54 protein-coding genes and 2 pseudogenes are annotated in these 49,654 nt (G+C 60.7%); 18 read left to right on the top strand and 38 right to left on the bottom strand.

From position 1 onward, the window contains the following. Positions 1-67: 67 nt before the first annotated feature. Both IEX64_RS20030 and IEX64_RS20025 read left to right on the top strand, forming a co-directional pair. Entirely contained in the window at positions 68-628 is a 561-nt protein-coding gene (locus IEX64_RS20030) for a transposase (protein ID WP_444544068.1), read from the top strand. Positions 629-644: 16 nt separating this feature from the next. After that, positions 645-860: pseudogene (locus IEX64_RS20025) on the top strand (integrase core domain-containing protein); the annotation flags it as partial. 36 nt (positions 861-896) lie between these two features. Here the strand turns inward: IEX64_RS20025 and IEX64_RS24485 are convergent. The 4 genes from IEX64_RS24485 to IEX64_RS20005 form a co-directional block, all read right to left on the bottom strand. Continuing rightward, positions 897-1,091 (bottom strand): hypothetical protein, encoded by a 195-nt coding sequence (locus IEX64_RS24485; RefSeq protein ID WP_229710597.1) that lies wholly within the window; start codon positions 1,089-1,091, stop codon positions 897-899. 31 nt (positions 1,092-1,122) lie between these two features. After that, positions 1,123-4,086, bottom strand: coding sequence for a MobF family relaxase (gene mobF, locus IEX64_RS20015; RefSeq protein ID WP_188822595.1), 2,964 nt, complete (start codon positions 4,084-4,086; stop codon positions 1,123-1,125). Then, a complete protein-coding gene (locus IEX64_RS20010; protein ID WP_188822593.1) occupies positions 4,083-6,185 on the bottom strand; it encodes a type IV secretion system DNA-binding domain-containing protein in 2,103 nt (700 codons plus the stop codon). Before IEX64_RS20010 ends, mobF begins: the two co-directional genes overlap by 4 nt. Before the next feature lie 157 nt (positions 6,186-6,342). Then, entirely contained in the window at positions 6,343-6,642 is a 300-nt protein-coding gene (locus IEX64_RS20005; protein ID WP_188822590.1) for a ribbon-helix-helix protein, CopG family, read from the bottom strand. Between the two features lie 476 nt (positions 6,643-7,118). Between IEX64_RS20005 and IEX64_RS20000 the strand changes: the two genes are divergently transcribed. From IEX64_RS20000 to IEX64_RS19985, 4 genes are all read left to right on the top strand, one after another. Next, positions 7,119-8,414 (top strand): tyrosine-type recombinase/integrase, encoded by a 1,296-nt coding sequence (locus tag IEX64_RS20000; protein WP_188822588.1) that lies wholly within the window; start codon positions 7,119-7,121, stop codon positions 8,412-8,414. Beyond that, positions 8,407-9,606 carry a site-specific integrase gene (locus IEX64_RS19995; RefSeq protein ID WP_188822586.1) on the top strand — a complete coding sequence of 400 codons (1,200 nt, stop codon included), beginning with the start codon at positions 8,407-8,409 and terminating at the stop codon, positions 9,604-9,606. The genes IEX64_RS20000 and IEX64_RS19995 overlap by 8 nt, the downstream gene beginning before the upstream one ends. Continuing rightward, a complete protein-coding gene (locus IEX64_RS19990; protein WP_188822584.1) occupies positions 9,603-9,851 on the top strand; it encodes a hypothetical protein in 249 nt (82 codons plus the stop codon). The genes IEX64_RS19995 and IEX64_RS19990 overlap by 4 nt, the downstream gene beginning before the upstream one ends. 78 nt (positions 9,852-9,929) lie before the next feature. Beyond that, positions 9,930-10,865 (top strand): nucleotidyltransferase and HEPN domain-containing protein, encoded by a 936-nt coding sequence (locus tag IEX64_RS19985; RefSeq protein WP_188822581.1) that lies wholly within the window; start codon positions 9,930-9,932, stop codon positions 10,863-10,865. 74 nt (positions 10,866-10,939) lie between these two features. Here IEX64_RS19985 and IEX64_RS19980 read toward each other — a convergent pair whose 3' ends face one another. The 5 genes from IEX64_RS19980 to IEX64_RS19960 form a co-directional block, all read right to left on the bottom strand. Continuing rightward, the gene (locus IEX64_RS19980; RefSeq protein ID WP_188822579.1) at positions 10,940-11,164 is read right to left on the bottom strand and encodes a hypothetical protein; all 225 of its coding nucleotides are present in this window, start codon (positions 11,162-11,164) and stop codon (positions 10,940-10,942) included. Positions 11,165-11,511: 347 nt separating this feature from the next. Then, a complete protein-coding gene (locus IEX64_RS19975) occupies positions 11,512-11,832 on the bottom strand; it encodes a DUF736 domain-containing protein (protein ID WP_067734781.1) in 321 nt (106 codons plus the stop codon). A 356-nt stretch (positions 11,833-12,188) separates the two neighbouring features. Continuing rightward, entirely contained in the window at positions 12,189-12,611 is a 423-nt protein-coding gene (locus IEX64_RS19970; protein WP_084384943.1) for a putative toxin-antitoxin system toxin component, PIN family, read from the bottom strand. 18 nt (positions 12,612-12,629) lie between these two features. Continuing rightward, positions 12,630-12,872: a ribbon-helix-helix domain-containing protein gene (locus tag IEX64_RS19965; protein ID WP_188822577.1), complete on the bottom strand. Its 243-nt coding sequence runs from the start codon at positions 12,870-12,872 to the stop codon at positions 12,630-12,632. A 124-nt stretch (positions 12,873-12,996) separates the two neighbouring features. After that, on the bottom strand, positions 12,997-13,974 hold the full coding sequence (locus IEX64_RS19960; RefSeq protein ID WP_188822576.1) for a LysR family transcriptional regulator: 978 nt from the start codon (positions 13,972-13,974) through the stop codon (positions 12,997-12,999). A gap of 76 nt (positions 13,975-14,050) precedes the next feature. Here IEX64_RS19960 and IEX64_RS19955 point away from each other — a divergent pair, with 76 nt between their 5' ends. The 5 genes from IEX64_RS19955 (at position 14,051) to IEX64_RS19935 (ending at position 20,198) form a co-directional block, all read left to right on the top strand. After that, positions 14,051-16,420 carry a TonB-dependent receptor gene (locus tag IEX64_RS19955; RefSeq protein WP_188822573.1) on the top strand — a complete coding sequence of 790 codons (2,370 nt, stop codon included), beginning with the start codon at positions 14,051-14,053 and terminating at the stop codon, positions 16,418-16,420. A gap of 87 nt (positions 16,421-16,507) precedes the next feature. After that, positions 16,508-17,536, top strand: a complete 1,029-nt coding sequence (locus IEX64_RS19950) for an isopenicillin N synthase family dioxygenase (RefSeq protein WP_188822571.1) — start codon at positions 16,508-16,510, stop codon at positions 17,534-17,536. 27 nt (positions 17,537-17,563) lie between these two features. Further along, positions 17,564-18,547 carry an isopenicillin N synthase family dioxygenase gene (locus tag IEX64_RS19945; RefSeq protein WP_188822569.1) on the top strand — a complete coding sequence of 328 codons (984 nt, stop codon included), beginning with the start codon at positions 17,564-17,566 and terminating at the stop codon, positions 18,545-18,547. A gap of 11 nt (positions 18,548-18,558) precedes the next feature. Then, on the top strand, positions 18,559-18,942 hold the full coding sequence (locus tag IEX64_RS19940; RefSeq protein ID WP_188822567.1) for a VOC family protein: 384 nt from the start codon (positions 18,559-18,561) through the stop codon (positions 18,940-18,942). 203 nt (positions 18,943-19,145) lie between these two features. Then, positions 19,146-20,198, top strand: coding sequence for a Rieske 2Fe-2S domain-containing protein (locus IEX64_RS19935; RefSeq protein ID WP_188822565.1), 1,053 nt, complete (start codon positions 19,146-19,148; stop codon positions 20,196-20,198). A gap of 147 nt (positions 20,199-20,345) precedes the next feature. Here IEX64_RS19935 and IEX64_RS19930 read toward each other — a convergent pair whose 3' ends face one another. From IEX64_RS19930 to IEX64_RS19905, 6 genes are all read right to left on the bottom strand, one after another. Next, on the bottom strand, positions 20,346-21,575 hold the full coding sequence (locus IEX64_RS19930; RefSeq protein WP_229710596.1) for a His-Xaa-Ser system-associated MauG-like protein: 1,230 nt from the start codon (positions 21,573-21,575) through the stop codon (positions 20,346-20,348). A 40-nt stretch (positions 21,576-21,615) separates the two neighbouring features. Beyond that, complete coding sequence (locus IEX64_RS19925; RefSeq protein ID WP_188822563.1) at positions 21,616-21,948, bottom strand: TIGR03982 family His-Xaa-Ser system protein; 333 nt, start codon at positions 21,946-21,948, stop codon at positions 21,616-21,618. 40 nt (positions 21,949-21,988) lie between these two features. Beyond that, complete coding sequence (gene hxsA, locus IEX64_RS19920) at positions 21,989-22,570, bottom strand: His-Xaa-Ser repeat protein HxsA (RefSeq protein WP_188822560.1); 582 nt, start codon at positions 22,568-22,570, stop codon at positions 21,989-21,991. Further along, positions 22,567-23,640 carry a His-Xaa-Ser system radical SAM maturase HxsC gene (gene hxsC / locus IEX64_RS19915; RefSeq protein ID WP_188822558.1) on the bottom strand — a complete coding sequence of 358 codons (1,074 nt, stop codon included), beginning with the start codon at positions 23,638-23,640 and terminating at the stop codon, positions 22,567-22,569. Before hxsC ends, hxsA begins: the two co-directional genes overlap by 4 nt. Next, the gene (locus IEX64_RS19910) at positions 23,637-25,082 is read right to left on the bottom strand and encodes a radical SAM protein (protein ID WP_229710595.1); all 1,446 of its coding nucleotides are present in this window, start codon (positions 25,080-25,082) and stop codon (positions 23,637-23,639) included. Before IEX64_RS19910 ends, hxsC begins: the two co-directional genes overlap by 4 nt. Before the next feature lie 422 nt (positions 25,083-25,504). Then, complete coding sequence (locus tag IEX64_RS19905) at positions 25,505-26,113, bottom strand: hypothetical protein (RefSeq protein ID WP_188822556.1); 609 nt, start codon at positions 26,111-26,113, stop codon at positions 25,505-25,507. 574 nt (positions 26,114-26,687) lie between these two features. On the opposite strand from IEX64_RS19905, the gene IEX64_RS19900 reads away from it, so the two are divergent. From IEX64_RS19900 to IEX64_RS19890, 3 genes are all read left to right on the top strand, one after another. Further along, on the top strand, positions 26,688-27,728 hold the full coding sequence (locus tag IEX64_RS19900) for a nucleoid-associated protein (RefSeq protein ID WP_188822553.1): 1,041 nt from the start codon (positions 26,688-26,690) through the stop codon (positions 27,726-27,728). Then, the gene (locus IEX64_RS19895) at positions 27,688-29,136 is read left to right on the top strand and encodes a hypothetical protein (protein ID WP_188822551.1); all 1,449 of its coding nucleotides are present in this window, start codon (positions 27,688-27,690) and stop codon (positions 29,134-29,136) included. Before IEX64_RS19900 ends, IEX64_RS19895 begins: the two co-directional genes overlap by 41 nt. Positions 29,137-29,358: 222 nt before the next feature. Continuing rightward, positions 29,359-30,312: a hypothetical protein gene (locus IEX64_RS19890; RefSeq protein ID WP_188822549.1), complete on the top strand. Its 954-nt coding sequence runs from the start codon at positions 29,359-29,361 to the stop codon at positions 30,310-30,312. 300 nt (positions 30,313-30,612) lie between these two features. On the opposite strand, the gene IEX64_RS19885 is transcribed toward IEX64_RS19890, so the two are convergent. The 4 genes from IEX64_RS19885 to groES form a co-directional block, all read right to left on the bottom strand. Beyond that, positions 30,613-31,089, bottom strand: a complete 477-nt coding sequence (locus tag IEX64_RS19885; RefSeq protein ID WP_174523909.1) for an Hsp20 family protein — start codon at positions 31,087-31,089, stop codon at positions 30,613-30,615. Positions 31,090-31,337: 248 nt separating this feature from the next. Further along, positions 31,338-31,547, bottom strand: coding sequence for a YdcH family protein (locus tag IEX64_RS19880; protein WP_229710594.1), 210 nt, complete (start codon positions 31,545-31,547; stop codon positions 31,338-31,340). Positions 31,548-31,686: 139 nt separating this feature from the next. Continuing rightward, positions 31,687-33,306: a chaperonin GroEL gene (gene groL / locus IEX64_RS19875; RefSeq protein WP_188822547.1), complete on the bottom strand. Its 1,620-nt coding sequence runs from the start codon at positions 33,304-33,306 to the stop codon at positions 31,687-31,689. Positions 33,307-33,359: 53 nt separating this feature from the next. Further along, a complete protein-coding gene (gene groES, locus IEX64_RS19870) occupies positions 33,360-33,674 on the bottom strand; it encodes a co-chaperone GroES (RefSeq protein ID WP_188822545.1) in 315 nt (104 codons plus the stop codon). A gap of 263 nt (positions 33,675-33,937) precedes the next feature. Here groES and IEX64_RS19865 point away from each other — a divergent pair, with 263 nt between their 5' ends. The 3 genes from IEX64_RS19865 (at position 33,938) to IEX64_RS19855 (ending at position 35,799) form a co-directional block, all read left to right on the top strand. Further along, complete coding sequence (locus IEX64_RS19865) at positions 33,938-34,171, top strand: hypothetical protein (RefSeq protein WP_188822542.1); 234 nt, start codon at positions 33,938-33,940, stop codon at positions 34,169-34,171. Continuing rightward, complete coding sequence (locus IEX64_RS19860; protein ID WP_188822540.1) at positions 34,168-34,437, top strand: usg protein; 270 nt, start codon at positions 34,168-34,170, stop codon at positions 34,435-34,437. The genes IEX64_RS19865 and IEX64_RS19860 overlap by 4 nt, the downstream gene beginning before the upstream one ends. Before the next feature lie 258 nt (positions 34,438-34,695). Next, positions 34,696-35,799 carry a Fic family protein gene (locus IEX64_RS19855; protein WP_188822538.1) on the top strand — a complete coding sequence of 368 codons (1,104 nt, stop codon included), beginning with the start codon at positions 34,696-34,698 and terminating at the stop codon, positions 35,797-35,799. Between the two features lie 358 nt (positions 35,800-36,157). Here the strand turns inward: IEX64_RS19855 and IEX64_RS19850 are convergent, their stop codons facing one another. The 5 genes from IEX64_RS19850 to IEX64_RS19830 form a co-directional block, all read right to left on the bottom strand. After that, positions 36,158-36,493, bottom strand: a complete 336-nt coding sequence (locus tag IEX64_RS19850) for a hypothetical protein (RefSeq protein WP_188822536.1) — start codon at positions 36,491-36,493, stop codon at positions 36,158-36,160. 224 nt (positions 36,494-36,717) lie between these two features. Further along, positions 36,718-37,698 (bottom strand): DUF2493 domain-containing protein, encoded by a 981-nt coding sequence (locus IEX64_RS19845; protein WP_188822534.1) that lies wholly within the window; start codon positions 37,696-37,698, stop codon positions 36,718-36,720. 431 nt (positions 37,699-38,129) lie between these two features. Then, a complete protein-coding gene (locus IEX64_RS19840) occupies positions 38,130-38,351 on the bottom strand; it encodes a DUF6117 family protein (RefSeq protein ID WP_188822532.1) in 222 nt (73 codons plus the stop codon). Between the two features lie 68 nt (positions 38,352-38,419). Further along, the gene (locus tag IEX64_RS19835) at positions 38,420-39,418 is read right to left on the bottom strand and encodes a DUF2493 domain-containing protein (protein WP_188822530.1); all 999 of its coding nucleotides are present in this window, start codon (positions 39,416-39,418) and stop codon (positions 38,420-38,422) included. A gap of 94 nt (positions 39,419-39,512) precedes the next feature. Beyond that, positions 39,513-39,974, bottom strand: a complete 462-nt coding sequence (locus tag IEX64_RS19830) for a DUF736 domain-containing protein (protein WP_188822528.1) — start codon at positions 39,972-39,974, stop codon at positions 39,513-39,515. Between the two features lie 194 nt (positions 39,975-40,168). Here IEX64_RS19830 and IEX64_RS19825 point away from each other — a divergent pair, with 194 nt between their 5' ends. Further along, positions 40,169-40,360 (top strand): hypothetical protein, encoded by a 192-nt coding sequence (locus IEX64_RS19825; RefSeq protein ID WP_188822526.1) that lies wholly within the window; start codon positions 40,169-40,171, stop codon positions 40,358-40,360. A gap of 81 nt (positions 40,361-40,441) precedes the next feature. Here IEX64_RS19825 and IEX64_RS19820 read toward each other — a convergent pair whose 3' ends face one another. From IEX64_RS19820 to IEX64_RS19755, 14 genes and pseudogenes are all read right to left on the bottom strand, one after another. Beyond that, positions 40,442-40,654, bottom strand: coding sequence for a DUF5818 domain-containing protein (locus IEX64_RS19820; RefSeq protein ID WP_188822524.1), 213 nt, complete (start codon positions 40,652-40,654; stop codon positions 40,442-40,444). 273 nt (positions 40,655-40,927) lie between these two features. After that, positions 40,928-41,089, bottom strand: a complete 162-nt coding sequence (locus tag IEX64_RS19815; RefSeq protein WP_188822522.1) for a hypothetical protein — start codon at positions 41,087-41,089, stop codon at positions 40,928-40,930. A 56-nt stretch (positions 41,090-41,145) separates the two neighbouring features. After that, positions 41,146-41,535 (bottom strand): type II toxin-antitoxin system VapC family toxin, encoded by a 390-nt coding sequence (locus tag IEX64_RS19810; protein ID WP_188822520.1) that lies wholly within the window; start codon positions 41,533-41,535, stop codon positions 41,146-41,148. Then, a complete protein-coding gene (locus tag IEX64_RS19805; protein WP_039286629.1) occupies positions 41,532-41,777 on the bottom strand; it encodes an AbrB/MazE/SpoVT family DNA-binding domain-containing protein in 246 nt (81 codons plus the stop codon). The genes IEX64_RS19810 and IEX64_RS19805 overlap by 4 nt, the downstream gene beginning before the upstream one ends. 144 nt (positions 41,778-41,921) lie before the next feature. Then, the gene (locus IEX64_RS19800; protein ID WP_188822518.1) at positions 41,922-42,128 is read right to left on the bottom strand and encodes a hypothetical protein; all 207 of its coding nucleotides are present in this window, start codon (positions 42,126-42,128) and stop codon (positions 41,922-41,924) included. A 58-nt stretch (positions 42,129-42,186) separates the two neighbouring features. After that, positions 42,187-42,576, bottom strand: coding sequence for a hypothetical protein (locus IEX64_RS19795; protein WP_188822516.1), 390 nt, complete (start codon positions 42,574-42,576; stop codon positions 42,187-42,189). Positions 42,577-42,688: 112 nt separating this feature from the next. Continuing rightward, entirely contained in the window at positions 42,689-44,368 is a 1,680-nt protein-coding gene (locus IEX64_RS19790) for an ATP-binding protein (RefSeq protein WP_188822515.1), read from the bottom strand. Between the two features lie 99 nt (positions 44,369-44,467). Beyond that, the gene (locus tag IEX64_RS19785) at positions 44,468-45,394 is read right to left on the bottom strand and encodes a hypothetical protein (RefSeq protein ID WP_188822513.1); all 927 of its coding nucleotides are present in this window, start codon (positions 45,392-45,394) and stop codon (positions 44,468-44,470) included. Positions 45,395-45,399: 5 nt separating this feature from the next. After that, a complete protein-coding gene (locus IEX64_RS19780) occupies positions 45,400-45,687 on the bottom strand; it encodes a DUF5983 family protein (protein WP_188822512.1) in 288 nt (95 codons plus the stop codon). Between the two features lie 72 nt (positions 45,688-45,759). Beyond that, entirely contained in the window at positions 45,760-46,965 is a 1,206-nt protein-coding gene (locus IEX64_RS19775) for a DUF932 domain-containing protein (RefSeq protein WP_188822510.1), read from the bottom strand. Positions 46,966-47,051: 86 nt separating this feature from the next. Then, positions 47,052-47,783 (bottom strand): hotdog family protein, encoded by a 732-nt coding sequence (locus tag IEX64_RS19770; protein ID WP_188822508.1) that lies wholly within the window; start codon positions 47,781-47,783, stop codon positions 47,052-47,054. A 91-nt stretch (positions 47,784-47,874) separates the two neighbouring features. Then, a complete protein-coding gene (locus IEX64_RS19765; RefSeq protein WP_229710593.1) occupies positions 47,875-48,447 on the bottom strand; it encodes a hypothetical protein in 573 nt (190 codons plus the stop codon). Then, a complete protein-coding gene (locus tag IEX64_RS19760; RefSeq protein ID WP_188822506.1) occupies positions 48,440-48,925 on the bottom strand; it encodes a hypothetical protein in 486 nt (161 codons plus the stop codon). The genes IEX64_RS19765 and IEX64_RS19760 overlap by 8 nt, the downstream gene beginning before the upstream one ends. A gap of 131 nt (positions 48,926-49,056) precedes the next feature. Continuing rightward, a pseudogene (locus IEX64_RS19755) lies at positions 49,057-49,654 on the bottom strand (methylase); the annotation flags it as partial.

Genomic DNA, 49,654 nt, shown 5'->3' with positions numbered 1-49,654 from the left:
GCAATGCTGCCAAGGGGTCCCTTTTGCGCGCCGATAGGGGGTCCCGATTGGACGCCGATTGACAGGCATGACCGGCAAGATGACGCTGATCCGCGCGATCGCAGCGCTGCGCCCAAGGACACCGGTCTCCACCACTGCATCGGCCAAGATGGCGCTACGCGCATTGGCGCACCGATGGCTGATGCTGGATGCCGAAATCAAGGAGCACGAAGCCGTCCTCGAGCGGTTGGTGCGTGCCCACGCACCGGCCCTGATGGACGCGCCTGGCGTGTCGACCGGTACCATCGCCGACATGCTTGTCGTCCTGGGCGACAATCCCCAGCGGATCCGATCGGAGGCGGCGTTCGCCAAACTATGCGGTGTGTGCCCGGTGCCGGCATCGAGTGGCAAGACCAACCGTCACCGGCTCAACCGCGGCGGAAACCGACGGGCGAATGCGGCTTTGTACCGCGTCGCCCTGGTTCGCATGCGCCACCATCCGCCGACCCGCGAGTACGTCCAGCGCCGAAGCGCCGAAGGCAAGTCGCCTCGCGAAATCCGGCGGTGCCTCAAGCGGTATATCGCCCGCGAAATCTACCAGCAACTCTGCACCGAAAAGCCGGCGTCAGCATTCGTGAAAAGCACTTGACCGACATAGGAGCATCAACGCCTTGGCCGAGACGATCAACGGTCTCTACAAGGCCGAGGTCATCTGGCGGCAGCGGTCATGGCCGAGCGCATCGGCAGTGGAAATGGCCACCCTGCGCTGGGTCGACTGGTTCAATCACCATCGCCTGTTCGGCCCCATCGGGCACATCCCGCCGGCCGAAGCCGAGGCCAACTACTATGCAGCCAACGAGACCCTCGATATGGTCGCATGACCCAATTGAAACTGCCTCCGGAAAACCCGGGACGCTTCACAGGCCCCAGAGGGTCTTTTCAAGCCAGGGACGGCCCGCAGCAGCGTCGTGGATGCAACCGGCAATACGGGCTTCATCGGCCTTACGCACCGCGGCATGCACCGGCGTGGCAATAAGCATGAACGCCGACGCGGGCAGCCAAAGCCGAGGCGCCTGCCCGAATAGCGTGGACCCAAGGAAATTGGTGGTCATGTGCGAACTCCCTCACGGTTGAGCAATGGTATCAGCGGTCAAAACCGGATCGATCGTTGAATTTCTGGTGATCTTGATCGGCGGGCGGTGAAGCTTGGCTCCTGCCCGAATCAACATGACGGCGCCCGGAGCTGGCACGGCGATCAAGTGCCGCTTTCAGGATACGGTCCATGATTTCCGCAATGCCGCGCGCACCTTCTGCGAGATGCTCACTCAATCCCTCCGAGGAGCGGCGCTGATCAAGCTGGCGTTCCAGCAGCTGGTCGCGCCGGTCCTGTCGCAAGCGCTGCTGATCGTCACGCGCCTGCGCTAGGCGTCCCGCATGACGATCGCCAAGAGCGCGCGCGGCATCTCGATCGAGCCGGCCGAGCCCTTCCAGCGCCGAAGTCTTCTCCCCGGATCGCGCTTCCAACTTCTCGACCAGCTTCTTCTCGTTTTCGGTCCAGAGCTTCACGCCAAGACGCGCGCGGGTGATCGCCGTGTAGTAGTTCTGGCCGTTGACCAGTGCGGAATTGACCGGCGCCAGGACATAGACCCGCGCATAGGTCTTCGACTGCGCGGAATAGACGGTTTCGGCATAACCGTGGTCCCAGGTCTTGTGCAGGGATAGGTCGATGGTCTGGACGCGCTCCCCGCGGTCCCAGCGGATGGTGGCCAGGCTCCCTTCCAGCTTCTCGACCGAACCGCGCTCGGCATTCTTCAGGTCCAGTTCGCGGTTGACGAGCCTCCACTGGATGCGGTCGCCTTGCGCAAGATCACGCTCTTGGCGGTGGAACACATTGACGTGACGCGCTTGCCCCAGGCGCGGATCCCACCGGATCATCCGGCCATTCTCATCGCCAAGGCGAACGACCTGTCTGCCATTGGCATCCTGGCTGAGACCGGCCACCCGGTACTCGGTATCGCGGGCGATGCCCGGACCGGCCAAATCGCGAGCAAAAGTGACAACCTGCCCACCAGAATAGAAGCGCGCGAAGTGCTTTTCCTGGGCGGTCATGCCTGCGGGGGTGAGCACCGAGAGGCGGGTATCCTCGGCCGCAATCGCACTCTCAGACTTGAGGGTTTCGCGGATCTTTGCATTGACCAGGAGCCGCGTTTCGTTCTCGAGCACGAGGATATTGGTCGTCGCGCGCGTCTCCGGCCCCAGCCGGGTCCATTCCTCGACGAGTCCCCTCGCCAGGCGCTCAGCGCTTGCCCCGCTCACCACCTTGTCGAGCCTTTCGAGTGAGGCGGCGTAGTTTCCTGCCCGGGCTTCGGTCACCGCGGCCTTCATCATCCGCGTTTCCTGCCGCATCGATTCCGTCAGCTCCGCAGTCGGAAGTCCCAGGCGCTGAAGGAGCCAGAACGGCTTGCCCTGCTCGATCGCGCCAGTCTGCCGGTTGTCCCCCAGCAGGATGAGCCTCGCGCCTGTCTCCCGGCTTATCTGGAGCAGGCGTTGAGCCTGCCGGTTCCCCAGTTGCCCCGCCTCATCGACCAGCAGGACGTGGGTATGAGTGATCCCGTGCCCGCCGCCTGCCAACAGGCTGGCCACGGTTCTGGCATCAACGCGTGCCCCGTCGCCTAGATTGGCGGCGGCCGAGGACGTCGGCGCCAGAGCAAGAAAGCGCGTTGCCGGTTCGGCCGCTTTGGCAAGCGTGCGCATCAAGGTCGACTTGCCTGCACCCGCGACGCCGTGGAGTCCCGTGACACGGTCGCGTGACGATGCGAGCATGACCAGCGCTTGTTCCTGCGCCGGGTTGAGCCCTGCGTGTTCGAGCCGTGCCAGCAGGCGATCGGACGAAGCAATGGGCCTGACATCATCCAGTGCAAGCGCGAGTTCGCGCGACAGGGCCTGCTCGAGCCGGGCACTGCGGCGCGTTGTGCGGCCCCGGGTCAGGGAACGGTCGCCAGTCGGCTCGCGGACCGCAAGCAGCTTGCGCCGTGCTTCATGCTCGGTGATGAGCGGGCGCACATCGGCAAGGCGCACTTCCCCGACATGGCTTGCCAGCGCATGACGGTAAAGCGAGCCGAGGTTCGAGACGGCCTCGCGGGTTTCAGTCTGGCGAATGCCGAAGAGCGCCGCGCGTCTGTTAGCCATGGGATCGATCGCAGCCCCCTGCCCTTCGCGGTCTGCCGCCCGGATGGCTAGCTCGGCCAACTCCTTGGCATAAGGTTTTGCGCGCTCGGTCCATTGCTCCTTCAGGTCGCCCAGCCCCGCTTTGACCTTGGGTCCGCGGGTTTCGTAGAAAGACGCACGGCGCGCGGCCTGCCCGGTAAGGCCATGTTCCTGGGCATGAGCATCGATTTTTCGGGCACGCTGCGAGGTTTCGCGGATGAATTCCTTCGGCACACCGGCGATCTCGAAGAGCCCCCGGCGCGGGTCGAATTCGATTTCGAAGCCCTGTTCGCGCAGGTCCCGCGCGAGTTCGTTGCGGTAGACCTGCCCTGCCACCATCTGCTCGGCGAACATGGCCCGGGTCTCGAGGCTCGCCATGGGGCCGTCCACCTCACGGTTGGTCATGTTGAGGATGACGACATGGGTGTGAAGGTGCGGGTCAAGGTCCCGGCTTGCATGCTCGGTGAAGCGCGCGAAGAGCAGCCGGCCCGTCGTCTCGTGGATGATCTCGCCGTCCTCGCGCCGGCGAAGCGAGGCATGTTCTTCCAGATAGGAAAGCGCCGCGGTCACCGCGCGCTCGTGCGCCTCGATCATCCGCTCATCGCCCGCGACGAGCGCTATGATCGAAACCGACTTGGGCGCATTGACCGCGAAGTCCCATCCGGGATGGTGCTGGATCTCCCCGTCCCCGCGATGCCGGCCAAGCTGCTGGCCCGTCACGCGCCCGGCAAGCAGTTCGGCAAAGACATGAGGATCGACCTTGCCTTCGAGCCCGAGTTCGGGCGCAAGGCGCCCGCCCCATTGGCTGGGCTCGTCACCACCCTTGGTGTAATAGTCGCCCACCGTATAGTAGCGCGCGATATTGCCCGAAGTGCCCTTGAGACGGCGGGGATGGATCATGCCGGCCGGGCCTTGCGCGAAGGTCCGCCAGAACGATTATAGACATTGATCTCGATACGCGGACGGCCGCGCTTCGCGCCAAGTGTGAAGTCCTGCACTTCGCGTGGTTGGTCTGAATTGTCGTCGGAGACCGCCTCGCCAGTATCCGGCGATACGGGTGGAACAGGTTCGCGGGGAGCAAGGCCATCCGAAGGAGGGACGTTCTCGAATAGATCAGGCTGCCCATCTGCATCGCCGGACTTTCTGCCTGGATGGCGTCGCTTCTCGCGCCGTTCTGGTTTGCCATTCGCAGTGCCCGCTTCACCGGGTTCGGAGCACACATCTGGTTCCTCTTCCGCCCGCAGGGCAGCTATGATCGCAGCACCGTCTCCATCGCGCAGGGGAGGATCTTCACGCTCCACAAAGCCTTCGGCAATCGTGGGCAAGGAATTGAACTTGTCCTTAAAACGCACCACCGGCAGGTCCCGGCCGAAGCGCAAGTAGCCCGAGAGGTTAGGCAGATTGGTGACCTCGGTGTGCATGACGAGCGGGCGCGTCACCTGCATGCGCGAGAGGTTCACCCCGTCGCGCATGTCGTTGACGCCGTAGGACATGCCTTCGTTCGCCTCGATCTGTTCGACCTGGCCCAGGTTTTCCGAAACGTGCTTGGCAGTGGGGGTATCGTTCGCCCGAAGCGCGACCCAGGTCGAGCAATAGCCTGTGATCGCCGCGGCATCCTGGATCCCGTAAGTCGCCTCCAATTGCGGGTAGGACTGGAAGCCGAGGATACCGCAGCCGCCGTACTTGCGGGCTCGGGCGAGGAAGTCCGACAGGGACGGCAGCTTCTGCAGGGTGGGGAGTTCGTCGACGACGCAGTAGAGGCGTCGCCGGTGATCCGGCGCCATGCTCATGATCGCCGAAATCGCGATGTCGAGCCAGACAGTGATGAGCGGTCGCAAGGAAGGAAGCTGGTCGGCCTTCACGGTGATGAAGAGCCAGTTGTCTCCTTCCTCGTTGCTCACCCAGTCGCGGATCGAAAGGCCCGTCCGGGTATCGTCAAGGTAGGAGAAGCTGCGCATCACGGACGCGAGTTCGGCCTGGATTCCGGCCGATGTCCGGTCCCCTTCGAGGCTGATGAATGCGGCCGCTTCGGTATCCTGCGCAAAGGCGGCAAGGTCCTTGAGCGGGGAGCGCAGCAACCGATCGAGGAGCACCGAGACCAGCATCTCACCTTCGCGCGCAAGCTTCCTCAAGACCGCGACCAGGGTCCCGCGCGCGGACCTTGCCCAGAACGGATCGCCCGCCTTGTCGGGGATCGTCGATTCCGCCATCTGGTCGTAGTGATATTCGCGCGGCACGTCCCCCCACGGCGACCAGTGCGCGGTGCGGGCATCGAGCGGGTTGAGGATGATGTCCTTGCCGGGTCGGTAGAACTTCTCGACGAAAGTCCCCGCAGTATCGTAAATGATCGCCCGCTTGCCCTCCTTGCGAATGCCTTCGAGCATCTTGACGATGATGTTCGTCTTGCCCGTGCCGGGGGCTCCACACAGCAGGATATGTTCCGGTTCGAAGGCATCAGGCACCGGAACACCGCCGATCCGGAAGCTGCCTCGCTCGAATTTGGAGAGTACCCGCCTAACCTGCCTGATCGTTCCGAACTTTGCGCCGCGAAGGTATTCGTTCGAACCAAGCCCCCTGCCTGTGCGGGTAAAGGCATACCAGGCGCAGGCGAGCACGACGAGCGAACCTGCTCCCGAGAATATTGCCCCCCGGATGCATTCGGCTTCAAAGGCATGGATGGTCTTCGTCGCGATCGGCGACGCCAGGAGCCAGTCGGCCGAAGTCCAGTACTGGTAGCCAGCGGGCGTCTTGAAGAGGACGGGATCGTTCGTGCCGGGTGCCGCCTGAACCTTCAGACTCGCTTCAAAAAGCTTGAGGAGGATGAAGCGCTGATAGTCGCTGATATGTTCCAGCACCCACCACACCGTCAGGATCACCCATAATCCCAGCCCGGCCATTACGGTCTGGAAAAAGACCTGCGTGGTCATGCGGACATTATGGACGATCGACTGCCCGCCGCGCGTCCAACTCCCCAGGGTATCGTTGCGAAAGATGCTCATGAGCGCCTTCCCTCCTGCACAAAAGGGAACGCTTCAGCGCCGAAACGCAGCCCCGGCTGGACTGGTTCGGGGACAGCGCCGTGCCTGAACTGCGGTGCAGCTGGCGACAACCGAACCGCGCCCATTGGATGCTGCCGGCCTCCTGACGTTCCCCCCTTCACCGGTCCTGCTCCGGATCGAGGAGGCCCCGTTCGCCGAGGATCGCGCGGGCATCGAGCATCCCCCGCTCGAGAAGTTCGGGCGAACGTGCGCCGATCGAGGTCGCGAGCAAGGTCAGTATCTGGATGGAGGTCGCCAGAACCTCGTCCTGCGAGGAATAGATGTAGCGCCCGTGGGGATCGGCTGCCTCGCCCAGAACCTGGCGAACGAACTCGGATAAGGTGAGGTTTGCGCCGTAGGCCCGGCGCTGAAGCCGGCGGTAAAGGGTGTCGTCCACCCGGACGCTTATTCTGTGCATGCCATTGCTCCGCTGCGCGAAGCCCGGCGTCAGAATGTCATGAAGCAGGAGCCTTTTACCGCAAACCGGCAGAAAACTCAAGAAATGCGGCTGTCCGCCACGGCACACGCGAGAAAATCGTGGAAACCCAAGGGATTCGCGATGAGAGCCGCCATCTCGATACTACCGGTATGACGCTAATGCGTGCCAGCGGGTGACACGGCACCCTCTCCAACCCACTGAACAGGGACGAAAAACCTGCGCAGCACCCGTGCGTACGGTGCATTACAAAATTGCCCCTCGGGGCATGAGTGACGACAACACGCAAGAGCTTGCTCTTGCGCCCGCAAGTCCTGGCCCGGGAGGGTCAAAAGGCTGAAGGTCATGGACTTTTTCTTGTCCTTCTTCGGTCCGGATCGAGGGACTCGGTGTCGGCAAAATCGTGCGTGCAATGGCTGTCCATGAAGTTCCCCGCGTGTCCCCGGGAACTTGCCCCGGTGACGCGCTTCTTCCCCGGCGCACGAACGCCGGAGACCTGGAGTGCTTCAATGCGCCGCACAAAAAAGATCGACCTCGCCGGGGTCGACATTGCCTCACTGTCCCTGCCTTCAAACGGCGAGAAACTGATTTACGACAGCGAAGCCCTGGGCCTCGCTCTTCGTCTTCGAGCCTCCGGTTCGAGAACCTGGATCGTGTTTGAAAGCCAGGGCGGCAAGACCCGCCGGAAGACCCTGGGGGATGCCTCGTCTCTCCCCGTTCAGTCCGCGCGGGCGTTCTGCACGCCCCCCCTGCCCGCGCCGCAAAAGGACAACCCCGAACTCTATTCCGAGACAGCAAGCGTCGCGGAAGTGATGGCAGGCTATCTCGCATTCGGGGAAGAGCGGCGATGGAAACCGTCCACGGGACGGATCATGGAAGGGGCGGCACGCCTCCATATTCTACCCGCGCTCGGTGCTCGCCAGGTCCGGGCGATCACCCGAAGCGAGGTCATGAAATGGCATCAGGAGCTCACCCGGACGACGAGCGCGGCGCGCATGGCGCTCTCGACGCTGTCAGGAATGATGCTCTACGCCGAGGATCACGGACTGCGCAAAGGCGGCTCGAACCCCTGCCGAGGTCTGCGCAAGAAGACCCGGGGCGAGCGAGGCAGTCACCTCACGCCTGCCACGATGCGCCGCCTATGGAAGGCGATCGAAGGGCACGCCGAGCTCTACCGTGATCCGTGCGACGTCATCCGGCTGCTCCTTCTCACAGGAGCCCGCAAGAGCGAGATCCTGACCCTCGAATGGGATCGTGTCGAAGACGGCCGAGCCGTTCTGGAAGACTCGAAATCGGGGCCGAGGACGGTCTGGCTCTGTGCCCCCGCCGCGGCCATTCTTGACCGGCGGCGTTCCCTGTCCGGCACGCGTTTCGTGTTCCCCGGTATGAACGATGATGCCCCGAGATCGTCGGTGGATTTCGCGTGGAAGAAGATCAGGAAGGCAGCCGGGGGCCCCACCCTTCGACTCCATGACCTGCGCCATCACTTCGCCTCTATCGGGGTAACCAGCGGCCTTGATCTCAAGGTGGTCGGCGCCCTGCTCGGGCATCACGACATCGACAGCACACTGGTTTATGCGCACATGCCGACATCCGCGATCAGGCGATCCGCGAACCGCGTCTCGCAACTGATCGACGACGCCCTCTCCGATCCGGGCGCCCCCTCCTCCACCCAACACCGTCCCTCCCGCGGGCGTTCGCAGCAGCGCGTTCAGTCGTTCGAGGGCAGCCACAAGGAGGTCGGAAATGGCTAACCTCAAGACGCGCCTGACCGACGCCATCTGCAGCAGAGCTCGACCAGGACTACGGGAATATGCACTGCGCGACGAACGTCAGGCATGCCTCAGTCTGCGCGTGCGTCCAACCGGCACCAAGACATGGGAAGTGCGGGAACGCGCCAATGGCTTTCCCATAAGATCGACACTCGGGACCTTCCCTGCCATGGGGGTGAAAGCCGCCCGAATGGCGGCGGTCGCGTTCCTCGCCGGAGACAGAAAGCCCGTAAAGCGATCTGTGACTTTCCGGGAATTGTGCGACCACCACGAGCAGCGTCACGCGGAAAACTTGAAGCCGTCGGGCCTCCGGACCTATCGAACCTACGTCCGGCTGCAACTGCTCCCGGCGTTCGGCGCATCCCCAGTCGATACCATCGCTCGACGCGATATCGTGTCCTGGTTCGAGCGTTACGGGATGACCAGCCCGGGCGGTGCAAACCGGGCACTAGGCATCCTGAGTCAGATGCTCACATCGGCTCAGCGGTGGGACATGCTGCCACCGGACTGGTCGAACCCGGCGGTCGGCATTCGTCTGAACCGGCGGCGTGCTATCGGCACGTTCCTCTCCAAGCCGCAGATGGCCCGCCTCGGTAGCGTCTTGGCGCGCAGATCGCACATCGGTTGTCCTGCGGCCGGTGTCCTCGAAGCCCTGCTCCTCACCGGCTGCCGGGTGGGCGAGATTCTGTCCCTGCGCTGGGAGGATGTCCGGCCCGACCGGCTGCGGCTTCGAGACAGCAAGACCGGCGCCCGCGAAGTTCCGCTGGGAACGGCAGCCCGCCGGTTCTTCAACTCGTACAGACGGCGTCGCGCGTCCGCGCGCGGGCGCCACAAGGTGTTCCAGTTCGGAGAGGCAGTGCCCTACGAACGGGTCAGGACGGTATGGCTCTCGGTGAGGAAGGAAGCCCAGCTTCCGGGGACGCTGCGGATCCACGACCTCCGGCACAGCTTTGCCAGCCATGCGATCATGGCGGGCGAGAGCCTGTTCACCGTCTCCCGGCTGCTGGGACATAAACGCATCCAGACGACGGCACGCTATGCCCACCTGGCAGACGATACGCTTAGGGCCAGCGCCGAACGGATCGGAATGTTGATCCTCGATCAGGTGGAGCCACCAGCGCGTCGGCGAAAAGAGCCAACCTCGCAAACGAGAACTGGTGGAGGCGCGTCATGACCGGTGGCGATCATGATCATGCCGAACTGAGCCAGGCCGAGCAGGCGATGGGTCAAAGGATATGGCTTCGGGCCGCGCCGCGCATGACCCGGCTTGCGACCATCGTCATCCGGCTCAGGGTCTACCGTAGCTGGAGCCCGGAACGGATCTGTCGAAGGCTGCATATCTCACGGCGCCGGTTTCGTCGGCACCTGCTGATAGCAGTCCGAGAAATCTCCCGCGCTGCAGCCGACGTCGACAGCTAGGAACTAACAACACCCTTCCGGACGCGGCATTGCGCCCAAGACGTGCATCGTTCGGAAGGGCTTGCTAAGGAAACGCCCGTGAGAACCAATATCGATCACCTTCCTCCGGCAAAGCAACGCGAACTCGAACGTGTTGTCCAGCTCATCTTCGAGGAATTCGAGGATGCCCATTCGCTGGTCACCAGCGATCGCAAGAAGCGCAGCCGCATAAAGAAGATAGTGCTCTACGGCAGCTATGCGCGCGGCGGCTGGGTCGATGAGCCGCACACGGCCAAGGGCTATCAGTCGGATTTCGACATCCTGATCGTTGTCAACGACAGCAAGTTGACTGATCGTGCCGAGCACTGGGCAAAGCTTGACGATCGCCTCCTGCGTGAATTCAGCATTACTGGGAGCCTTCGCACCCCGGTCAACTTCATCGTCCATTCGCTGCAGCAGGTGAATGACGGCCTCGCTCATGGCCGATACTTTTTCATGGATATCGCGCGCGACGGCATCGCCCTGTATGAATCTGACGATGTAGAATTCCACCAGCCGAAGCCGAAGGCGCCACAAGCCGCCCTCAAGATGGCCCGAGAATACTATGACGAATGGTTTCCGGCGGCGGCTGGTCGGCGTGACACCGCTTTGTATGTCACAAAACAGGGGCGGTTAAAGGAAGCGGTGTTCAACCTGCATCAGGCTGCGGAGTTCCTCTATCATGGCACGCTGCTCGTCTGCACTTTCTACACGCCCCACAATCACAACCTCGCATTTCTCAGAACGCGTGCGGAAACGCTGGATCTACGGCTGGTTGATGTATGGCCGAGAGAGAGCCGCAAGGATCGGGCGATGTTCAGCAAGCTCCGGGAAGCCTACGTCAAAGCGCGCTACAGCAAGCACTACCGCATTTCGATCGAAGAGATCGAATGGCTGAGTGAAAGGATCGAGGCGCTGGGACAGGTCGCGAACGCCGTGTGCGCAGAACGACTTGCCGCTTTGGAAAAGGCGGTGGAACTCGAACGCGGCGTGTGAAAGGCGATCAAGCGAGCCGGGGCGATCACACGGATGCGCGGGAGAGAGCCCGGCAGGCCCTCTCCCCGATCCGGTCAAAGCTCGTCGTCGAGTTTGCCGGTGACGGCGTATACCACCCTGTCGATCATCTCCATCGGCATGGGGCTATAGTCCCCCTCATCCACCGCGATATAACCGACCTCCCGATCCGTGATCACGTACTGCGTGAAGTAGCTGCTGCGAGCGCGGTGCTGTGCCCGTGTGCAAGCTGCGAAGTAGGCGGTGTTGTCGGCCTGTGCCGTGTTCGAAATCGTATGCATGCTAGCCTCCTGTCTTCTTGAATGACAGGAGCGCCGGCTCATGCGGCGTGCGGCCGGGTCAAGGACGCCCGGGCTCTGCCCGGGCGCCGCGCAGCGGGGAGTGGGGGAGCCGATTTTGCCGCGGCCGGAGCGAAGCGCAGCGAAGTGGAGGCAGCGGCAAAATTGGGGGAACCGCTCATCCTTGAGGCGGACGCGGGGCGCATGACACCATGGGCATTCTGAGAGAAGTATTCCAACCTCTCGTGCAGGGCGCTGTCTATTGGGGCGGTTTCAGCCCCCTTCCCGCGCGACCTCCAATCTGTCGGAATGAAGCTCCCCGGCCACACGGACGGGGAGCAATCTGCCTGTCAGTCGGCGGGGTTCCAGATGATCGCGTAGGTTTCCTCGTTGTCCTGACCGGCGGCACGGCCGAGGTTCGCGTAGAGCCTGCGGGGACCGAACTCGGGAGCCGCCAGGGTCAGGGAAACGTATTCGTTGCCGGAAGCTTCGCTGCGCCGCTGCCAGCCTGCGCCGACCTCGACGCCTGCGGAAGTGACACGGAAATCCGGCTGGCTATCTGCGGTCTTGTTGGTGTTGGGCGAAATTTCGATTTCCGCGCGAACGGAAATTGTGCGGAGCTGACCCTTGAAGGTCGAGCCTGAGCGAGTGACGAAACCGATTGCGGGCATGTTCTTTCTCCTGATGGTCGCCCGAACCATCCGGGCGATGGGCAGACCGTCGGAGCGGCGCCAGCGCGGCTGCTAACCGTCAGGCCGTAGCGGCAGCGAAGGACCGGAGCCCGCAGGCTTATTTGAAAGCGGAGCGGCCGCGAGGAGCCCGCCAAGGCGGGCGGGGAAATAAGCCGGAGGCGATGGTTTGGCAGACGTGCGTGCTGTTCCAGGTCGTTGCCTTCGGAGCCGATGGCTTCGGGATCATTCAAGTGGAAGGCGAACCTGCATCTCAAAGGCTCTGGATCTGTGCTGCCACATTCAAGAGAAGCACTGCATCATGAGGGCCTCGTTCGGACGAAGCTATGATCGCAAGATCAGGAGCCAGATCCACCCAACTTTTCGAGCATCTGCCGCACGGTGACGATCGGCGTTTCGCGATGCCGGCCAAGGCTCAGCAAGTCTGATTTATCTCCTGTAACCAGGTAATCGGCGCGGCCTTCCTGCGCCAATGCGAGAAGATAGTTATCCCAAGGGTCAGGCGAGACATCAAGCGAGGGAAGCCGATCAACCATGTCTGCCAGACCACGCAGTTCATTGACCAGTCGTCCTGCAATCGCTGGGGCAAGGCGTTCGCGAATTTTAGGATAGCGCGTCACACGCCGCACTTCCTCGAGTTGCTCCTCGCAGCAAAGCAGACGAAAGCGGCCCTGCCGCCAATATCCTAGCAGCTCACTCGGTGGAGAAGTCGCCGACAAGAGGCCGCTCACCAAGACATTGGTGTCGAGAACGATGCGCATGCCTGGGAAGTCAGATTGTCAGTTCGATCGCGCCGCGCTGACAGCCTCGTCGATGAGAGCGTCCAGTTCAGTAGCATCGGTATCAGCGAAAGCTTCGCGCGTCTCGGCCATTGTCAAATCCAGCAGCCGCCACTTGACGGCGTCTTCGATGAATTTCGAGAGATCGCCCTTCTTCATGCCGCGCTGGGCGAGATAAGTGCGAAGGTCGATATCCGTGCGGCTATCGACGTTGACCGACCAGCGTGTGATTTCTTCGCCCATGGCGTGCATCTCCTGACGGTAAGCGTATATCAACATAAGCGCTTAAGTGCAATTATTGACCGACTATTAGATCGGAGGGACCTTGCCATCAGTGAACTCCAATCGAATGGGGACCCGACGTCATTCAGGGAAGGCTCGATTGGCGTCCACTTGGCGGATCGCTTTCGACCTGCAGGAAAAAAGGATGTCCGGTTGGGCTGGTGTAATCCCAATGATCCAATTCTCGTGCGAGCATCTGTATCATCAAAGAGGCGGGCAAAGGTAACGCGCGCCCGGATGCAGAAATGACTGAAAGCCCGAACAGATCGATGCGCTCGTCAGATAAGGGGATAAAAGTGAGTTCCCCAGCCTCAATTTCCTTCAAAGCGTTGATTACTGTTAACAATCCTAGCCCCACCCCACGCGCAGCCAAGGACTTGATCAACCCAATGCTGCTGACTTCAGCTACGGGGCGAAGCACTCCTCCTATCGAACGAGCCCAGGCCTCATCGACCACTTTCCGAATGGAGATGGTTTCATCGGGAACGATCAGCGGAAATTCGGCGCATTGGGCCAGTGAAACTTCGGTTACAGACGCGAGCGGGTGATCAGGCCGCAGAATGATACCGAGGCGGTGAAACATGGTCTTTTCCACCCGCAACGCCCGTTCATCCGGCGGATTGAAGGTTACACCCACATCGGTGTCGTGCGACATGACCCGGTCGATCACGCTCTGTGATCCCATGACTTCCATGCTGTACTGAATGGCGGGGTACTTCTCCTGAAAGCAAGCGATTGCCGAGGCAACGATGTCGGTTGCGCCTTCGACCAGCCCGATCGAGACATGGCCCCGACGCAGACCGACGAGGTTGTCGACCTCCGAGCGGATGCGCTCGAGGTCACGGCGCCAGCGCCTGACACCATCTACCAAGAGTTCACCAGCAGCGGTCATTCGCATGCCAGTCGAAGTCCGCTCGAAAAGCTTTGTGCCAAGGTCTTCCTCAAGCTGGATGATTTGGCGGTCTATGGCGGAAGGCGCGATGTGGAGCATTTCCGCAGCCCGACGCAAGCCCCCGCGCCTCGCCACTTCATCGAAATAGATGGCCGCTCTACCAAGAAGCATTTCAACACTCCTGTTCTCATTTCGCGAACACCATATCCAAAATTTGGCGATAGAAAAGGACAGGATTGGATGTCACTTGATCTTCGACGCCGCCGCCGGGGGCGGCAGCATCGGGCGGCAAGGACGCCGCCTGTCTAATTGGGGACGCGTGATAGAGATGAAGCTCAAGATCAAGTTCATGCTTCTGGCGGGCCTTGCCGTTCCGGCGGCATTCGGTGTTGCTTCAACCGCCATGGCGGCCTCCGAAGCGGCTGGCGCCGAACTGGAAACCTCCACAGGCGATATCATTGTCACCGGCGAGAAGAAGGAAACCACGCTTCAGAAGGCGCCGCTGGCGATCACGGCGCTCTCGAACGAGGCCCTCCAACAGTCGAACATTACTCAGCTGATCGACATGAACGGCTTCGTTCCTGGTCTCACCGTGGCGAACAGCGGCAGCTTCGTGCGGGTCGTTTCCATTCGCGGTATCGGATATGAGGCTTCGGACAACCTGAGCGCAGAGCCGGGAACATCCTTCCATATTGATGGGGTCTATGTTGTCAGCCCCTATGCGTTGCAGCAGGACTTCCTTGACTTGCAGCGGGTCGAAGTCCTCCGCGGACCTCAGGGCACGGTTTTTGGCCAGAGCGCGACTGGCGGCATTATCAATGCCATCACCACGAAGCCGGATACCGGGAGCACCTCAGGTTCCGTGCAGCTTGAACTGGGCAATTACGATCTGTTTCGCTCTACGGCCACACTCAACGTCCCGGTCTCGGACACACTGGCCGTTCGCGGCACAGTCCAGCGTTATTATCACGAAGGCTTCGCACGTCAGACCAGTCTGGGTCCAAATTACGGACGATATGGCCTTGATGATGCAGACCGGGTCTCCGGCAAGATCTCGCTGCTCTGGACACCGAACGACCGCTTTTCCGCCCAGATCACGGCGCAATACTTCAACGCCGACGAACATGGTGCGGCGCAGAAGAATCTGGACGACCCTGATCCGAATCCGCGCCGAATTTCGCAGGATTACCCCAACAAGTACAAGCTCGACTTCTTTTTGGCTTACGCGGACCTGCGTTATGATTTCGGGGCTGCGACCTTGAAGTCGCTCACATCGTACCAGACAACGCGCAACCACAATCAGATCGACGTAGACCGGCTCGACTATGCCAGCACCGGTGAATACGATGCGCAGCCGTACTGGAACAACAGCGTCGATGCGTTCAGCCAGGAGTTCAATCTTACGTCGAACGGCGACGGGCCGCTCAGCTACATTGTCGGCGCCTATTTCCTCTACCAGAAACTGGGGCAGGATATCCTCGAGTATCGCGGGACAGACGCCATTCCCAGCTATGATCTGACGTTGCCGCTGACCTTTGCGAACTACCCCTACAATCTCGACTACGCGTTGAACTCACGCCAAAGCCGCTACAGTTACGCCGCCTTCGCGCAAGGCACGTACAAACTGTCTGACCGTCTGAGCGCGACGGTGGGCCTGCGATTCAACCATGACAATTTCAAGAGCAGAAACAGCACGCTGTTCGACATATTTGCCCCGCCAGTCCAAGCCCGGACGCGGGAAGATGCTGTAACCGGCAAGGGCGAGATCGACTTCGAAATTACGTCGGCCAATATGGTCTACGTGAGCATTTCACGCGGCTACAAGCCTGGCGGCGTCAGCAACAACAGCACTCCGCTCCTGGTGCCGCTGACCTATGATTCCGAGCATGTGTGGGCGTATGAGTTGGGAGCGAAAAACCGTTTCGCCGGTGGCCGCGCGACCTTCAATGCAGCAGCCTTCTTCTATGACTACAAGAACCTGCAGTATCAGGAGGAAGATCCGATCCCCTATCAGGGCGGAGTCTCGAACGTTCCAAAGACCCGGATCTGGGGTGCCGAGGCCGAAGCTACGATGGACCTGACCGACCATCTCAGGCTCGACGGCAACGTGACCTATCTCGACGGTGAACTGGTCGGTGATTACATTACACTCGATCCCTCGCGCGCCCATGCGGCGACGCTGGCGGCTGCGGCCCTAGGTTACGGGCCGTTTGATGCCTACACAATTGGTTTGCGTGCCCTGCAAACGCGCAATACCAACGGCAACCAGCCGCCAAAGCTGCCAAAGTGGCAAGGCACTATTGGTGCGACCCACACTCTAGAGCTTGGCGGATTGGGCACGCTACGTTCCCATGCAGAACTGATCTATCGCGGCAAGTTTCAGTACCGGATCTTCAATGACGGGGCGAGGGACGTGGTGCCTGGCTACACGCAGGTGAACGCAAATGTGATGTTCATGCCGCAGGATACCCGCTGGACGATCGGGCTTACTGTGACAAACATTTTCGACAAGGCTGGCATAGCCTCGCGATATTCCAATCCCTTCGGCAGCTTCACCACAAGCGACATGTACATCCCGCCGCGCCAGGCGATTGCTTCGGTGAAGTACGAATTTTGATTGGGTGCCAACGTGCAATCGGTTGGTGCTGCGGCCGGTTGACTATTTGCGTTGCCACAACATTCGACGGCAACGCAGGAGATTGATATGAATTTCGACGGAAGCGTAGTGCCCATCATTGACCTCAATCCTGCGAGGACCGGGACGCATGCAGATCGCCAGGCAGTGGCTAAACAGGTGGGGGAAGCGGCCCGCAGCATCGGCTTTCTCGTGGTATCGGGGCATGGCGTTCCTGCCGGGGTGATCGAGCGGGCGGAGAATGCCAGCCGTCGCTTTTTCGATCTGTCCGGCGAGGACAAGGTCAAATACGCTGCGCCAAGCGCGGATATCTATCGCGGTTATTTCGGGATCGAGACCGGGAACTTGGCCAGCACGATCGGCCAGGACGAGGCTAAACCCGATCACCGGGAATATTTCAACATCGGCCGCTTCGATCTCGACAAGAGCGACCCTTACTTCACCACGCCAACGGCAATGCGGATTTTCCGCGACAACATCTGGCCCGATCCAGACGTGCCCGAATTTCGTCCTGCGATCATCGATTACTATCGCGAGATGGAAGGCCTGGCGGCGCTCCTCATGGAATTGTGCGCGCGGGCGCTGCACCTGCCACCGGACTGGTTTCAGGACAAGATCAACAAGCACATCACCAACATGGTGATCAGCAACTATCCCGACCAGCCTGAGATGCTAGAGGACGGCCAACTGCGGGCAGGCGCGCACACCGATTACGGCGGGCTGACAATCCTCAAGACCGAGAACAAGCCAGGCGGTCTTGAAGTGCAGACCGCTGATGGTCGCTGGGTGCCCGTGCCCATCGTGGCGGGAACCTTCATCATCAATCTGGGCGACCTCATGGCACAGTGGACTAACGATCAGTGGGTTTCCACCATGCACCGGGTCGTCAATCCGCCGCACGAAGAGGGCGTCGGCAGCCGCCGCCAGTCCCTGGTCTTCTTCCACCAGCCCAACTACGACGCGGTAATCGAGTGCATTCCGACCTGCGCCATTGGTCAGCCTGTGAAGTATGCGCCGACGACATCGCTCGAGCATTTGGAAATGAAAATGAACCAAATGAACGACACCCCGAAATTCAGGAATGCGGACGCGGTTTGAGCACCCTCTGTACAGGATTCTTCTCCAATGATCGTCTATACACCGCCCAAACCTGCCGAGTTCATTCCTGTCATAGATCTCGCGCCAAGTTTCACTGGCGACAGCTCTGCGTGCAAAGCCGTTGCGTGGGAAATCCACAAGGCTGCCCGCGATACAGGTTTCTTCTACATCTCCGGACATGGCGTGCCCCGCGCCTTGATGGACGGGCAATTGGAACTCGCGCGCGAATTTTTCAGCCTGCCTTTGGAGGAAAAGCTGAAAGTCGATGCCCGTCATTCCAATTGCACGCGCGGATACGAGGCTCCGGGAGTGCAGACGCTTGATGACGGGTCGCCGCCGGACCTCAAAGAGGGGTTTGTGATCGGGTGCGATCTGTCCGATGACCATCCTTATGTGCGCGCCGGTGTACCCAATTGCGGGCAAAACCAGTGGCCCCAGAATCTTCCGCATTTCCGCGAGCGGTACGAAGCTTACATTGCCGAAATGTTCCGCGTCGGCCGCCACCTGATGGGTCTGATTGCGCAGTCGCTCGATTTGCCCGGCGACTATTTTGAAGATTGCCTGCGAGAGCCACTCTTCAATGGCAGGCTGCTCAAGTACGGTCCTCAGCCGGTTGATGCCGCTTTCAACCAAATTGGTGCTGGTGCGCACACTGATTGGGGAATGATCACCATACTTCTGCAGGATGATGTTGGCGGCCTGGAAGTGCAGAATGCAGCCGGGGACTGGATTTCCGCACCGCCGATCCCCGAAACTTTCGTCATTAACCTGGGCGAGATGGTCCGGATACTTACCAACGGCCTCTATCACTCCAACATGCACCGCGTCCGCAACAACCACAGCGGCCGTGACCGGTACTCGGTGCCGACGTTCTTCGATCCTGACTACTTTTACACGGTCCGCTGCGCCCCGACCTGCATGCCGGAAAACGGCAAGCCAGATTTCAGAGAGATGACAGTCGGAGCCCACATCGCGGAAATGTACCGCAAGACCTATGGCCTGACCGCATAAGGAATCCACGCATGGTTGCGCTTACCTATGCCAATATATTCACTGCCGATATCGACCGGCTGGCTGACTTTTACAGTGGCCTTTTCGATCTTGATGAGATCCTGGAGAGCCGCTCGCCAATCTTTCGAGGTTTCCTCACCGGAGGATCATCGATTGGTTTCAGTGCGCCGGATGCCTACGATCTGCTTGGTCTGAAAGAGCAAAAACTGCCAGGTGACCGGGTACTCCTGACATTCGATGTCGAAAGCGAAGAAATGGTTCGCTCACTTACCGCCAAGGCGGCCCGGCTTGGAGCAAGCATTCTGAAGGAGCCATTCACTACCTACTATGGGTGGTTTCAATCTGTCCTGCGCGATCTGGATGGGAATGCATTCCGGATAAATTTCCACGGCTAGTTACCTTGGTTTCTGCCTATGAAGGCGAGCAGGACCGGGCTGCAAGTATCCCTGCTCGCCTGTAAATCCGACGGCAATTTATTATGCCTTGGAGTGGTGTATCACCTCGAATTTTCGTATCGGAAAGGCTCTATATCGTAGTTAGATGGCGTGATCGTAAATCTCATGAGGTTCAAATAATGCAGGCAGCTAGGGGTCCGGGCATGACTGCAGCGCTTGTCCCTAATCTCGCTATCCCTCGCAATTGCACTTTCGCGCATGACGACTGGTTCATTCTAGCTCGTCATTGGTATCCCATCGCTCTTGCGCGCGATGTGGAGCAGCGGCCTGTTGGAACTAAGCTGTTGGACCAGCCCCTTGTCATCTACCGCGCGGATGGTGAACTTGTGGTCGCACCCGACATTTGCCCTCACCGCGGCGTGCCGCTTAGCATGGGCAAGCAAGTCCCCGGTGGCGTGGAATGTGCCTACCATGGGTTACGTTTTGGGCCGGGAGGTCAATGCACACACGTACCTGCCCATCCCAGCCGCGACATCCCGGCGCGAATGCACCTCGTCCCTTTTCCACACATCGAACGGTACGGCCTGATTTGGACTTGCCTCGACAGGTCAGTTGAGTGTCCGGAACCGGGAATGATTATTGACATCCCGCACTGGGGCGAGGCGGGCTACCAGTGCGTTGTCTGCCCTTCAGTTGACATCCACGCTTTCGCCGGGAGGCAAGTCGAAGGCTTCCTGGATGTCGCGCATTTTGCCTTTGTTCACAAGGAAACGTTTGGCGACCCAGACATCAGCGAAGTCCCGCCCTATTCACCGGTGCGAACCGAAAACGGCTTTGAGGCAGAGTATTGGAGCAGTGTGAGCAACTACCCCGTTGAGGATCACCGGCGTGCAATGCCGACGTTTCAATGGCTGCGTCACTTCCGTTGCCATCTGCCATTTAGCGCAACAATTGAAATTCACTTCCCCAATGACGGACGATTCGTAGTCATGAATGCGGCCTCCCCAGTCTCGGCGAAGGAAACGAGACTATTTGCGCCTACCTGCCGCAATTTCGATACAGATCGCCCCGAGGACGAAATTTACGAGTTCACCCGGAGGATTTTTGAGGAAGATAAGGCAATCGTAGAGGCACAGATACCGGAATGCCTTCCGCTTGATCCTGATCTGGAAGCCCACATTCCCGCCGACATGAGCTCGTTGATGTATCGCCGTGGTCTACGCGCGTTGGGGCTCGGTGAATTTTTCTATTGCTAGATGGATCAATTTAATCTCGACCCTTTTTCACGTTCAACAGGCAATTTCGCATCCCTAGGTTCGGTCGGTCCGCTTTCCCATTCTGGTTCCCCAAGACGGGGCTAAACTGCCGCAGAAATGAGTGACGAATTCGTCCGGTGACCTCACTCAAAAATTGATGGTACCCAGAAATGCTACCAGTTCGCTCACGTCATCGGCATTCAACGCTGACGGGAGCGGCTCGCGCGCGGCGGGGCCCAGTCTGGCATAGAGATCTGCACGCTGGCGCACCGTCATTTTGCCCGTGTCCAACAGCCGCAACGGGTCGAAATGCGCTATGATGGCCTTGTCGAGCGTCGGCACCGAGCCAGAATGTGAGTAGGGCGCAGTCTTCGTAACATTGAAAAGAGGCGGCGTCCGGAATTTGTACCGGTCCTCCGGATCGAAGGTCACATTGTAGCGGCCGTAGTCGATCCCGAAGCCGTTCTTGCCGAACGCCATTTGCGGGAAGGCTACCGCATGGAACTGCATGTCGGAAAAGTATGGCCCATTGTGGCAAGCGACGCACTTGCCGCGGCCGTAGAACAGAATTCCCCCATTCAGTTCACTCGTGGTGAGGGGGCCTGCGTCGAAGACAAAGCGTTCCAACTTGGTCGGACGGATCCGGAATTCGTCGCGGATGAAAGCAGCGAGCGATGTCGCGACCTCGTTGAAGGTAATCGCCGTGGCAGGCACGCCGAATGCACCGGCAAGATGCGGACCGATGACAGGGTCCCTGGCAAATCGCTTCGCCAGCGCGTTCTGAATCCGGTTTGCCGAATTCACGCTTTCGGTAACGAGCGTTTCTTCCACCTGCGGCGTGTCGTCGACCATTTCTCGTAGTTCGACCGAGGGCAGGTGCATGGCGACGACAAAGGGGTCATCGGACGGCGCGTCTTTCCCGAATTGACTGACGACGCGTCCATTCCGGGCGCTGACCTTGCCGTCCCAGAAGAATGTATCGAACCCCCTGCTGCCCCGGCCCCAGAAGGCCAGCGCGTTGCGCGGGACGATTTGTCCACCGCCCGAAAGCCTGTCTTTGCCGCTCCCCTTTGCACCGACGCCAACAGCGACCGGGAGACCATCCGCGCTGCCGAACTGCTCCAGATGGCAGTCGCGGCAACTGATGGAACCATTGATGCTCATGAGGGGCGATGCGAATATGAGTTTGCCTGCTTCTCGCTGCTTGCTGTCGACCGGCACGGCCAGGTCTGCGGCCCTCACGAAACCGTTTGCCGTGACGGCTCGCCTCAGGGCGCCAAGCCGCATGTGATCGCTGGCCGGCGATGGGTCGCGCTCGCGCTGAATGGTTGGGGTTGGCTGGTCGGAGCAGGCCGAGGTAGCCAAGATTGCAGCCATGCCGAGGATTGCGCCAGCGGTACGCCGGTAGAAGTGCGGTCTAGAACTGGATTTCATGGATCTTGACCACGTCATCAAGGTCGGAGGCGCGCGCTTCGATCGCGATCAGCCGCATCTGCGCCAGTTCGCTTTCGCGCAGCCCCCATTGCATCAGGCGCTTCTGATAGATGTCGTAATCCTGGCACGTGACCAGTCCCAGTTCGCCAGCACTGACCATCGCCTTTGCCTGCGGGGCAGGATGCATTTCTGCCTCCTGCCTGGCTGCGAAGTGATCCTGCATGGCCATATCGCACTGTTCGACAAGGATGCCGTAGCGCTCCTGGTTGAAGTGCATCACGGCCTCTCGCCACAGGGGCATGGCGGTCCAGGCCATGGCCACGCCGACTGAGAGTGCCAGAAGATGCGTGACAATCCTACTGTGCGCGAATCTTGAAGGCATCGAGCACCTCGGGCGTGATCGTCCCGGTGACATTGAGGTTGAAGTCGGTCTGGAACCGGCTCAGCGCACTGCGCATCATTGGGCCCACGATGCCGTCGATTGCGCCGTCGTAGTAGCCGTAGGATTTGAGGCCCAGTTGCACCTGGCGCACGACATTCTTGATGCTCGTGGCCGAAGGCGTCGAATAGAGCGGCTCGGCAGTCGTGATCGCCGGGGAAGAAGGCAGTATGGAAGAGGGCGGCGTGCTACGCTCGTTTCGGGTTGAAGGCGCGCTCGTTCGCGGGGCCGCAGGTGCCCTGGGCGTATAGACCGGTGCCCGATATGTCCCGCTGCTGCCGGAACGATGACTGCCATGCGAGGCGTGGCTCGAATGCGAACGGTGGCCCGCGAGGAGGAACATGTGGTCCTGCGAGAATCGCTGGATCATCTGGTCATCGTCATCGGGGTCTGGCCCGCCGGAGGCAGGCGACAGGCCCGGTGCCGCCATGGATGCGTGCGGGACGGGCGCGATTCCGGCCATCACGAGGCTGGAGATCAGAAATCGACGCTTTTTCACAGGGGAAAGACCTCCTCTACGAGTTCAGGCGGATGCCATTCGAAAAAGCCCGAGCAGTCCGGGCGAGCCGCGCAAGGCGCGCATTTGTCGGAGAAGCGTTGCTTCCAGTCAGAAATCGATGCGACCGCGTAAGAGCGATAGGCTTCGGGCACATGGCAAAGCGGGATATTGAACAACCGGGGCCGGATCCCGTGCAGGATCGCGCGATCGAGCGCCTTGCTGACGGCATCAAAGTCGCGGCGCAGATCGAGATGGAGCTCGCTCCACCGGCTCCTTGCAAAGCCGATGTTCTCCAGACCCATGACGGACCACTGCTCGATATGAGCCAGGTTGCGGGCGATGAAGCTTGCCAGTGTATCGAGGCGCTCGGCCGTGGACGATGAAAGCACCGTACGCAGTTCTATCCGGGCACCGGCCCTGAGCAGGTGGGTGAACGACACCATCAATCTTTCGAAGGCTCCGGCCTTGCCCACTATGGCGTCGTGCGATGCCGCATCGGCCGCGTAGACCGGTATTCCCCAGACAACGTTGCGGTAGCATGGACTGCGCAAGCGCAACGCGTCGTCGGCCGTGAAATGCTGGGCGTTCGACAGTACGTGGAAGGTCAGATCGGGCCGAGCTTCTAGCACGCTTTCAAGCATGGCAAAGAGGCGTGCGCGGTGAAGCGTGGGCTCGCCTCCTGAAATCCCGATCGTGATGCCCTGATCGGCCAGCAGGCAAGCCGTTTCCAGGAGGTCGAAGCGGTCGACGTGGGTCTTCTTCGGAGGCTGCGAGCACATCGCGCAAAGCTGGTCGCACTGCTCTGTGACCACGAGGGTATTGTGGCGCGAGGCGCTGCGGATGAGACGATCCGCGCGCCCTTCGAACGGATCTACTAGAACGACATCGCCGATGAGGTCCTCCGCTGCCGACGCGACTTCGAACAAGCCCTGCGCGCCGCTCCACAGGCTACCTGCCTGCGTGGCGGCAAGAAAGTGGCTCAGCGCCGGATCGCTGTCCGGTTTTCGGGTCAGGCGCGTGACGAAGGGCGCCGGGGCATCGCTCGCGGCGCGAAGCGCAAGCGCAATCATGACAGGCGTTCCGCAGGAAGACGGTCGCCGCCAAGCCCCAGCCACCGGCACAGCGAATACTGGATGGCGGGATCGGGCGAATGGATCAGCTCGAAGGCGAGGTCGAACAGGTGCAAGTGCCGCCGGCAGAATTCGGTTTCGTGCCGGGGGATGTCGATCGTTCCATAGCGTGAGATGTCATCGACAATGTCGCGGCCGCAGAAGGGTTTGTAGGTGCAGGCTTCGCAATCCGGATCGCCATCGCATGTCGAGGCGGCATTGAGGGCATCACGCGCAGGTGTGTTCCAGCCCTGCCGTATATTTCCAATCGACAGGTCGATAATGCCCGAGCGCGCCAGCATGCGAGCCTCGTCCGTCGGATAGGCCAGCCCGTCGTGATCGATGACGATGAAGTCCGTTCCGAACGGATTGGGATTGCGCAGATCGACGTGCCGGTCCTCGCCCGGCCGGAAGATACGGCGCAGCAGCAGACTGAAATAGCTCTCCTCAAGACAGATACTACGGTCTTTCCAGTTCCGCTCGATCAGCCGGCGGATGAAGGCTTCGTGATATTCCAGCCACCTGGCATCGGTGGTCCGGCAATCGGCGTGCTGCCTGCGGGCAAATCCCTGGTAATTGATCGGCCGGAGGTAGATCGCGGTCAGGCCGCGGCGGGCATAGGCATCGATCAGCTCGTCCGGATCGGGCGGCGAACGCGGATCGAGCGTGGGCAGGGCCGAAATCTTTCCCGGGCCATACCGGGTAAGCAGCCTGTCGAGGTTGCTCTCGAAAGCTTCACTGGCCGCATCGTCCTGACCGCGCTGACGGGCGTGGTGTTCGCGCGGCCCGTCGAGCGAGGTGCTGATCGAGACGTTCTCGCGGTCGAACAGTGCAGCAGCTTCTGGCGGTACCTGCTGCAGGTTCGTGCAGATCACGAATGTGGCTTCGACATGGGGCGGAACGGCATCGATAACGGCTTCAATAAGATCGCAGCGCAGCGTGGGCTCGCCGCCCTGGAATTCGATCTTGAGATGTCTCGCACGGGTTCGGCGCACGAGGTCGATGACCGCGTCACGTGTCTCGTCCGACCAGTCGTAGCCGCTTGCGCCCTCGGCTGCTCTGGAGACCTGGCAATAGCTGCAGGCAAGGTTGCAGCGAAGGGTCGGAACCAGGATCAGGTAGTCGAGTTCGCCGGGATGAAAACGGCGCTGCTGGGCCGCAAGTCTTTGCGAAAGGCGTCCCAATTCACCTTCGACCAGCAGTCCGCTTTCCGTGAGGCGCTCGTGCTCGTACAGGGTCAGGTGGCCTCGCTCTGCTCTATTCCGCAGATCGTGATCGGAGAGCAGGAAACGGCCCGCGGCATCGACGTGAAGGACGTGTCTTCCGATGCGGCGCGTGATCCACGGCACAGATGGCGATTGAGCGGGCGCCGCCATGGCATGCGCCGAAGCGCTTGCTGTCATGCACGATGCATCCGCCGACTTGCCCACTGCATTGCCCCCTTGTGGACGTCCTCATGTCGAGAACGCTTCCCCGTCAAAAGTGATAATCACCGTTTTCGAATGATGCGTAAATGGAAAGCGGGAAATATGTGGGCGTGATTAAATTGCTTTAATCGGAGGTGCGATCAGGTGCTGTTGCACGAAAAGTAGAGGATCGAATTTTCGGTCGTATCGCTTTGGCCTCACCCATTCTTTCTCGGCGATGCAGTCTGAAAGTTTGGCCTTCAGAAACGGACTGGGCATAATGTTCAGTAGACCGCCGATTCCGACCCATTTTTGCCGTTCAAAAGGCAATTTCGCGTTCCCAGGTACGGTCGCTCTGCTTTCCCATCTGTCTTCTAATCTTTGCCGCCTCCCAACGAAAAGTCACTGCCTACCGGAGTTCATAACGGCCACCGCTGCTCGGCAATGGCAATCACTACCCATTCCAGCGAAGTCTTCAGATAGGTACCCATGCTCGCACGGTATATATTCTTGTGATCGCCAGTTCGGGCCTGCTCAATCATCGCCGCAACATCGCGGTGGGTTCGGGTCGCACAATCGCGGATCGCATCCAGACCCGCCTCTTGCGCGAAAATCAAAAGGAATCGAAGCGGCTTCCCGGACGCCGAAAGCCCTTGTTTCGAGGCAATCTGGGCAGATCCAATTGAGCGGAGCTTATCGATATCCCTGCGCAATTCGCGCAAGTCTTGTGATGGATTGGAACCTCGAAGATATTTTACTTCGACGAAGGCGAGGCCGGGTTGGGTGCCCGCATAGCTGCTCTCCCGATAAAATACGAAATCGATCGTCGACGGCGCGCCGCGCCGTGTAGGCCCTACAATGCGATGCTGCTGGCTGACGCGCCAATCGCGCCCCGAGGCAAGCGTGGCGATGTGCTGATAGAATAGATGCTCGTCATAGTGCCGATTAGGGCCAGACGCTTGGTGAAAGGTAGCCCACCCCGCCATCCCATCGACCAGACGGCGCATCAAATATCGTTCGCGAGCCATTTAGGCCCCTTAACTATCGGTGCTGTTGCCGGCATTCCGTCGTTCGAAGTGCCAAGCCGAAACTGGCGTAAATCTGCCGAGGTCGCCCCTTTGTGAACGCTTAGCTCCAGAAATTCACTCCTTACGTTCAGACGGTCCGCTTTCCCGTCCTGCTATGGTGTACGCACCGTCGAATCTGCCCACACCAATGTCTGTCCAACCCATTCAAGGATCCGAATCCACCCAAATTTCGAGTAAGTCCACGGGCTCAGGATATATATATGGTTCTCGGGGGCAAACTCGGCTGTGAAGCGTGGGTGTATACAAGATTTTAAGAATTAAAATCGTGAAATAACCATGTGGAGGTCGCCGCCGATCGACATGAGTGAACGTCTTGCGATAATTGGATCGGGTTTCGTTATGCGCTACTTCGAATGCACGTTACTCGGGACCCCGGTCCGTGACTTGATTTCTTATTGATTATCCACCTATGCGGTCCGATCAGCGGGGGGCGCAAGGCCGATATCGGGAGAGTCGGTTGATTGAATTTTCCATCCTTGCTGAAATGTTCTATATATGTTCCAATGGGGAAAAGATGGCGTTTCTTACCGAAGAAGAACTGGGCTCGCTCAAGATTGAGCAGAGCGTGTTCCATATCGTGGGGCCGAAAGAAGTGCATTTCCAGCTCCTTGAGGCATTCGATGCGACCCCGCACGCCGCGTTCTTCCTGGATCGGATCAGGTCGGTCAACAACGGCAACCACTACACTTTCCTTGCCGATGCTGCGGCACGAACCCAGCTTGGGCGAATTGACAAGGATGCCGCGCAATTTCAGGCTGAAAGCGAAAACCTCGCTGAAGCGTTCAATGAGGGCCATGGCGGCAGCACCGTCATTGGCGCATTCCTGATCTTCTCGCTGAACTGCGATACCGGGCGCGTCTTTGCGTTGCTCAAGTTCGAGGACGAAAAAGTCCTGCGCTACGACATCGAGGATGGGACTTCCGGCAAGCCGAAGCCCACGCTCGCCGAGATTGGGCGCACGTTCGTCCAGAACCGCCACGCCCTGCAGAAGGCGGCCCTGGTCCGGCTCGACGGCGAAGGTTCGGTCTGCCTAGTCGATCGGCAGAATCCTCAGCGGCCCGCGGTCTATTTCGAGCAGTTCCTCGGGGTGAAGCGCGTTCGAAACGACGACGATCTCACGCGCATTCTCGTCGATGTCACCAAGGCCGTTGCCTATAACCACAGCGACAAACTTCCTGCCGATGTGATGACGAGCCTCACCAAACGGCTCTACGACGCAACGCAGTCGGGTGGCTCTGTCGATGGGGAGAAAATCGAGGACTGGTTCACCAGCATCGTCGGCCCGCTTCCCAAAGAAAGCGAGATCCTCACGGATTTCAGGAAGCAGCTTGAACGCGCGCGCATTTCAGGCGAATCTTTCGTGCTCGGCAAGGACGCCATCCCCGTACCGCGCAATCGGAAGGTGGAGACAGGACTCGGCGTTCGGGTCACCTTCCCGGCGGAATTGCAATCTTCTGTCGTCAACATCGACGAGAAAAAGGGACTGATCACCATCCAGGACGAGATCAAGTTCAATGACATCGAACTCGACGCGTCTCGCCGCGCTCGCCGCTGATTTCGCCCAGCGGGGCGGCAAGGTCGATGAACGGATCGACCAGGTTGTCCTGCGCGGAGAATTCTCGTCGGAAGGCGAGCAGGCCGAATGGATCGCGCTGTCCGGCCAGGACGTCTCGCCACTTGGTTCGGTCAGCATCCGGGACCGATGGTCGAACGAGATGTCGGCCAGCGATCCCTTCGTTGCGCGCGGCGAAGTAACGATCATCATCGTCAAGCCGAATATCCTTGGAACCGCGCCATTCCTTTTCGAAGGCAGCGCGGCCCTTCATCTCGAAACGGAGCGAGGATACGGCTTCGTGCGCGTGGCCAGCCTCGATGCGCGCGCCGGGTTTCAGACCCGGGGCCTTGAGGTCGGTACATGGGACTTTGGCAAGGACCTGACCTCGCCCCCGGAACCCGTGGCGATTAACCCTAGGAAATTCGTCCGCGACTACGTGCCTGAGCGCGAAATTGTCGATGACCTCTCACCGTGGCTGATAACGCTGGAGCCTGCGGTTGAATCTGATCTCTTCGCAGGTTGGCGCAAGCAGGCGGGGCGGCGCCTGTTGGGGGCGCTGGTGAACGGCGCGTCACTCTCCGCCGAACATGTCATGTTTCATGTTTCGGGGCCACCCGTCGTGGATTTCAACGCCAACAGAAGCGATTTATCCACGGCGTGGCGGGAACTGACCAACTGTGCCGAGTGGGTCTATATTGAGGGCCACGATCGCGAAGTTCGCCATGTGCTGTTCGTGGCCGAACTGGCGCGCTCGGCGCAGGCGTCTGTCAAATTCGAGGACACTGCGCGACGGGCGCTCGAGGGCGCCAAGGCAAGCTACCAGGCACATATCAATTCCTCGAGCCGGGAAACACTCAAGGCGCTCGGGGACCTTCGCAAGACCATCATCGACGAGACGCAGAAAGTTTCTCAGCGCGCGCAGGACATGACCGGCAACCTGTGGCGCGATATCGCAGTTTCGGCTTCACCCTTCGTCCTCAAAGTGCTTGTCGACGCAGGCAAGGCTGCGAGTGCGATGGTGTCAGGCGGCTTCTATTTCGCGGCTGCGTTCTTCATCGTTATGTCCTACATGTTCCAGCGGTCCATCAACGGCAGCTTCCTCGCCAACCAACAGGATGCCCGCGAGGCCTGGCTGCGCACGCTCTACAGCCACATATCGGAATCTGAGCGCGAGGCGATCGCCGGCACGCCGGTCCGCGACGCGGTCAAGTCCTATGAGAAGATCCGGGATCTCGTCGGCGGGGTCTATGGCATCCTTGCGCTGATACTGTGTGCTTTCGGCATCTCGACTCTAGGCGCTGGCCGGTCTGCCGCTCCGGAGCCCGCCCCGACTTCTGCCTCAAGCGGTGCGACCGCTGAGCCGGTTGCTGAAGTGTCTGCCCCTGATTCTGACGGCGAAGGACAGTAGGGGCCGCGTGTCGGCTCAATTGTCCGAGCGCTCGGCCAAATAAGTCCATAGCCGGAATTTCCCTTTAAGGCGTCAGTGACACCGTTATCGTCCCGGTCGCCCTGGAAGTCGGCCGATCACTCGAAGGCGTGGTTTATGCTTTAGTTCACAATGACATGCCATTGATCGTCACATGTTCTAACATTATGTATTTCGGCTAAACGCTCACAGTCGGAATTCATCATGCTTCCTTCGTCTTTGGCCACGTCACTGAAGAACGCTGCCGATGTTGCTATATCGAAGGTGCTGACCCAAGGCGGTACACGTACTCGTGCGCCCAACGGCGAAGTGTCTGCGGTGCGCACAATGACCCTGGACGGTTTCGACGAGATTGCAGCCAGTTGGTCGCCAATTCTGAAGTCTGCAGGCTATCGCATCGATCTGCGCGCAGTCTTTTGCCATTCGCGTCCGCATGTCACTTTTACGCCCGTGCCGCATCCCAAGTACCTAGGTGGCAAGGTGCCACGCCGGTGTGAACTCGCCGACCTGCTGATCGTGATCGATCACATAGATCCGTTTCATAATATCGATGACCGCCGGGCAGTTCTTGTTCAGGCAAAGATGCTCAAAAGTGGGGTCGTTAAACCATCGGGCGCGGAATGGGTTCAGCACGAGTTGCTGGCTTGGCTACCCGCTTTCACTTTCGTCGATTCAGGCTATGACCCACGGAACCGGGACTTCAATGGCACTCCACTGGTAGGGTCGCCTGTCCTGAGCGCCGAATACGGAGGAATTGATCTTAAGACCTCGCCTCCCGTGTGGCGACACGAACTGACGCAGACTACGACGCCTTGGTTCAATTCACCCATTCCGCTTGCGGACTTTCTAGCCGACATGACAACAGGCGGCTCCTATTGCGGTCGGGATGCGGTCCGTGGAGGCTCTGACGATTGGTCTTTCACTGTGGATGAGCTTCTTCGGGTTACCGCCTCGCGTCCGATCACCAAAAAGAAAAGTAGTGTGCTCCGGGGCAACGATAATGTCGTCGGCTTTCTCGAGGACACATCGCCTTTGTCCGGTTCCGGCGGCGGTGGCTGGGACGATTATGTCGAAGGGGATGTGGCTGAATGGCCCGAAGGCCCCATCAGTACCATCCATGCGTCGTTCCGCTCTATCGAGGACCGATCCGAAGAGTAGGTCTTTCATGATCTCGCTGCCGACCAGACCCGGTCGTTCCCATCAACCATCATGAAGGACCGTTCACGCCAAAACCTGCCGTTGGTGTGGCTCTCAGCACCCGGACAGAAGCCGCGAACATCTCGGCCATACACTCGCTCAAATGAAGCCGCCGGAAGCTGCCGCTTATTCATTGCTGAGCCAAAGACGATAGCCATCTCGACATTCCTCCTATTTACGGACTGGTTTGGGCAAAGCTTCGTCAAGCGGGGCAGGTGCGATTGCACCCACCCCGCCGAGGATTTGCCCGATGATTGGGGCTTAGGCCGCCTTGTCTTCAGTCAGCTGCGGTGTGTCGTCGTTGACATGCTCGCGGCTTCCGATGGCGATCTTGCGCGGCTTGAGCGATTCAGGGACGATCCGCTGGAGCGAGATCGTCAACATGCCGTGCTCATAATCCGCATCGCGCACTTCGACATAGTCGGCCAGCTGGAACCGCCGCTCGAACGCGCGGGCAGCGATACCGCGGTGAACGAATTCAACACCGTCTTCGTCCTTCTCGGTCTTCTGACCGGAGATGACGAGCTGGTTCTGCTGTGCAGTGATGTCGATTTCGTCCGGACGGAAGCCGGCAACCGCCAGAGTGATCCGGTAGCTGTCCTCGCCGGTGCGAACGATGTCGAAGGGTGGGTAGCCATCCTGCGTCTCGGCGCGGAAGCTGTTCTCGAGCGCATCGAAGAGCCGATCGAAACCGACCGTCGAGCGGCGATAGGGGGTCAAATCAAATGCAGTTCTCATTTCCAAATCCTCCTTGTTGAGCAATCTGGGCGTGAGAGGCGCCGGGAACCAAGAGCCGACGCCCTCTGTCCAACCGGACCCGTTATGGCATCCGGCATTGATAAAATTATGAAACGCGCAATTGGTTTCAAGACCTATTAAAAATTTTTATGGGTTTGTTTTCAGTGCCTTGCAAGAGAAGACCAGGCGCACCGATGGAGGTGCGCCTGGCCTTCTTCCAGGAGACAATTTGATAGGATCAAGTCCGTTTACGCGGTCAGCCGATCGCTGCTCGCGTGACTGGAAGCCCAGTTTTGCATCTGGTCCTTGACCGCCAGTTTGAGCTTCTTCAGCCGGGCAATCAGAACTTCGTCAGGCCGGGGTCGTTTGCTTTCCAGCCGGATTTCATCCTCCAGCCGTGCATGTTCGCGTGAAAGATACTCCAGATACCTGTCGGCCAGAGACTCCTCCTCTCTCATTCGACCGATTGATCCGTTAAGCCCCGTTCAGAACCTGCCCGGTGTCAGGCCGCGTGAGCAGGTGCCGAACTGGCATTGCTAACTGCCTGGTGTTCGCGGATTGGAGAGCGCGGTGCGATACCCCGCTCTCCTCTCGCGATTAAAAGTCCATCGCCGGCATCGGTGCTGGCGTGTCTTCCTTCGGCAGCTCAGCCACCAGAGCCTCGGTGGTGATCAGCAGCGAGGCAACCGAAGCCGCATCCTGCAACGCCGTGCGTACGACCTTTGCCGGATCGATGACGCCTGACTTCACAAGGTCTTCGTATTCGCCGGTCGCGGCGTTGAAGCCGTGGTTGTAATCGTCGCCTTCGAGCAGCTTGCCGACGATATAGGCACCGTCCTCGCCTGCGTTCTCGGCGATCTGGCGAGCCGGTGCTCGCAGCGCGCGGCGCACGATGTCGATACCCGACTGCTGGTCGTCATTGGCGGCCTTGAGCCCTTCGAGCGACTTGAGCGCACGCAGCAGGGCGATACCACCACCCGGCAGGATGCCTTCCTCGACAGCGGCACGGGTCGCGTGCAGCGCATCGTCGACGCGGTCCTTGCGCTCCTTGACCTCGACCTCGGTGGCACCACCGACACGGATGACGGCGACGCCGCCAGCCAGCTTGGCTACGCGTTCCTGCAGCTTTTCGCGGTCGTAGTCGCTGGTCGTGGTCTCGATCTGGGCACGGATCTGGCTGACCCGGGCGTCGATGTCGGCCTTGTTGCCGGCACCATCGACGATGGTAGTGTTGTCCTTGTCGATGATGACCTTCTTGGCCTGGCCGAGCATGCCGATCGTGACGTTCTCGAGCTTCGTACCAAGTTCCTCGCTGACCACATTGCCGGCGGTAAGGATGGCAATATCCTCCAGCATGGCTTTGCGGCGATCGCCGAAGCCGGGTGCCTTGACCGCCGCGACCTTCAGGCCACCGCGCAACTTGTTGACCACAAGGGTAGCAAGGGCTTCGCCTTCGACGTCCTCCGCGATGATCAGCAACGGCTTGCCCGACTGCACGACCTGTTCGAGCAGCGGGATCAGCGCCTGCAGGTTCGACAGCTTCTTCTCGTGAATGAGGATGTACGGATCCTCGAGTTCCACCTTCAGCTTTTCGGCATTGGTCACGAAATAGGGCGAGAGGTAGCCGCGGTCGAACTGCATGCCCTCGACCGTTTCGAGCTCTGTCTCGAGGCTCTTGGCTTCCTCGACCGTGATCACGCCTTCATTGCCGACCTTCTCCATCGCTTCGGCAAGGATGCGGCCGACGGTTTCGTCGCCATTGGCGGAAATGGTTGCGACCTGCGCGATCTCGCTGTTGGCCGACACCTTCTTAGCATGGCTTTCGAGGTCCTTGACCACGGTGCCGACGGCGAGATCGATACCGCGCTTCAGGTCCATCGGGTTCATGCCGGCAGCAACCGCCTTGGCACCTTCGCGCACGATGGCTTGGGCCAGAACGGTGGCGGTGGTCGTGCCGTCACCCGCCTTGTCGTTCTGCTTGCTGGCGACTTCGCGCAGCATCTGCGCGCCCATGTTTTCAAACTTGTCCTTGAGTTCGATTTCCTTGGCAACGGTGACGCCATCCTTGGTGATGCGGGGAGCGCCGAAGCTCTTCTCGATCACCACGTTGCGCCCCTTGGGGCCGAGAGTTACCTTGACCGCATTTGCAAGCGTATCCACGCCGCGCAGCATGCGATCACGCGCGTCAGACGCAAACTTTACTTCCTTCGCAGCCATTTTGGCCTGCTCCTTTCTCTTCTTTCGATTGAACTGAAGATTGGGTTGATTGCTTACGCCGCCTTCTTGAGTTCGGCGGTTGTTTCGATGATGCCGAGAATGTCGCTCTCCTTCATGATGAGCAGGTCCTCGCCATCAATCCGCACTTCGGTGCCGGACCACTTGCCGAACAGGACGCGGTCGCCTGCCTTGACGGCGGGTTCCACCAGCTTCCCGGAATCGTCACGCGCACCAGGGCCCACGGCGACGACTTCGCCTTCCATCGGCTTTTCCTTGGCGGTGTCGGGGATGATAATGCCGCCGGCCGTCTTTTCTTCGGCCTCGATGCGGCGAACCAGCACGCGATCGTGCAAAGGTCGGAAATGCATGCATAACCTCCATTACAAAGCGAAATGACTTACAGCGCCTCCCCCGGATGATCGGCAGGAGGCAGTGCGCGATCTAGTTTTGCTGAAAACGGCTTCAAGAGGTCCAAACCAAATTTTTTGGCACTCGTGGACTGCGACTGCCAATTCGCTTTTTCCGTATGCCTTATCAGCGTCTTGACGGTCTAAAATGGACTCACAAAATATGCTGAGCGGAGCAATCCGCAGTGAGTGATCAGCGGCAAGGCGGAAAGGAGGATGTTCCTATGTCGCAACCATTCGCACGCTACCTGCATCCATTTGAGGTAGCGCATCATCCCGCGCTTGAGCCTGAAGTTAAGCGAGCAATCCTGGCTTCTTGGGCGTCCGATCGGCATGCCGTCGAAAATCGGCCGGCGATGCGCCAGCCCCCCGAACTCAAAGGTCCGGTTTCCGTTGACGACGTATTCGCCGCATTGCGCTCGCTCGACGGCCCGGACAGCCAGCCCACGTTGCAATGACCGATCGCGCGTTTCTGGTTCAGCTGGACGGATATGGACTGACGACGGCAGAAATCTGCTATTTCATGCCGGATCACCCCTCGCTCCTGCAGATTTATGCCTGGCAGGAATACGATGCAGCACCGGATTTTCCGGTGCTGTTCGATTTCCTCGCGCATTGGCGGCGCGAGATCGAGGGGGAGATAAGGTCAGTCCGAATCGCCCATGAGAAAGTGATCCGGCCAGCGAGCTGGCGTTTGGCGGACGGCGTGATCTCGTGGGAGTAGCAGAGCCGGGTGATTGAGCTTGCAGACCCGTATTCATGCTAGTCGCAGTCATACCGCCCTGCGTGGCCCGAGGTCAAATGTCGGCTTCTGGCAGGAGCCGACCTTCATCCTACGGCATAGGAAAGGCAGAAAAGTCCCAATCCAAGGCGTAGCGCCCGCCAGACATTGGGGGTACACAAGCCGGTGTGATGCATAAATACTAGATTTATACATCATATTTCGTTATATGGTGAGTTATAAATTGGACTTTTATAACTCATGAAGTGGAATTGGCAGCAGCCAGACTGGCCGAAATTTCGCTGGGAAAGCGTGCCCCTGGCGGCGCTTGAAGGCCAATTTCTGCAACAATCTGGAATCCTCATCGGATCAGTCAAACACCTGACCGAGGATTACCGCTCGGCTATCACCGTAGACATCATGACCGGCGAGGCGCTCAGGACCTCGGAGATCGAAGGCGAACTGCTCAATCGAGACAGCGTGCAAAGTTCGCTACGCCGCGAATTCGGTCTTGAAACCAGCGATCGCAGAATTCCTCCTGCCGAACGTGGCATCGCGGAAATGATGATCGCACTCTACCGCGAATTTGCCGATCCGCTAACGAACGAAACGCTCTTCGCGTGGCACGAAATGGTCGTCAGCGGGCGCCGCGATATCGACGCTGTTGGCCGCTTTCGTGATCACGAGGATGCAATGCAGGTCGTCTCCGGGCTGGTTCACAAGCCCACAGTTCACTTCGAGGCGCCCCCCTCAAAAGACGTGCCGGAAGAGATGAAAGGCTTCCTGGACTGGTTCACCAGTTCAAGCCCAGGGGGACCGAACGCCTTGCCTGCCCTGACGCGCGCCGGGATCGCCCATCTTTACTTCGTTTCGATCCATCCCTTTGAGGATGGCAATGGGCGCATAGCACGCGCACTTGCGGAAAAGGCTCTCTCTCAAGCCATCGGCCAGCCCAGCCTGATTGCCCTGTCGCAGGTCATCCAGCGCAGTCGCTCAGCGTACTATGACGCACTGGAGGCAGCCAACAAGCGAAACGAGATCACCGACTGGCTAACCTACTTTGCACAGACGGTACTGGACGCACAGGAACACAGCCTGGCGCTGATCGACTTCCTCCTCGCGAAGGTCAAATTCTACGACCGTTTCCGAGACCAGATGAATGAGCGGCAGGCCCGGGTCATCGCACGCATGTTCAGGGAAGGGATCGATGGCTTTACGGGCGGCCTTAGCGCGGCCAACTACATCACGATCACAGGCACCTCGCGTGCGACCGCCACTCGCGACTTGCATGAACTCGTCGGGATGGGGGCGCTGACACAAACGGGCATGCTCAAATCGACACGCTACCAATTGGCGATCGCGTAGTGCCTGACATCCGTATTTTAGATACACCCGGTCAAATCAGTCGTTCAAAATTGCTCGGCCGCCCAGGAACAGGAAGAGCAAATTCCGCTTGCCAAATTGTTCCCCAGGACGCAAAATGTGTCCCAACAGCTTTTGGAAATTCCTCATAAGCTGTTGAAACTAAGCCACTTTATGGGCAGCACTGGTGCGTACGGTGCATTACAAAACGGCCACGGCCGTGAGTGCTTTCTTGCGCAGCGATTTCTCGCTGCGTCGCCACGTCCCGGAAGGGGCGCGGCTCCCCCGAAGGGGGCCTTGTCCTTTCGCCGGTGGGACACCGGCAGGCCGATCATGGTGCCGCATAGTCGAACCTTCGAATTCATGACGACCTTCCGATCCAGGGATTGCAGGCCGCCTTCGGGCGACCGATAAAGGGGCCGGCGGGCAGACCATCGAAGGACCGATGGACATGCCCAAGAAGACCGACCGTGAACGCCTCGCCGACCTTGAAGCGCGCCAACGCATGATGGACGAAGAGGTGGAAAAGACCCGCCGCGCCTTGCGCGGCAAATACGCCGAGATCGTCGCTGACCTCCCGGTAGAAGACCTCACCGAACGGGAATCTTGTGACCTGCTTACCGCCGCGATCCGGTGTGGCGGCGCGGCTGCCGTGACTGCCCTTCGGGCGCTCCCGGAGGTGAGCGCTTCCTCCCAACCAGGTACTCCCACGAATAGCAAGTCATCCCGAAGGGATGCCCCAGCGACGAGCATGGCGTAGCCACGCGCAGGAGGCCGGAGCCACACTCGTGGCTCCGCATCGGCCCCGCGACGGGCTCGAAGCCGAGAGGCTTCGGGTCCCTGAGTGGGGGCGATTTTCACGCTGGAAAAAGAAATGGGACCGGCCGAGCCGAAGCCCGACCGGCCGCCATTTGTTGCCGCCTACGCTGCGTCCCGGTTGGTGCGCTGGTCCTTCAGCGCGAAGAAGCGCGCCGGGATGCGCTTCGCCCTCACCTCACGGGCAAGATGCGACTGCAGCCCTGAGCCCTCGCAGACGATCGCTTCGACCGGACGCAGCGCCAGGAGCTGCTCGTTGCGGGCAAACCCCGCCCGCTTGCCCAGGCGCCGGTCGAGCGTGAAGGCGATGAGCATGGTCCCGCTGCGCGCCGCCCAGGCCGCCGCGATAGCATCACACCCCTTGTCCTGCGCAGTAGTTGCCAGCACCATGTTCGGCACCCTCGCCTTCACCGAATCGAGAGCATCGGTGAGGAGTTCATGATCCTCCCAGACCTGCCCTCCCGAGAAGACCACCACCGGACCTTGCGGAGCGTGCGCCTCGGCCTTGCGCATCCGCCGCGCGGCGAGAAAGTCCTGCGCCGCAATGACCGAAGCGGTGCGCTTGGAAGAGACCAGCGAGCCCCGCACCGACGACCAGGGCCGACCGCTTTCCGCAAGATAGGTTGCCGCTGCATGATCGCGCATGCAGGCCACTGCATCGCGCGCTTCGTCGAGGGACTGGCAGAGCACCTGCGCTTCCTCCAGCTCACCCATCAGTACCTCGCTGCCGTCGGCATCGCGGGCAAGATCGCGCACCTTCATCGCTGCCCGGTCGGCTTCGCCATCGAGCTGCTCGGCCACCTTGTGGAAGGAGTTGACGATCCCCCAGGCAAGACGCGGCGCAAGGCTTTCTATGCGGGTATCGCGCAGCACGTCGAAGAGCGTGGCAACCAGCATCTCGGTGGCGAGCTGCGCCTGCATGGCGTCTGGCATGTCGCAGGTCAGTTCGTCTTCGGCTATACCCATGCGGCTCGCATCGAGGCCCGTTTCGAAAGCGGTGGTGAAGCCGTCGGCCGGTGTCAGGGTTTCCGCGGCGATGAGATCGGCGATTTCGGAAAAGTCGCGAATGGTGCGCTTGGTGTTCATCGTAGCCTCCTTGAAACTAGGAAAAGAGGCTTCCCCTCCGGCACGGGCTGCGAGCGCCGGGGTCAAGGACCGGGCGCAGCCCGGCCGCGAAGCGGGCGACGGAGGAACCGATTTGCGAAGCAAATTGGAGGGGCCGTCGATCCTTGAGGCCGGGGCTGACTCCGTGCCATACTTGGACTTGTTGGAAGAGAGAATAATACACGGGCGCCTGCCCCATACGCCCGAGCCCTGGCATGGGCTCGATGCCCATGACGGGGCTTTTGACAGCCAATGGTTGCATGTTTGACGGAGGGATCAGCGGAAGGGGTGTAATCCCAAACAGCACAAAAATGGGCTGGCGCGCGCGGAGTGCGGCCAGCCCGAATTGTCCGGTCAGTCGCGCGGACGAACTATGTCCACGGCGGCGTTATCACGCGGTCGGAGGTGCGCCATCACCCCGGATCAGGCGGAATGTAGGCGTCAAAAGGGTTCCCTTCCTGGAGATGACCGAAGGGCGTTATAACGAAATCGTCCCCGTCGCGACCCACGGCCGTGACGACGTAGCGAGGAACGCCGGTCAGGGCATCTCTGCACTCCATGAGCGCGAGATTGCCATCGGCCGCGGCACGAAGCAGCGTCTCGAAATTGCGGCGATAAGGTTCAGGGATTGCCATGCGGACCTCCTGTCATGGGAATATGATGGGGCGGGCCACTGGCCCTTCCCCGGATGGTCACGCTGGCCTCACGCCCGCATGCGTGGGACAACGGTATCCGCAATCTGGTCCGCCTTGCGGAAGGCATGGATCGGAACATTGGCCTCGCGCAGGACCTGATAGAGGTTCGCCTGGAGGCCCGATCCTTCGCACAGCAGCGCCTCGACCGGCTTCAGTTCCGCCAGCTTGCGGTTGCGGGTGAAGGCCGTCTTCCGACCCGAACCGTAGAGCCCGTAGGCGACGAGCGGCACGCTGTTCTCCGGCCGCGCGGCCCAGGCTGCCGCGATGGCATCGGCGCCCTTGCGCTGTCCGGTCGTGACCAATGTCATGTGCGGCACACGCGCCTTGATCTCATCGAGCCGCGCCCACAGCGTCTCCCAGTCGTGCCATTGAGCGGGGCCAGAGAACACCACGACAGGTCCCCTGGGACTGTGCTTTTCGCGCGCGGCCAGTTCGCGAGCGCGCAGGAAATCGAGCGCCGCGATCTGGCTCGCGGACGAAGCCGAAGAGGCCTTGCTGCCGCGAGCCGGGGACCAGGGCCAGCCCGACTGCACGCGATACATCTCGGCGGCATAGTCGCGCATACATTCGATCGCGGCGCGCTGCTCGGCCAGCGACTGGCACAGCAGCTGCTTTTCTTCGAGCTCGTTGTTGTAGACCTCGCTCATGTCGGGATGACGGGCCAGATCGCCCAGTTCGAGGGCAATGGCGTCCTCACGCCTTTCCAGCTTTCCAGCAACGAAGTGGAAGCTGTTCACGAAACCCCAGGCGATTTCTGCGCCAAGCGGTTCGAGCCGGGTGCCGGTGAACAGGTCGAAGATCGCGGCGATCACGCCGCCGCATTCGGCCTGGGCTGCAAAGGGTTCGGGCATGTCGTGTTCGCCCGGCTCCTCGCCCGGCTGGATGATAGAGACGGCAAGCGGATCGCCGAACGCCGCCTGGAATTCCGGGGTGGCGGTCATCTCGGCATAGAGGGTCTTGAGGTCGGCGAAGCGATCGACGTTGCGTGTGTGCAGGGTGCTGGTCATGGTAGGGTGCCTTTCACGTCTCGGGATCTGGACAAGAAAAGGCCGGAGGCGCTGATTGCGCCCCCGGCCTTCGCAAGGTGCTGTTCGTGCAGGATCAGAACAGCGGTTCGTCGCCTTCGTCGGCGCCCGCGCCCATCAGCGCGCCATCGGCGCCTGCGGTGCTGCCGCCGAAGCCTTCCTGTCCACGCTCGTCGTAGGAGCGCTGCATCCCGCTGAAGCCACCGGCGAACTCGGACCGCATGGTCTCGCGCCGCCAGGCGATGGTGTAGCCACCGTCTTCGGTCGGGAAGAGCGCGACGGGCAGCGGTTCGGGAAGGCCCGGATCATCGACCGATCCGGCAAGGAAGGCTTCCCCGGTCTTCTTCGAGAAAGCCTCCCAAAGCGCACCGATCTGGACCCAGCGCCGGGCGACATTGAGCGCCAGGATCTCGTAAGCGGGCGCACGGTCGCTCATGCTCTCGACCTTGCGCAGACCGATACGCGGCAGGTCGATGGTGCGGGTGGCGATGGAACCGGTGAGGCGGCCATTGACGCTGCGAACTTCTCCAATGTTCATGATCTTCACTCCTTGATGATGTCGCTCTCGAACCATTTCTTCGCGACTCCCTCTTCGGACCTCCTCTCCTCTATATCCCGCCCGCGCAGCCTCACCTTTGCGTGGCCGGGCGCAACGCCCTCGCCTCCCGCGGTACGCCGTCCGCCAACCTGGACGAACTGGCCCGCTCCTCATTTCAGAGGTATTCTTGGACGATGGACTCGGAAACGCTTCGCACCGTCGCGAACCTTGCCCGCAAGCGTGCAGCGCGCGAGTGTTCAGGCACGCATGGCGATGGCATGATGCGGCTGGGCGCGGCGCGCGCCCTCACCCAGCTTGCTGTGGATCTCGAAGTTTCCGCGGCTGAACTTGACCGCACTTCCGGTTCGCGGCGAAGGCGGATCTGATCAGTGCCCTGGGGATGAAATGGCGATCCGTTCACGAAGGATTGCGCACATCTGCTTGCAGTCGCTCGGTGCGCGTTGAGGTCAGGCTGAAGCTGAAGCGATCCAGGTCAACGTGAGCCGGTCTGGTCCGGCCATCTGGCCTTCGGTGACAACCTGTTGGTCATGGAATGGGGAAAGATCGTCCTCGGAAACGAGGAAGATCAATTCCCCATCGCCCGTTTCGAGAACGGCGCTGCGGCCGTTGAGGCGCAGCAGGCCAGTAAGGCGGCGATACGTGGGTTGGTGTGACGCCATCAAACCATGGCCTTCGAGCGCGGCCCACCGTGCGCGCCGAAGCGAGCGCGGAACGTCCAGCAATTGATTCGCGGCAAGACCATGCGCCCCCTGTCCGGCGATCCTCCGCAATGATCAAGGCTTAACATATGGCCGATGCTATCCTGGTGTTTGCGCGTCGCGGTGCAGAAGGAAGCGGCTAACCGGACGAAAATATCTCACCGAGATCGCGAGCGATGACGGCAACGGTCTGGATACGGCCTGCTTCCGCCTCAGGCAAAAAGTGCAGATCCATCACCTGTTCGTAGCGTCGGCGGCGATGCCGGCGATCCGTTTGCGCGCGTTCGCGAATACCTGATCGCCGGAAATGCCGGGGCCGCTGGTAGCACCATGCTCGATCTCGACGCGAAGCGCATCGAGCCGCCCCTGACGCGTTGCTTCCTGTTCCTTGGCCAAACCAAGGCTATCGCTGGCGGTTCGACAATAGGGTCGGCGGCCCGTTCCATCGGTCTTCACCGAATGGCGACCACTTCAACACCGACCTTTTCGGCAACTGCGCTCCACTGTCGGTCCGATGTCCAGGCCGGCACATTCTCGATCGAGGCCAGGGCGAGACAAAAGCGGTCGCCCAGGGACAGCCCGGCGTCAGCAGTCAAGGCACGCAAGTGCCCCGCAAGCCTTGCGGTATCGGCATCAGCTGGAACAAGGGAGATTGGCAAGGGATGCAGCATGTCATCTACTTCGTGTGGGGGCATGCCATTATGAATGAAGTGGCTGACGACTTCCGCGTAGTTGACCACGCTCATGCGCGCATCGCCAAGCGCTTCGGCCACTTTGTCACCGCCCGGCTCCTCCCGGAGCATGGCCAGGAGTGCAGACGCATCGAGAATGAATGCGCTCATGCCCCGCTGTCTTCACGCCGGTTCGCGAGAAATGCATCGACCGAGGCATCAGGCCGGTCAGCGGTATATTTCCGGGCGAGCGCGCGGGCGTGCGCGACTGACTGGGCGACAGTGCGCAGGATCACGCCGTCAGGGGTTTCCTCGACGATCAGCGACCCGCCCCCTGCAAGGCCAAGCCGCTTGCGGATATCGGCTGGCAAACTCAGCCTGCCGCTGGGTGTTATCGAAATCTGGATTGTCATAGCGCAGGCCTATATGGCTGATGATCAATACTGTGACATGAATATGAATACATGCCACAGCTTGCACCTCTTGTCATGCACCGAAGTTTGCCACTCAGCACGACAACGATTGACGGCAGCATGTGAGGCAAGTGGCCAGTCCCTTCATGCGACAAGCGCGAGAATGCTTTCGTCGTTGCCAGGCGCCAGACAGCTTGTGCGGATCGGCTGAAACGGATTGCCGGTCCTGACGATGAACTGGCGGAGACCCGTTTGCTGGCGCGCGCGGAGGGCAACATTATAAGCCCGATCAAAGCTCGTAAGTTCTGCTCGCCGCGGCGATAGCGTGCAGCCGATATCGGCATTGTGCATGGAGCTTCTCCAATCCTGGTTCGGGGCGATCATCAATGTCGCCCGAACGGGCTGATCGTCACCCGCTCGCGCCATTCTCCAGATCATGCAAATGCGCCATCACCGCACCGGCATGACCTGCAGCGACCAGTTCGGCGGCTGTCTTGTGATCGTAACCGGTAATCGGCTCGTTCCGATACCAGCAGATTGCCTTCGACACATCGCCGGTCATCGTCGCGGCCGCCGAAATTACCCGCGCCACCTCCTGCAGCCTGACCTGAAGGCGTTCGGAACCCGGGCTTTGCAGGGCATTACCATCGACACCTGCGAGGATGGCCAGACCCGCAAGCTCGACGCCAAGGACCTCGGATATACGCTTCGGCGAAATGAACGATGTGCCAGAGTCCCGCAAGCGCTCGATGAACGTTGCAAGGTCAGCGTTTGGTGTTTCCAACGGCTCTGCGGTCATCCGACAATCCTCCGATGCCTCGAGTCTGCACATTCCCGGCATGATGGAAAGCCGGGTGATGCGTGTCGATAGGCGCCCCTGCGTGTGACGGGTCGCACGTCATTCAGGCGCGTCACATTCCAGCATCATCGGCGAAGGACAGTTCCACGCTGGCTTCTCCAGTCAGAATGGTCACCTTCCGTCCGGCGGGAATGAGCCAGGCAACTTCCTCGGAGACGATGTCGCGTATCCGCTCGAGAATGGCGGCGTCCTCGCCAAGCAGCAGAGTATTGGCGACCTGCCGCGCCCGCATCCGGAATTCGCGCCACTGGGTTTCCCAGCTGTCGTGGTCAGCGTCGTCTCCGGCACAAAAGCAGGCATCCTCAAGGAGAATGGCCAGATCCTCCGGATCAATCGTGCAGCTCTGCGTGAGCAGGACCATGACCGTATCGAGGTCGGAAGACCAGCCATCATCGGGTAAGATCAGCACATCCGCGGGGATTACGTGCGAGGACGCCTTGTCCTCACCGTGATCTGGCAGCCTGACCGCAACATCAAGTCTGATCGATGTTACCCGCCCGGACTCAAGCCCCGTAATCGGGACTTGATCGTCCTCGAAGCGGAACATCCCGGCTTCGGTCGAGATCGCAAAGGACAACCGTGCGATGCGCGGCAGGCGGTCATACCAGCGATAGCCGGTGAACGCGGTGACTTCGCACACCAGCGTTCCGCCCAGGGGATCGCCGCGCTCCAGAACGCGCGCCGCGCATTGCTCTACAGCCGGTCCGCGTTCAGGGAACAGGATCATTGGCACTTCTCTCACGCATTCGAACTCGTGGTTCCGAATGCCCTCTGCCGTGTGCGGAAACCAGGCCGGCAGCCAGGGTTCCGCCTCGCCAAGATCAACGCCGAGGTCCCGGGCGCGCAGCCACTGTGCATGGGCAAGTCGATGGCCGGAGCGTTCAGCGATCGTCCGGTAGATCGCCCGTTCTGCCGCCTCGCGCAAATTTTCGAGCGCCGCGTTCTGAACCATTTCCTTCCGAGCAGGCAGGACAAGGTGCAGCACTGCTGATTCCAGGATGTCCACACGGACCTGCCAGCACCGGTCGACGCCTACTTCGGTAACGCTCGGCATCGGGCACAGGACGGTGAGGCCGTGAAAGTTGATGCGGGGATAGCTTGTGGGCCACGAACCGCGATCACGGTAGATGCCGATCCGGCAGCCTTGCCATTCCTCGATCCGGCACGCGCCGGCGAGAAAGTCCTCGCGATCGAGTCTGTCGCCGCGATACCGGACCGGCAGCGGATAATGGCGGGCAGCGTTCGACGCCGCGCTCGGAAGATCTCGTTGCCACGCCTCGGGCATGTCGATCCTGATTTCTGTTCCGGAACCGATATCGCAAGGTTCGATGGCAAGCGGCGCGCCGCTTTCCCAGGCTTCGGGCGGTATGACAACGCGCCACCCCGTACCTAGAGTCGGGGAATAGGAGCGGATTTCGACATATCGTCCGGCCAGGCTGAACACTCCCATTCCGGCCGGATCCTCGCTGCGCGCGATATCGCCGCTCCAGCCAGAGTCGCCAAGGGTCAGTATTTTTGCAGGATCGTCTATCCCGGAACCGTTGTCGCGCAGGACCAGAAGCTTGCGGTCTTCGGTCTCGACGACATCGATATCGACCTCGCTGGCACCGGCCCGGCGTGCATTCTGCAACAGTTCGGCCAGAACGTCGGCGACGCCGTTATTGAACAGGCGGCTGACCTTGCCGATCAGCGATTGGCCGACTGAAGCATGGATTGTGGAAGGAAGGGACATGGCACAGGCTCCGATGACGCGATGCGATCCATTCCGCACCGTTATACCTTTTCCATTTCCTTCTCCCTTTCATCGCAGGTTCGCGCGCACAGTCAGGGTTCAGGCCGTCGCATGGGCGATTCCTGCGTTGAAGCGCTCAATCCAGTCCCGCATCGGTTGACGGTCTTCCAAGGGGACGGTGGCGGCTGCCTTCTGGAATTCAACGAGATCGACCGGAGCCCCGGCAATGATCTCATCGACCTCATCAGGATCGAGCAGTCGCTGATCCCGAATGTAGGCCGTCATCGAACCTGGACGTAATGCAGTGGAAGTTCGCCACAGCCCTTCGACGCTGCGCAGTCGTGGCCCCGCTCGTGCCTCAACCAGCACGATCAGGCGCAAACACCAGCGGGGCAGTGAGCGCAGTTCATCGACTTTCTGGGCAGCACAGAGCCAGCAGGCCGACTTGATCGGGACGGGCAGGCCCTCCTGACGGATGCGGCTGGCGCAGCGGGCACGATCCCATCCCCATTCGCGAAGGGGATAGCGGTAATCGAATTGCGCGCTGATGTGCCCTTCGCGATGCGCGTAGCGGCGGCTATCGGCGGGAGAGGCATCGTAGCCGATCAGCTTGACGACCTTCCTGCCGCGGCGCCAGCAGTCCTGCGCCTGTTTCCAGTGGGAAACCCATCGATCCTGCGGCTGGATTTTCCATTTCTGGCTGCAGCTGTGGCGCCCGAAGCTGATCGAGGGCAGCGTGGCGTTGGTGAGGCAGTTTTCAAGCAGGGTAAAGTAGGGCGGCCAGTGCTTGAAGCGGCGAGGGGTATAGCGCACCACATGGTGCTTGATGCCTCGCTCATCCATCCATTGCTGGAACAGAGGCTGAAAGGCGTAAGTCTCTTCGCGTTCGGTGCCGGTATCTGCAGTGAGGACCACGGAAAGCGGCATGCCCCTCGCGACCCATTCGATGATCATCGCCGTGCTGTCGATCCCCATGCCCCAGGCCGCAACGACAGGCACACCATGCGGAACTTGCGCAGGGTTCATGCCGTTCACCACGGGAACACCGGCAGGGCATCGATGACGTCGGCATCGCAGTCAAACAGCAGGTAGCTGCACCCCAGATCCCGGGCGAACCGCATGGCCATCAGAAGCTCCAGGGGAACCTTCCGGCGGTACGGTTCGGGGATTTCGCGGCTGGCCACGAACCAGCCTTCATGGGTCGATGCGACGGCCAGTGGCCGAAGCGAGCGGTCGACCGCGGCCCAGGCATCGAGCCGCTCGGCTGTGCTCAGGCACACATGGGATGTGCTGAGAACGAGATAGCGCCCGAATTCCACAGACACCTCCAACGGTTTTGGGATGGAGACGTGCCGGCCGATGCAAAAATCGCGCGGCCGGCACGTGGCGGTTCAATTGACCTTTTCGAGGATCTTGCGCGCCTTGCCCTCGATCTCTAGCCGGGCGTCCTGGTTGGTCTTGCTCCGCGCGTGCGCCGTGATCCCCTGCACGAAATCGTAAAGGCTCTCGGGCGGACGGCCTTCCTCGGCGAGCACGCTGGCAATGATCTTGCCGGCCTCGACCTTGGAGAATCCGCGCTTCCTCAGGAAGTCCTCGCGGTCCTCGTCCTTGCGCGCAACGATGCGCTCGCGCGCCTGCTTGATGCCATCGACAAAGCTTCTTGGGGAGGAATCCGCGAAGTGCGCTAGGGCCGGCGCAGCCTCATGCGCGAAGCGATTGGCGGCAAATTTCGAGTGGCGGATGTTGATTTCCTCGAAGTTCTCGACGCCCCACAGGTTCCTGTTCATACATACCGCGCGCAGGTAGAATGTCGCGATCCCCAGCGTCTTGGAGCCGACTTCCGAGTTCCAGGCATAGAAGCCGCGAAAGAAGAGATCGGGCTCGCCATTGGGAAGCTTTCCGGCCTCGATCGGGTGGGTGTCATCGACGAGAAACAGGAAGACATCGCGATCGGAGGCATAGAGCGTCGTCGTTTCGCTGCTGACATCGACATGGGGGTTGTAGACCATCGAGCCCCAGTCGAGGACGCCCGGGACCTTCCAGCGCGTATCGCCAACACCATCGCCGGCAATGCGCATGACTGCGCTGACGAGTTCGTGGTCCCAGATGCGGCCATAGTCGGGGCCGGTGACGGCGCGCAATTCGGTACGGCCATCATTGGTCTGCAGAAGCTTCACCTGCTCACCGCGGTGCGAGAGCAGGCCATGCTGCATGTTGATACCGGCAAGCGCGGCGGGAAGCGTCCGCAGATAGGAAGCGGGCGCGCCCACCAGGCTCGCGAGCTGCCCGAAGGACCAGTTGGTCGGCGCGATCGGCGTGTCGTCACCCGGCGCGATCAGCGTGAGCATTTCCGGGTCCTCGCTGCGCGCTTCGACACGCACCGACCTGCTCTCGACGAGCCGTGTGGTCGCTTGGTCGGCCCGGCGGCGCACGCTGGCGTGAAGGTCGGTGAGTGAGAGATAGCGTTCGTCGTCGGGCCGCGAGAACCATTCGGACGAAACGCGCGAGATGTTCCGGCCGCGCGAGATGTCGACGCGGTATCCGCGGCTGACAGGCGCGTCGGAGGGTTGCTCGATGATGCGGGCGATGGTGGCCATGGTGGTGCTCCTCGAAGATGGTAAAGGTCAAAAGCCCGAAGCGTCGCCGCCCTCAGGCTCATCCCCTTCATACCCCTTCCCTTTCGTCACATGGCAGCTGACCCCGCCCCGTTGGGGCCGGCGATCAGCGGTTGCCATTCGTAAAGCAGGTGAGCATCCGGATCGTGTTCATTCCCGATCGCGATCCGCACCAGGCGTCCATCGCAGGCAAAATTGCTGGCGCGCGGGAAGTCGCAGTAACTGCGCCCTTCGAACACGAAATCGCGCGAGCGGACCTCGATCACCTTGCGCGCCGCGCCCAATGCGCGATGGTTGAAGGGCGCGTGCAGGAGAATGAGGGTGTCGCCGGGTTTGAGGCGCTTCCTGAAGCTCGCGAGCGAGACCAGATTGTCGACCGGATTGGCCTGCCCGCGCCGGGTCGCAAGCGCCGCCCAGTAGGCCTGCCCGATGGCCACTTCCGCATAGAACGAGCAGTTCCAGTAATCCTGGAGCGGGTTGGTGCGGCAAAAGCCGAAGCGTTCGATCTGATCGCGCACCGTCGTAATGAAGGTCTCCTGCGCGTCGCGCGTGGACAGATCGCCAGGGGCATCGAGAACTTCAGCCGTGATCTTGCGGCCGCCGGTAAATCGCTCGCTGCGAAGGGCGAAGCGGATTTCAGGAAAATGGCTCACAAGGTGCGCCTCGATCCGGCGGCACAATGTGCTCAGTTCCTCGGAGGGACGATAGAGATCGCCCTGGTAATGGAAATTGCCGCGTTCGTCGTAGGGTGTCTCGCTGTAGAGGCGCGCGGGCGCCTCCACCGGTGCGGTGGATGGCATGATCGTATCCTTTTCATTGAGGAAGAAGGGTCAGGGGCGGCTCAAAGCGACCCAGGGCCAGTAGTCGAGCCGCGTACCGCCATTGGCCACTTCAGCCTGCCAGTCGGCGAGAGGGTCCGGGATCCTCGCTCCAGCCATTGCGGCTTTCAGCGGCGGAGGCCGCATGGGATTTTCGCGACAGCATGTCACTCAGCACGGCGCCTGTGGTCTTGAAGACCATACCATCGGCAAAGATCGCGCAGGCCCCGCCTCCGAATTCACCCACCCGGTGACGAGAACAGCTGCAGGCCCATTCGAACCCGATAGGCGCCTGGCGCAAGGTATACTGGCAGCAGTGCCGGATCAGCTGCGCGAGTGCATCCGGCTGGAAGTCGGTTGTCGAGTACAGGAAGATGGTGGCTAGCTCTGGACGTTCAAGCGAGTTCCCGGCTTCCAATTCCACGCCGAAGTCCGGAAAATCCGGATCGGCAAAGATGGCAAGAAACCCGCTCCACGGATCCTTCGGTTTGACAGGCGGAAACGCAGCCAGAAACTCCGGCGACGGGTCCTTGGGCGTATCTTCGGCTATGAAAGCGTAGCTCGCCTCGAAGGCCTCCTCGATCAGCGCCAGTTCGGCATAGGTGCAACTGAAAGAGAAACTGCCCTGCACGTACGCATCAGCCATTGTCCGTCTCCCCATTCTCGCCGGTGTCGGCAGTGCCACCTGCGATGGTGATTGGCGGCGGCCGAAACTCCGCGCTTTCGAACCACACTTCGATCGCCTCCAAGGTTCCGAGCGCGCGGATCATGCTGCGAGCAAGGACGATTTCCTCGTTCTCGGTCATGTCGAACTGTGCGGGCGTGCCGGTGCCGGTAAAGACCTCGCGTTCGGGGCCGAACACACCGCTGCAGCTGCCGGAATTACGCACAAAGGCGATGCCATGGCCTTCGCAGAACTGCTCGGTCCACTCGAACATGCCGCCGGGCTGCGCATAGGCGAAGGCCGCGAGGGTCTCGCCGGGACGCAGCGATGCAGGATCGAGTGTTTCGCCTTCCCAATCAGCCCGCCCTCCGTCGCGATCAATCGCTTCGAAGAGGCCAGGAATACACGAATGAGGAATCACGCCGCCGATAAGGATCGACGCACTTGCCCGGTCAGCCATCTGGGTTCTCCATATTTGAGGTTCAGGCCATCTTTGAGATTCAGAACTGTGCGCCCGGCCAACCGGGCGCACCTACCCTCCCCCACTCCCTTCACGAGCCAGGGCGTGATGGTGCGGATGCCGAAACCGGGTCAGCCTCGCGATATCGCTGAAAGCACTTCTTCAGCCCGATCGTTGGGCACGAAAACGCGCGCTGCGAACGCCACGATTTCGACGAAACAGCCAAGAGACTTGAGCCAGTTGCGCCGCTCGGGCGGAAAGCTGCGGATCTCGAGGCGACGCTGCCCGTTGACGAGTGCGGTCACCAGGTGTGCGCCGCCCAGTGCGGGCAATGCCACGCTGCCGCCATCCCTTGCCGCGGCAATCATCGCGGAGGGGGTTAGGCAAACACCGGTGTCGGTATCGAAGGCCGCCCCCAGTGCGCCAAGTGCCCGGTCGGGCACAATGCGACCCAGCAGGCTCTGTCCATGCCCGTCGGATAATCGCCAAACGCGCACGTCATCCGCAGGAAGCTTGTGCCAGACGGGCAGCAGGAGCCCGGTCACGATGCTCACCGTCTCGGTATCGATACTGGCATGAACGTCAGCCACCTCCATGTCCCAGTTGGCACGGAAGTCGTCCTCGCCGATCGGCGTCCAGTGACTGTGCGCAAGCCCGCCTATAGCGGTGCGCTCACTCATCGCGGGCCGCACGAGCCTGCACATGGGAATGATCCGGCCGTCTTCGTCG

The sequence above is a fragment of the Novosphingobium indicum genome (genome assembly GCF_014645195.1).
GTDB lineage: Bacteria > Pseudomonadota > Alphaproteobacteria > Sphingomonadales > Sphingomonadaceae > Novosphingobium > Novosphingobium indicum.
Note: the sequence above shows the minus strand (reverse complement) of the source record. Positions and strands in the feature narration are given on the sequence as shown.

Bases quoted from the DNA above. Each gene is read 5' to 3' on its own strand.
- IEX64_RS20030 (WP_444544068.1), top strand. From the start codon at position 68: ATGACCGGCAAGATGACGCTGATCCGCGCGATCGCAGCGCTGCGCCCA.
- IEX64_RS24485 (WP_229710597.1), bottom strand. From the start codon at position 1,091: ATGACCACCAATTTCCTTGGGTCCACGCTATTCGGGCAGGCGCCTCGG.
- mobF (WP_188822595.1), bottom strand. From the start codon at position 4,086: ATGATCCATCCCCGCCGTCTCAAGGGCACTTCGGGCAATATCGCGCGC.
- IEX64_RS20010 (WP_188822593.1), bottom strand. From the start codon at position 6,185: ATGAGCATCTTTCGCAACGATACCCTGGGGAGTTGGACGCGCGGCGGG.
- IEX64_RS20005 (WP_188822590.1), bottom strand. From the start codon at position 6,642: ATGCACAGAATAAGCGTCCGGGTGGACGACACCCTTTACCGCCGGCTT.
- IEX64_RS19995 (WP_188822586.1), top strand. From the start codon at position 8,407: ATGGCTAACCTCAAGACGCGCCTGACCGACGCCATCTGCAGCAGAGCT.
- IEX64_RS19990 (WP_188822584.1), top strand. From the start codon at position 9,603: ATGACCGGTGGCGATCATGATCATGCCGAACTGAGCCAGGCCGAGCAG.
- IEX64_RS19980 (WP_188822579.1), bottom strand. From the start codon at position 11,164: ATGCATACGATTTCGAACACGGCACAGGCCGACAACACCGCCTACTTC.
- IEX64_RS19975 (WP_067734781.1), bottom strand. From the start codon at position 11,832: ATGCCCGCAATCGGTTTCGTCACTCGCTCAGGCTCGACCTTCAAGGGT.
- IEX64_RS19970 (WP_084384943.1), bottom strand. From the start codon at position 12,611: ATGCGCATCGTTCTCGACACCAATGTCTTGGTGAGCGGCCTCTTGTCG.
- IEX64_RS19965 (WP_188822577.1), bottom strand. From the start codon at position 12,872: ATGGGCGAAGAAATCACACGCTGGTCGGTCAACGTCGATAGCCGCACG.
- IEX64_RS19960 (WP_188822576.1), bottom strand. From the start codon at position 13,974: ATGCTTCTTGGTAGAGCGGCCATCTATTTCGATGAAGTGGCGAGGCGC.
- IEX64_RS19950 (WP_188822571.1), top strand. From the start codon at position 16,508: ATGAATTTCGACGGAAGCGTAGTGCCCATCATTGACCTCAATCCTGCG.
- IEX64_RS19945 (WP_188822569.1), top strand. From the start codon at position 17,564: ATGATCGTCTATACACCGCCCAAACCTGCCGAGTTCATTCCTGTCATA.
- IEX64_RS19940 (WP_188822567.1), top strand. From the start codon at position 18,559: ATGGTTGCGCTTACCTATGCCAATATATTCACTGCCGATATCGACCGG.
- IEX64_RS19935 (WP_188822565.1), top strand. From the start codon at position 19,146: ATGACTGCAGCGCTTGTCCCTAATCTCGCTATCCCTCGCAATTGCACT.
- IEX64_RS19930 (WP_229710596.1), bottom strand. From the start codon at position 21,575: ATGGCTGCAATCTTGGCTACCTCGGCCTGCTCCGACCAGCCAACCCCA.
- IEX64_RS19925 (WP_188822563.1), bottom strand. From the start codon at position 21,948: ATGGCCTGGACCGCCATGCCCCTGTGGCGAGAGGCCGTGATGCACTTC.
- hxsC (WP_188822558.1), bottom strand. From the start codon at position 23,640: ATGATTGCGCTTGCGCTTCGCGCCGCGAGCGATGCCCCGGCGCCCTTC.
- IEX64_RS19910 (WP_229710595.1), bottom strand. From the start codon at position 25,082: ATGACAGCAAGCGCTTCGGCGCATGCCATGGCGGCGCCCGCTCAATCG.
- IEX64_RS19905 (WP_188822556.1), bottom strand. From the start codon at position 26,113: ATGGCTCGCGAACGATATTTGATGCGCCGTCTGGTCGATGGGATGGCG.
- IEX64_RS19900 (WP_188822553.1), top strand. From the start codon at position 26,688: ATGGCGTTTCTTACCGAAGAAGAACTGGGCTCGCTCAAGATTGAGCAG.
- IEX64_RS19895 (WP_188822551.1), top strand. From the start codon at position 27,688: ATGACATCGAACTCGACGCGTCTCGCCGCGCTCGCCGCTGATTTCGCC.
- IEX64_RS19890 (WP_188822549.1), top strand. From the start codon at position 29,359: ATGCTTCCTTCGTCTTTGGCCACGTCACTGAAGAACGCTGCCGATGTT.
- IEX64_RS19885 (WP_174523909.1), bottom strand. From the start codon at position 31,089: ATGAGAACTGCATTTGATTTGACCCCCTATCGCCGCTCGACGGTCGGT.
- IEX64_RS19880 (WP_229710594.1), bottom strand. From the start codon at position 31,547: ATGAGAGAGGAGGAGTCTCTGGCCGACAGGTATCTGGAGTATCTTTCA.
- groL (WP_188822547.1), bottom strand. From the start codon at position 33,306: ATGGCTGCGAAGGAAGTAAAGTTTGCGTCTGACGCGCGTGATCGCATG.
- groES (WP_188822545.1), bottom strand. From the start codon at position 33,674: ATGCATTTCCGACCTTTGCACGATCGCGTGCTGGTTCGCCGCATCGAG.
- IEX64_RS19865 (WP_188822542.1), top strand. From the start codon at position 33,938: ATGTCGCAACCATTCGCACGCTACCTGCATCCATTTGAGGTAGCGCAT.
- IEX64_RS19860 (WP_188822540.1), top strand. From the start codon at position 34,168: ATGACCGATCGCGCGTTTCTGGTTCAGCTGGACGGATATGGACTGACG.
- IEX64_RS19855 (WP_188822538.1), top strand. From the start codon at position 34,696: ATGAAGTGGAATTGGCAGCAGCCAGACTGGCCGAAATTTCGCTGGGAA.
- IEX64_RS19845 (WP_188822534.1), bottom strand. From the start codon at position 37,698: ATGAACACCAAGCGCACCATTCGCGACTTTTCCGAAATCGCCGATCTC.
- IEX64_RS19840 (WP_188822532.1), bottom strand. From the start codon at position 38,351: ATGGCAATCCCTGAACCTTATCGCCGCAATTTCGAGACGCTGCTTCGT.
- IEX64_RS19835 (WP_188822530.1), bottom strand. From the start codon at position 39,418: ATGACCAGCACCCTGCACACACGCAACGTCGATCGCTTCGCCGACCTC.
- IEX64_RS19830 (WP_188822528.1), bottom strand. From the start codon at position 39,974: ATGAACATTGGAGAAGTTCGCAGCGTCAATGGCCGCCTCACCGGTTCC.
- IEX64_RS19825 (WP_188822526.1), top strand. From the start codon at position 40,169: ATGGACTCGGAAACGCTTCGCACCGTCGCGAACCTTGCCCGCAAGCGT.
- IEX64_RS19820 (WP_188822524.1), bottom strand. From the start codon at position 40,654: ATGGCGTCACACCAACCCACGTATCGCCGCCTTACTGGCCTGCTGCGC.
- IEX64_RS19810 (WP_188822520.1), bottom strand. From the start codon at position 41,535: ATGAGCGCATTCATTCTCGATGCGTCTGCACTCCTGGCCATGCTCCGG.
- IEX64_RS19805 (WP_039286629.1), bottom strand. From the start codon at position 41,777: ATGACAATCCAGATTTCGATAACACCCAGCGGCAGGCTGAGTTTGCCA.
- IEX64_RS19800 (WP_188822518.1), bottom strand. From the start codon at position 42,128: ATGCACAATGCCGATATCGGCTGCACGCTATCGCCGCGGCGAGCAGAA.
- IEX64_RS19795 (WP_188822516.1), bottom strand. From the start codon at position 42,576: ATGACCGCAGAGCCGTTGGAAACACCAAACGCTGACCTTGCAACGTTC.
- IEX64_RS19790 (WP_188822515.1), bottom strand. From the start codon at position 44,368: ATGTCCCTTCCTTCCACAATCCATGCTTCAGTCGGCCAATCGCTGATC.
- IEX64_RS19785 (WP_188822513.1), bottom strand. From the start codon at position 45,394: ATGAACCCTGCGCAAGTTCCGCATGGTGTGCCTGTCGTTGCGGCCTGG.
- IEX64_RS19775 (WP_188822510.1), bottom strand. From the start codon at position 46,965: ATGGCCACCATCGCCCGCATCATCGAGCAACCCTCCGACGCGCCTGTC.
- IEX64_RS19770 (WP_188822508.1), bottom strand. From the start codon at position 47,783: ATGCCATCCACCGCACCGGTGGAGGCGCCCGCGCGCCTCTACAGCGAG.
- IEX64_RS19765 (WP_229710593.1), bottom strand. From the start codon at position 48,447: ATGGCTGATGCGTACGTGCAGGGCAGTTTCTCTTTCAGTTGCACCTAT.
- IEX64_RS19760 (WP_188822506.1), bottom strand. From the start codon at position 48,925: ATGGCTGACCGGGCAAGTGCGTCGATCCTTATCGGCGGCGTGATTCCT.